Source organism: Pseudomonas sp. CYM-20-01 (assembly GCF_023169845.1).
Classification (GTDB): Bacteria; Pseudomonadota; Gammaproteobacteria; order Pseudomonadales; family Pseudomonadaceae; genus Aquipseudomonas; species Aquipseudomonas azotoformans.
Genome location: NZ_AP025169.1, coordinates 5,038,066 through 5,094,735, shown reverse-complemented (window position 1 = coordinate 5,094,735; position 56,670 = coordinate 5,038,066). Strand labels below are relative to the sequence as shown.

Annotated in this window: 57 protein-coding genes (2 of these 57 cut by a window edge); 49 read left to right on the top strand and 8 right to left on the bottom strand. The window is 61.1% G+C overall.

Annotated elements, in window-relative coordinates; genetic code table 11:
* The 22 genes from M2497_RS23010 to M2497_RS22905 form a co-directional block, all read left to right on the top strand.
* Positions 1–106, top strand: the end of a protein-coding gene (locus M2497_RS23010; protein WP_033901075.1) for a flagellar basal body P-ring protein FlgI. The gene continues 983 nt to the left of window position 1, outside the view; only the last 106 of its 1,089 coding nucleotides appear in the window; its start codon lies off the left edge, out of view; it ends in the stop codon at positions 104–106.
* A 4-nt stretch (positions 107–110) separates the two neighbouring features.
* A complete protein-coding gene (gene flgJ / locus M2497_RS23005) occupies positions 111–1,382 on the top strand; it encodes a flagellar assembly peptidoglycan hydrolase FlgJ (protein WP_248483418.1) in 1,272 nt (423 codons plus the stop codon).
* A gap of 10 nt (positions 1,383–1,392) precedes the next feature.
* Complete coding sequence (gene flgK / locus M2497_RS23000; protein WP_071493765.1) at positions 1,393–3,447, top strand: flagellar hook-associated protein FlgK; 2,055 nt, start codon at positions 1,393–1,395, stop codon at positions 3,445–3,447.
* Positions 3,448–3,461: 14 nt separating this feature from the next.
* Positions 3,462–5,063 carry a flagellar hook-associated protein 3 gene (locus M2497_RS22995; RefSeq protein WP_248483416.1) on the top strand — a complete coding sequence of 534 codons (1,602 nt, stop codon included), beginning with the start codon at positions 3,462–3,464 and terminating at the stop codon, positions 5,061–5,063.
* A 276-nt stretch (positions 5,064–5,339) separates the two neighbouring features.
* Positions 5,340–6,269 (top strand): ketoacyl-ACP synthase III, encoded by a 930-nt coding sequence (locus tag M2497_RS22990; RefSeq protein ID WP_248483414.1) that lies wholly within the window; start codon positions 5,340–5,342, stop codon positions 6,267–6,269.
* A gap of 266 nt (positions 6,270–6,535) precedes the next feature.
* Positions 6,536–7,951, top strand: a complete 1,416-nt coding sequence (locus M2497_RS22985) for a flagellin (protein ID WP_071493763.1) — start codon at positions 6,536–6,538, stop codon at positions 7,949–7,951.
* Positions 7,952–8,025: 74 nt separating this feature from the next.
* On the top strand, positions 8,026–8,376 hold the full coding sequence (locus M2497_RS22980) for a flagellar protein FlaG (RefSeq protein ID WP_058424917.1): 351 nt from the start codon (positions 8,026–8,028) through the stop codon (positions 8,374–8,376).
* A gap of 81 nt (positions 8,377–8,457) precedes the next feature.
* Complete coding sequence (gene fliD, locus M2497_RS22975; RefSeq protein WP_248483412.1) at positions 8,458–9,858, top strand: flagellar filament capping protein FliD; 1,401 nt, start codon at positions 8,458–8,460, stop codon at positions 9,856–9,858.
* Between the two features lie 140 nt (positions 9,859–9,998).
* On the top strand, positions 9,999–10,403 hold the full coding sequence (gene fliS, locus M2497_RS22970; protein WP_058424915.1) for a flagellar export chaperone FliS: 405 nt from the start codon (positions 9,999–10,001) through the stop codon (positions 10,401–10,403).
* Between the two features lie 26 nt (positions 10,404–10,429).
* Complete coding sequence (locus M2497_RS22965) at positions 10,430–10,726, top strand: flagellar assembly protein FliT (protein ID WP_015885198.1); 297 nt, start codon at positions 10,430–10,432, stop codon at positions 10,724–10,726.
* A 170-nt stretch (positions 10,727–10,896) separates the two neighbouring features.
* Positions 10,897–12,372, top strand: coding sequence for a sigma-54 dependent transcriptional regulator (locus tag M2497_RS22960; RefSeq protein WP_058424913.1), 1,476 nt, complete (start codon positions 10,897–10,899; stop codon positions 12,370–12,372).
* A gap of 110 nt (positions 12,373–12,482) precedes the next feature.
* Complete coding sequence (locus M2497_RS22955; protein ID WP_248488248.1) at positions 12,483–13,694, top strand: ATP-binding protein; 1,212 nt, start codon at positions 12,483–12,485, stop codon at positions 13,692–13,694.
* Between the two features lie 6 nt (positions 13,695–13,700).
* On the top strand, positions 13,701–15,077 hold the full coding sequence (locus tag M2497_RS22950) for a sigma-54 dependent transcriptional regulator (protein WP_248483410.1): 1,377 nt from the start codon (positions 13,701–13,703) through the stop codon (positions 15,075–15,077).
* A 132-nt stretch (positions 15,078–15,209) separates the two neighbouring features.
* Positions 15,210–15,539: a flagellar hook-basal body complex protein FliE gene (fliE, locus tag M2497_RS22945; RefSeq protein WP_015885194.1), complete on the top strand. Its 330-nt coding sequence runs from the start codon at positions 15,210–15,212 to the stop codon at positions 15,537–15,539.
* Positions 15,540–15,555: 16 nt separating this feature from the next.
* Entirely contained in the window at positions 15,556–17,337 is a 1,782-nt protein-coding gene (gene fliF, locus M2497_RS22940; RefSeq protein WP_058424911.1) for a flagellar basal-body MS-ring/collar protein FliF, read from the top strand.
* Positions 17,330–18,349, top strand: a complete 1,020-nt coding sequence (fliG, locus tag M2497_RS22935; RefSeq protein ID WP_010208743.1) for a flagellar motor switch protein FliG — start codon at positions 17,330–17,332, stop codon at positions 18,347–18,349. The genes fliF and fliG overlap by 8 nt, the downstream gene beginning before the upstream one ends.
* A gap of 10 nt (positions 18,350–18,359) precedes the next feature.
* The gene (gene fliH, locus M2497_RS22930; RefSeq protein WP_248483408.1) at positions 18,360–19,124 is read left to right on the top strand and encodes a flagellar assembly protein FliH; all 765 of its coding nucleotides are present in this window, start codon (positions 18,360–18,362) and stop codon (positions 19,122–19,124) included.
* Positions 19,114–20,472, top strand: a complete 1,359-nt coding sequence (fliI, locus tag M2497_RS22925) for a flagellar protein export ATPase FliI (protein WP_248483406.1) — start codon at positions 19,114–19,116, stop codon at positions 20,470–20,472. The genes fliH and fliI overlap by 11 nt, the downstream gene beginning before the upstream one ends.
* 3 nt (positions 20,473–20,475) lie before the next feature.
* Positions 20,476–20,925 (top strand): flagellar export protein FliJ, encoded by a 450-nt coding sequence (gene fliJ / locus M2497_RS22920; RefSeq protein ID WP_016975640.1) that lies wholly within the window; start codon positions 20,476–20,478, stop codon positions 20,923–20,925.
* Between the two features lie 65 nt (positions 20,926–20,990).
* Positions 20,991–21,293: an STAS domain-containing protein gene (locus M2497_RS22915; RefSeq protein ID WP_248483404.1), complete on the top strand. Its 303-nt coding sequence runs from the start codon at positions 20,991–20,993 to the stop codon at positions 21,291–21,293.
* The gene (locus M2497_RS22910; protein WP_248483402.1) at positions 21,290–23,008 is read left to right on the top strand and encodes a fused response regulator/phosphatase; all 1,719 of its coding nucleotides are present in this window, start codon (positions 21,290–21,292) and stop codon (positions 23,006–23,008) included. The genes M2497_RS22915 and M2497_RS22910 overlap by 4 nt, the downstream gene beginning before the upstream one ends.
* Before the next feature lie 30 nt (positions 23,009–23,038).
* Positions 23,039–23,386 carry an Hpt domain-containing protein gene (locus tag M2497_RS22905; protein ID WP_071493755.1) on the top strand — a complete coding sequence of 116 codons (348 nt, stop codon included), beginning with the start codon at positions 23,039–23,041 and terminating at the stop codon, positions 23,384–23,386.
* 489 nt (positions 23,387–23,875) lie between these two features.
* On the opposite strand, the gene M2497_RS22900 is transcribed toward M2497_RS22905, so the two are convergent.
* Positions 23,876–25,427, bottom strand: a protein-coding gene (locus M2497_RS22900) for an IS3 family transposase (protein WP_248483401.1) whose coding sequence is annotated in 2 segments (ribosomal slippage) — positions 23,876–24,968 and positions 24,967–25,427 — 1,554 coding nt in all. Because the reading frame shifts where the segments join, the coding sequence is not laid out codon by codon here.
* Between the two features lie 499 nt (positions 25,428–25,926).
* Here M2497_RS22900 and M2497_RS22895 point away from each other — a divergent pair.
* The 10 genes from M2497_RS22895 (at position 25,927) to M2497_RS22850 (ending at position 33,436) form a co-directional block, all read left to right on the top strand.
* A complete protein-coding gene (locus M2497_RS22895; protein ID WP_248483399.1) occupies positions 25,927–27,267 on the top strand; it encodes a flagellar hook-length control protein FliK in 1,341 nt (446 codons plus the stop codon).
* A gap of 208 nt (positions 27,268–27,475) precedes the next feature.
* A complete protein-coding gene (fliL, locus tag M2497_RS22890; RefSeq protein WP_058427233.1) occupies positions 27,476–27,976 on the top strand; it encodes a flagellar basal body-associated protein FliL in 501 nt (166 codons plus the stop codon).
* Positions 27,977–27,985: 9 nt separating this feature from the next.
* Positions 27,986–28,954 (top strand): flagellar motor switch protein FliM, encoded by a 969-nt coding sequence (gene fliM, locus M2497_RS22885; RefSeq protein ID WP_010208755.1) that lies wholly within the window; start codon positions 27,986–27,988, stop codon positions 28,952–28,954.
* Positions 28,955–28,996: 42 nt separating this feature from the next.
* Complete coding sequence (gene fliN, locus M2497_RS22880; RefSeq protein ID WP_058427232.1) at positions 28,997–29,464, top strand: flagellar motor switch protein FliN; 468 nt, start codon at positions 28,997–28,999, stop codon at positions 29,462–29,464.
* 1 nt (position 29,465) lies between these two features.
* Positions 29,466–29,909 carry a flagellar biosynthetic protein FliO gene (gene fliO / locus M2497_RS22875; RefSeq protein ID WP_248483397.1) on the top strand — a complete coding sequence of 148 codons (444 nt, stop codon included), beginning with the start codon at positions 29,466–29,468 and terminating at the stop codon, positions 29,907–29,909.
* The gene (gene fliP / locus M2497_RS22870) at positions 29,909–30,652 is read left to right on the top strand and encodes a flagellar type III secretion system pore protein FliP (RefSeq protein WP_016976565.1); all 744 of its coding nucleotides are present in this window, start codon (positions 29,909–29,911) and stop codon (positions 30,650–30,652) included. The genes fliO and fliP overlap by 1 nt, the downstream gene beginning before the upstream one ends.
* Before the next feature lie 4 nt (positions 30,653–30,656).
* A complete protein-coding gene (fliQ, locus tag M2497_RS22865; protein ID WP_003175300.1) occupies positions 30,657–30,926 on the top strand; it encodes a flagellar biosynthesis protein FliQ in 270 nt (89 codons plus the stop codon).
* Between the two features lie 4 nt (positions 30,927–30,930).
* The gene (gene fliR / locus M2497_RS22860) at positions 30,931–31,716 is read left to right on the top strand and encodes a flagellar biosynthetic protein FliR (RefSeq protein WP_248483395.1); all 786 of its coding nucleotides are present in this window, start codon (positions 30,931–30,933) and stop codon (positions 31,714–31,716) included.
* Between the two features lie 3 nt (positions 31,717–31,719).
* Positions 31,720–32,856, top strand: coding sequence for a flagellar biosynthesis protein FlhB (gene flhB / locus M2497_RS22855; RefSeq protein WP_248483393.1), 1,137 nt, complete (start codon positions 31,720–31,722; stop codon positions 32,854–32,856).
* Between the two features lie 370 nt (positions 32,857–33,226).
* On the top strand, positions 33,227–33,436 hold the full coding sequence (locus M2497_RS22850) for a cold-shock protein (protein WP_248483391.1): 210 nt from the start codon (positions 33,227–33,229) through the stop codon (positions 33,434–33,436).
* 35 nt (positions 33,437–33,471) lie between these two features.
* On the opposite strand, the gene M2497_RS22845 is transcribed toward M2497_RS22850, so the two are convergent.
* Positions 33,472–33,714 (bottom strand): DUF6124 family protein, encoded by a 243-nt coding sequence (locus M2497_RS22845; protein ID WP_071493750.1) that lies wholly within the window; start codon positions 33,712–33,714, stop codon positions 33,472–33,474.
* Between the two features lie 559 nt (positions 33,715–34,273).
* On the opposite strand from M2497_RS22845, the gene flhA reads away from it, so the two are divergent.
* From flhA to yegS, 15 genes are all read left to right on the top strand, one after another.
* Positions 34,274–36,403: a flagellar biosynthesis protein FlhA gene (flhA, locus tag M2497_RS22840; RefSeq protein ID WP_248483389.1), complete on the top strand. Its 2,130-nt coding sequence runs from the start codon at positions 34,274–34,276 to the stop codon at positions 36,401–36,403.
* Positions 36,404–36,415: 12 nt separating this feature from the next.
* The gene (gene flhF, locus M2497_RS22835; protein WP_071493748.1) at positions 36,416–37,732 is read left to right on the top strand and encodes a flagellar biosynthesis protein FlhF; all 1,317 of its coding nucleotides are present in this window, start codon (positions 36,416–36,418) and stop codon (positions 37,730–37,732) included.
* Between the two features lie 106 nt (positions 37,733–37,838).
* Complete coding sequence (fleN, locus tag M2497_RS22830) at positions 37,839–38,672, top strand: flagellar synthesis regulator FleN (protein ID WP_003192912.1); 834 nt, start codon at positions 37,839–37,841, stop codon at positions 38,670–38,672.
* A complete protein-coding gene (gene fliA / locus M2497_RS22825) occupies positions 38,669–39,409 on the top strand; it encodes an RNA polymerase sigma factor FliA (protein WP_016976604.1) in 741 nt (246 codons plus the stop codon). Before fleN ends, fliA begins: the two co-directional genes overlap by 4 nt.
* Before the next feature lie 169 nt (positions 39,410–39,578).
* Positions 39,579–39,953: a chemotaxis response regulator CheY gene (locus M2497_RS22820; protein ID WP_015885173.1), complete on the top strand. Its 375-nt coding sequence runs from the start codon at positions 39,579–39,581 to the stop codon at positions 39,951–39,953.
* A gap of 18 nt (positions 39,954–39,971) precedes the next feature.
* Positions 39,972–40,760 carry a protein phosphatase CheZ gene (locus M2497_RS22815; protein WP_065909831.1) on the top strand — a complete coding sequence of 263 codons (789 nt, stop codon included), beginning with the start codon at positions 39,972–39,974 and terminating at the stop codon, positions 40,758–40,760.
* Positions 40,761–40,771: 11 nt separating this feature from the next.
* On the top strand, positions 40,772–43,000 hold the full coding sequence (locus tag M2497_RS22810; RefSeq protein WP_248483387.1) for a chemotaxis protein CheA: 2,229 nt from the start codon (positions 40,772–40,774) through the stop codon (positions 42,998–43,000).
* Positions 43,001–43,048: 48 nt separating this feature from the next.
* A complete protein-coding gene (locus M2497_RS22805; RefSeq protein WP_248483385.1) occupies positions 43,049–44,182 on the top strand; it encodes a chemotaxis response regulator protein-glutamate methylesterase in 1,134 nt (377 codons plus the stop codon).
* Complete coding sequence (locus M2497_RS22800; RefSeq protein WP_033900785.1) at positions 44,182–44,922, top strand: flagellar motor protein; 741 nt, start codon at positions 44,182–44,184, stop codon at positions 44,920–44,922. The genes M2497_RS22805 and M2497_RS22800 overlap by 1 nt, the downstream gene beginning before the upstream one ends.
* A 15-nt stretch (positions 44,923–44,937) precedes the next feature.
* Positions 44,938–45,825 (top strand): flagellar motor protein MotD, encoded by an 888-nt coding sequence (gene motD / locus M2497_RS22795; protein WP_248483383.1) that lies wholly within the window; start codon positions 44,938–44,940, stop codon positions 45,823–45,825.
* Between the two features lie 51 nt (positions 45,826–45,876).
* On the top strand, positions 45,877–46,665 hold the full coding sequence (locus tag M2497_RS22790) for a ParA family protein (RefSeq protein ID WP_179028676.1): 789 nt from the start codon (positions 45,877–45,879) through the stop codon (positions 46,663–46,665).
* Complete coding sequence (locus tag M2497_RS22785; RefSeq protein WP_248483381.1) at positions 46,665–47,453, top strand: CheW domain-containing protein; 789 nt, start codon at positions 46,665–46,667, stop codon at positions 47,451–47,453. Before M2497_RS22790 ends, M2497_RS22785 begins: the two co-directional genes overlap by 1 nt.
* A 53-nt stretch (positions 47,454–47,506) precedes the next feature.
* Positions 47,507–47,989 carry a chemotaxis protein CheW gene (locus tag M2497_RS22780; RefSeq protein ID WP_010564003.1) on the top strand — a complete coding sequence of 161 codons (483 nt, stop codon included), beginning with the start codon at positions 47,507–47,509 and terminating at the stop codon, positions 47,987–47,989.
* Positions 47,990–48,382, top strand: a complete 393-nt coding sequence (locus M2497_RS22775) for a DUF2802 domain-containing protein (protein ID WP_058427218.1) — start codon at positions 47,990–47,992, stop codon at positions 48,380–48,382.
* Positions 48,383–49,198: 816 nt separating this feature from the next.
* The gene (yegS, locus tag M2497_RS22770; RefSeq protein WP_248483379.1) at positions 49,199–50,119 is read left to right on the top strand and encodes a lipid kinase YegS; all 921 of its coding nucleotides are present in this window, start codon (positions 49,199–49,201) and stop codon (positions 50,117–50,119) included.
* On the opposite strand, the gene M2497_RS22765 is transcribed toward yegS, so the two are convergent.
* The 3 genes from M2497_RS22765 to M2497_RS22755 all read right to left on the bottom strand — a co-directional run bounded on the left by M2497_RS22765 (position 50,078) and on the right by M2497_RS22755 (position 52,446).
* Positions 50,078–50,737 (bottom strand): response regulator transcription factor, encoded by a 660-nt coding sequence (locus M2497_RS22765; RefSeq protein WP_071492719.1) that lies wholly within the window; start codon positions 50,735–50,737, stop codon positions 50,078–50,080. The genes yegS and M2497_RS22765 overlap by 42 nt on opposite strands.
* Complete coding sequence (locus tag M2497_RS22760) at positions 50,734–51,627, bottom strand: sensor histidine kinase (protein WP_248488247.1); 894 nt, start codon at positions 51,625–51,627, stop codon at positions 50,734–50,736. The genes M2497_RS22765 and M2497_RS22760 overlap by 4 nt, the downstream gene beginning before the upstream one ends.
* A 369-nt stretch (positions 51,628–51,996) precedes the next feature.
* On the bottom strand, positions 51,997–52,446 hold the full coding sequence (locus tag M2497_RS22755) for a hypothetical protein (RefSeq protein ID WP_179029427.1): 450 nt from the start codon (positions 52,444–52,446) through the stop codon (positions 51,997–51,999).
* Positions 52,447–52,987: 541 nt separating this feature from the next.
* Between M2497_RS22755 and M2497_RS22750 the strand changes: the two genes are divergently transcribed.
* The gene (locus M2497_RS22750) at positions 52,988–53,923 is read left to right on the top strand and encodes a chemotaxis protein CheV (protein WP_058424673.1); all 936 of its coding nucleotides are present in this window, start codon (positions 52,988–52,990) and stop codon (positions 53,921–53,923) included.
* A 39-nt stretch (positions 53,924–53,962) separates the two neighbouring features.
* Positions 53,963–54,769, top strand: coding sequence for an MOSC domain-containing protein (locus M2497_RS22745; RefSeq protein ID WP_248483377.1), 807 nt, complete (start codon positions 53,963–53,965; stop codon positions 54,767–54,769).
* A gap of 66 nt (positions 54,770–54,835) precedes the next feature.
* Here M2497_RS22745 and M2497_RS22740 read toward each other — a convergent pair whose 3' ends face one another.
* The 3 genes from M2497_RS22740 to M2497_RS22730 form a co-directional block, all read right to left on the bottom strand.
* A complete protein-coding gene (locus tag M2497_RS22740; RefSeq protein ID WP_058424671.1) occupies positions 54,836–55,120 on the bottom strand; it encodes a pyrimidine/purine nucleoside phosphorylase in 285 nt (94 codons plus the stop codon).
* A 63-nt stretch (positions 55,121–55,183) separates the two neighbouring features.
* A complete protein-coding gene (locus M2497_RS22735; RefSeq protein ID WP_071492722.1) occupies positions 55,184–55,726 on the bottom strand; it encodes an exonuclease domain-containing protein in 543 nt (180 codons plus the stop codon).
* Between the two features lie 74 nt (positions 55,727–55,800).
* Positions 55,801–56,670, bottom strand: the 3' end of a protein-coding gene (locus tag M2497_RS22730) for an acetyl/propionyl/methylcrotonyl-CoA carboxylase subunit alpha (protein WP_248483375.1). 1,014 nt of this gene lie beyond the right edge of the window; only the last 870 of its 1,884 coding nucleotides appear in the window; its start codon lies beyond the right edge, outside the window; it ends in the stop codon at positions 55,801–55,803.

Sequence of the window (56,670 nt, the reverse complement as noted above, 5' to 3'; positions counted from 1 at the left end):
TGTCCGCGCGGTGAACCAGGTGGGCGCAGCGCCCGGCGACTTGATGGCGATCCTTGAAGCATTGAAACAGGCCGGCGCCTTGCAAGCCGACCTGATCGTGATCTGAGGCCATGGCCATGGATATGCGCAAGAGCGGGATCAGCAGCACGGCGGACTCGGGGTCTTACTCCGACCTGAACCGGCTTAACCAGCTCAAGGTCGGTGCCGACAAGAACAGCGAAGGCAACATGCGCAAGGTCGCGCAGGAGTTCGAATCGCTGTTCTTGAGCGAAATGCTCAAGTCCATGCGTTCGGCCACCGAGGCGCTGGGTAAAGACAACCCGATGAACACGCCGGCGGCCAAGCAGTACCAGGAAATGTACGACCAGCAGTTGGCCGTCTCTATGTCCCGTGAAGGCGGTGGTATCGGCCTGGCCGACGTGCTGATGCGCCAGATGCAGAAGAACAAACCGGTAGAGGCCCAGGCCGCCACCTTGCAGGGCCCGGCAGGCGCCGAGCCTGGGAAAAAGGTCGACGTGCCGACCGAGATTGCGGCAGGCACCCAGGCCGAAGGGCCGCTGGGCCGCTCCAATGGCCAGCGTCCGCTGTGGGCTTACCGTGTTGCTGAGCCTCAGGCTGGCGCTGCGGCGTCCCACAGCAATGACATGGAATTGATGAACCAGCGCCGTATCGCCTTGCCGAGCAAGCTGACCGATCGCCTGCTGGCCGGCATCGTACCGAACGCACCTGTCGCGATTGACGCCAAAAGCGCGCCGCTGCGCAACAGCGTGGCCGATGACAACGTGATCAACAGCAGCGCGCGCACCTTCGCCGTGCCGAGCGGGCGCATGCAGGTCTACGGCCGCGCCGTAGCCCAGCCACCGTTGGCGCCGGCGAAGAAAGCCTTCAGTTCGCAGGATGAATTTGTCGCCACCATGTTGCCGATGGCCAAGGCGGCCGCTGCGCGCATCGGTGTCGATCCGAAGTACCTGGTGGCCCAGGCCGCGCTGGAAACCGGTTGGGGTAAATCGGTGATGCGCGCCGAAGACGGCAGCAGCAGCCACAACCTGTTCGGCATCAAGGCCGGCCAGAGTTGGCAGGGCGGCCAGGCGCGTGCGATCACCAGCGAGTTCCGCGATGGGGCGATGGTCAAGGAAACGGCGCAGTTCCGTTCCTACAACTCCTACCAGGACAGCTTCCATGACCTGGTGACCTTGCTGCAAAGCAATGATCGCTATAAAGAAGTCATCAAATCGGCCGACAACCCGGAACAGTTTGTCCGCGAGTTGCAAAAAGCCGGTTACGCCACCGACCCGGCCTATGCCAGCAAGATTTCGCAGATCGCCAAAACGATGGACAGTTACCAGAATTACGCTGCCGCTGGCGCAACCACACATTTATAAGGTCTGAACCATGAGTTTGCTCAGTATCGGGATGTCAGGGCTCAACGCCTCTCAAGGATCGCTGTCGGTCTTGAGTAACAACATTGCCAACGCCAACACTCCGGGTTACTCGCGTCAGCAGACCACCCAGAATGCCAGCGCGGCGAACCAGTACGGCGGTGTGTACATCGGCAGCGGTACCACCCTGGCCGATGTGCGCCGGGTGTATAACGAGTTCCTCGACGCGGCGTACCAGAACAGCACCTCGCTCAACAGCGATGCCAAGGCGTACCTGGATCAGGTCAGCGCCGTCGACAAGACCCTGTCGGACAAGACCACCGGCATGTCGGCTGTGCTCAGTGAGTTCTTCTCGGCCGTGCAGACGGCCTCGGCCAACCCGAGCGATGTCTCGGCCCGCCAGGTGTTGATCACCAAGGCGCAGACGCTGAGCAATCGCTTCAACTCGATCTCTACGCAACTGGGCCAGCAGAAAGAAACCATCAACGGCCAGTTGAGCTCGATGAGTGACCAGGTCAACAAACTGACCTCGTCCATTGCCTCGCTCAACAAGCAGATCGCCCAGGTGCAGGGTTCGTCGAACACAGCCCCGGCCAACCTGCTGGACGCGCGTGCCGAAGCCGTGCGTTCGCTGAACGAATTGGTCGGCGTGACCGCCACCGAGAAGAATGGCGTGTTCAGTGTCAGCACCGGTTCCGGCCAGTCGCTGGTACTGGGTGACCAGTCCAACACGATTTCCGCCGTACCGAGCAAGAACGACACCAGCCAGTTCACCATCCAGCTCAACGTTGGCGGCGGTGAGTCGCTCGACCTGGGCAACGTGCTCAGCGGCGGTAGCATCGGCGGTCTGTTGCGCTATCGCACCGATGCGCTGATGCCTGCCATCAATGATCTGGGCCGCATTGCCATCGCCACCGCAGACACCATCAACAACCAGTTGGGCCAGGGCCTTGACCTCAATAGTCAGTTCGGCAGCTCGCTGTTCAAGGATATCAACAGCGCCGCCGCCATTGCCCAGCGCAGCCAGGCTTCGGGTGACAACAGCGCGGGTTCCGGCAACCTGAACGTGACGATCAAGGACAGCAGCAAGCTGACCAATTTCGATTACAAGGTCACCTTCAGCGACAGCGCCAACCCGAACAACGTCACCGTGGTGCGTTCCGATGGCAAGGCCATGGGGACCTTTGACGTCACGGCCACGCCACCGGCCGTGATCGATGGTTTCACCTTGGCGCTCGATGGCAAGGGGCCGATGGCCACCGGGGACAGCTTCAAGGTCAGTCCGACCGCCAATGGTGCCAAGGACATTGGCACGGTGCTGACGGATCCGAACAAAATCGCCTTCGCCGCGCCGTTATCCGGGCAAGCCAGTAAAACCAACGAGGGCACCGGCACGTTTACCCCGCCGACCCTGACGGTGCCCCTGGATATCCAGGGCGGCGCGGCCACTGCCCAATTGCGCACGGGTATTGAACACTCGATGCCGGTGAAGATGGTGTTCGGCAAGCCGGCAGCCGATGGCACCCAGCCGTACACGCTCAATGATGCCCAGGGCAACCCGATCGGCACCGGCAGTATTGTTCCGGGGCAGGGCAACAAGGTTACGGTCAACGTGCCGATGCGCGATGCCAACGGTGCCTTGGTGGTGCCGGCCAAGAGTTTCAGTTTCGACACCACGGTGGGCGGTTCGCCGGCCAACGGCGACAGCACCACGTTCTCGTTCAATGCCTCCGGCAAGTCCGACAACCGCAACGCCCTTGACCTGCTCAGCCTGCAGACCAAGGCAACCATCGGCACGGCCGCTGATGGCACTGGCGGCACCAGCCTGGTGGGGGCCAACAGCAAGTTGGTGTCTACCGTTGGCGCCAAGGCTGCGGCTGCCGGTACCGACAGCACCGCGACGAATGCATTGCTGACCGCCAACAAGAACGCGCGCAACTCAGTGTCCCAGGTCAACCTGGACGAAGAGGCGGGCGACATGATCAAGTTCCAGCAGTACTACACGGCGTCGTCGCAGATCATCAAGGCTGCGCAAGAAACCTTCAGCACATTGATCAATAGTCTTTAAGGGAGCCTGGGACGATGCGTATTTCTACACAGCAGTATTTCGAGACCAGCTCCGCCAAGTATTCGGATAACTATTCGGGTGTGGTGAAGGCCCAGGACCAGGCCAGCTCCGGCGTGCGTGTACAGACCGCCGCGGATGATCCTGTGGCGGCGGCGCGGTTGTTGATGCTGCAGCAGCAGAAAGACATGGTGGCCCAGTCCACGGGCAACATCACCAGCCTGAAAAACTCGCTGACTAACGAAGAGAGTGTTTTAGGTGCGATCAGTGAAGCCATGCAGCGTGCCACGGAGCTGGCACTCAAGGCCGGTGGTGCCGGCAGTGATGCTGATCGTCGCTCGATTGCCAGTGAGGTCGGTGCGATTGAAGATCAGGTCCTGGGCCTGCTCAACAGCAAGGACTCGGCCGGCAACTACTTGTTTTCCGGCTCCAAGACCCAGACGCCGCCGTATGCGCGCAACAACGATGGCACCTACAGCTACCAGGGGGATGAAACTCCGCTGAGCCTGCAGATTTCCAATACGCTGAATGTCAGCGCGGGTGATACCGGCAAGACCATCCTTGAAGGCGCGGCCAACGCCGGTCGCACCCAGGCCCCCTGGGTTGCGCCGAACCCGCAGACCGTGCCGCCTACGGTCAATGACCACAAGGTGGCGCTTTCGGCCGGGCTGGTGACATCGAGCGGCGACTACGCCAACAAATTCGCCGACGGCCAGCCTTACAAGCTGACCTTTACCAGCAGCACGCAATACAAGGTGTCTGACAAGAACGGCAATGACGTGACTTCCGAGATACCGGGCAATGGTACGTTCGACGCCACCAAGGAAGGCAGCACCAGCGTTGCACTGCGGGGGGTGAAGTTCGATATCACCATGAACCTCGGGGACGTGGCGCCGGGCGCCAACTCCGATGCGTTGGTCAAGGACCGTACCTTCAGCCTGGAGGCCAAGCCGGACACGTTCAGCGTCTCGCGTACGCCGAGCAATCTATCGAGCGCACAGCTGACCGGCGCCCAGGTTACCAATCAGGCGGACTATGCCAGCACCTTCCCGTCCAACAGCGGGGCGATCATCAAGTTCACCAGCGCGACGGCCTATGAGGTGTATGCCCAGCCCTATTCGAGCGCCAGCAAGGCGATCGCCACCGGCGATACCGGCGGCGGTACCACGGTGACGGCGGCCGGCGTGACGTTTGACGTGAGCAGCGGCCCGCCGCAGCCAGGCGATCAGTTCTCGGTGGGTGCCAATACCCAGAAGACCCAGAATGCGCTGGATACCCTGGGCCAGTTGCGCAAGGCGCTGGAAGCGCCGGCCGACGGCAATCCGGCAGCGACGGTCAAGCTCAAGGATGCCATGAATTCGAGCATCGCCAACCTGGCCAATTCGATGTCCCAGATCGTCAATGTGCGGGGTTCCGTCGGGGCGCGGCAGAATGCGCTGGATATCCAGGCCAGTGAGAATTCGAGCATTAGCATTGCCACGACCAGCACGATGAGTGATCTGGCCAATATCGACATGGGTGAAGCGGCCATCAACCTGGCGCTGCAGCAAACCATGCTGCAAGCCTCCCAGCTGGCGTTTGTGAAAATCTCGCAGTTGAGCCTGTTCAACAAGATGTAAGTGGCTTCACGTCAAGCGGCCCGCCCTGGAAACACGGCGGGCCGTTGTCGTTTCTGGGGTTTAATTGTTTGAAGGTTTTGCATAAAGCACACACAATTGAGTGACCTGTGAGTCATAAAGCGCATCTTCACTGTATCGTGTGAAAAGGATAAGTCGTCACAGGGTCCTTGCGTGGCGGCTTTCAGCGAGATTTTTATGGGGTTATCCCCTTTATTGTCAGCACTCCGGGCGTAGTCCCAGGGGTGTTCTCCAGCTATTTAGTATTGGGAAGCCACAATGATTGGCATAAAAAGCATCGCCAGTTACGTGCCGGCAGACGGGATCGATAACTACGCCCAGGGTGCCAAATTCGCCAAGGATGAAGAATTCATCATTGGCAAGATCGGGTCGGCGTTCCTGCCGCGCAAGGAAGCCGCGCAGGAAACCTCCGATCTGTGTGTCGAGGCGGTCAACGCTTTGTTTGCCAACAACCCGGATCTGAAACGCGAGTCGATCGACGCGCTGATCGTCGTCACCCAGAACGGCGATGAAGAAGGCCTGCCGCACACAGCTGCCATCGTCCAGGACAAGCTCGGTCTGCCGACCCACGTTGCAGCCTTCGATATTTCCCTGGGCTGTTCCGGCTACGTCTACGGCATCTACGCGATGAAAGGCTTCATGGAAGCCGCCGGCCTGAAAAACGGCCTGCTGGTTACCGCGGACCCGTATTCGAAGATCGTCGACCCGGAAGACCGCAACACCACCATGCTGTTCGGCGATGCCGCCACCGCCACCTGGATGGGCGAAGACGCGCCGTGGTTGCTCGGCAAGTCCAAGTTCGGCACCGACGGTTCCGGCGCCCCCCACCTGAAGGTCAGCGATGGCGTGTTCTTCATGAACGGCCGCCAGGTGTTCAACTTCGCCCTGCTCAAGGTGCCGGCGCATTTGCACGAGCTGCTCGATGAGTCAGACCTCAAGGCTGACGACATTGATGCCTTCTGCATCCACCAGGGCAGTGCGGCGATTGTCGATGCCGTGGCGCGTCGTTTTGAAGATGCGCCGGTGGACAAGTTCATCAAGGACATGGTCGAGACCGGCAACACGGTGTCGTCGAGCATTCCGCTGCTGCTGGAAAAGCATGTGATGGGCGCCACCTGGAAACGCGTGGCCATCAGCGGTTTTGGTGTGGGCCTGTCGTGGGGCTCGGCGATTCTCTATCGCCCGTGACACCTTGAACCGGTAGCACAAAAAAACGCCGATGCTCGAAAGAGCATCGGCGTTTTTTATTTGGCGCCAGAAAACCCAATGAAATCGGGCTTTTTTGCCTGCGTAAGCCCTTGAATTACAAGGGGTGGCACGACGCCAGCAAAAAAATCGAAAAAAATCCTCAAGCAACCGGCTACCACGACGATAACTATTACGTAGGTTCTCAGGCCACACCCGGCGGTTGCCAGGGCCGGAAGCCGCAGTATCCATCCAACGAGGATTTCGTCATGGCTTTAACAGTAAACACCAACATTGCTTCGATCACTACTCAGGGCAACCTGAACAAAGCTGGCGGCGCCCTGGCCACTTCCATGCAGCGCCTGTCTTCCGGCCTGCGTATCAACAGCGCTAAAGACGACGCCGCCGGCCTGGGTATCGCCAGCCGTATGACCAGCCAGATCAACGGCCTGGGTCAAGCTGTAAAGAACGCCAACGATGGTATCTCCATCGCGCAGACCGCTGAAGGCGCAATGCAGGCTTCGACCGACATTCTGCAAAAAATGCGTACCCTGGCTCTGTCCTCGGCGACCGGCTCCCTGAGCCCCGACGACCGTAAGTCGAACAACGACGAATACCAGGCTCTGACTTCGGAACTGACCCGTATCGCCCAGACCACTACTTTCGGTGGCCAGAAGCTGCTGGACGGTTCGTACGGTACCAAGTCGATCCAGGTTGGCGCCAACGCTAACGAAACCATCAACCTGTCCCTGGATAACGTTGCTGCCAACAATATCGGTTCGCAGCAGGTGAAGAGCATCGGCATCACTCCAGGTGCTGGTGTAGCTGGCGGCGCAATCGCAGTGACCGGTAACGGCCAGACTAGCAGCGTCACTGTTGCTGCTGCTGCTTCCGCTAAAACCATCGCTGCCCAGCTGAACGGCGCCGTCGGTGGCCTGAGCGCTACCGCCAGCACTGAAGCTCAGTTCGTAGTCGGCGCCGGTGCTGCTACCGCTCCAGCTTCGTTCACCATGACCGTTGGCGGCCAAGCCACCACGTTCGTTGGCGTAAAAGACACTGCCAGCCTGGCTGACCAACTGAAGTCGAACTCCGCCAAATTGGGTATCAGCGTCAACTACGACGAGTCCAAAGGCACTCTGTCGGTTAAATCCGACACCGGTGAAAACCTGGCCTTCAGCGCTTCGACCGCTGCCGGCACCATCACTGTTGCCACCAAAGACGGTTCGGGCACCTACGGCACTGCCACTGCCCTGGCTGACGGCATCATCGCTACCGGTGCAGTGAACCTGGACTCCGCCAAGGGTTACTCCCTGGAAGGCGCTGGTGTGACTGGTGTCTTCGGTGCTGCTACTTCGGCTGCTTCGACCAAGACCTCCGTATCGCAAACTGACGTGACTGACGCCACCAAGGCCCAGAACGCTGTGTCCGTGATCGACCAGGCTATCGCTACCATCTCCAGCTCCCGTTCGGGCCTGGGTGCGGTACAGAACCGTCTGACCAGCACTGTAGACAACCTGTCCAACATCCAGAAAAACAGCACCGCTGCTCGTTCCACCATCCAGGACGTCGACTTCGCTTCCGAAGCCGCTGAACTGACCAAGCAGCAAACCCTGCAGTCGGCTTCCACTGCGATCCTGTCGCAGGCTAACCAACTGCCATCCGCTGTACTGAAGCTGCTTCAGTAATAGCGACGCGTGGTGAATGACGGAAGGGCGCGTTTACGTGCCCTTTCGTCTTTTCCAATCAGAGGAGATTGGGCATGGACATGAGTGTAAAACTGAACTTGTCTTATCCGCCGCTGGCCCCTCAAGGCACTCCGGCACCTGTGGTTGCGGACAAAGACAAGACTAAGGTTGAAGCGGCCGCGCCAACCGCGGGCACGTCCCAAAAGGACAGCCTGGAAAAAGCGGTCACAGATATTAAAGAATTCGTACAAGCGGCCCAGCGCAACCTGGACTTTTCCATTGACGATTCCACCCATAGGGTTGTGGTCAAGGTCATTGCCACCGACACCGGTGAAGTGATCCGACAGATTCCTTCGGAAACAGCCTTGAAACTGGCACAGAGTCTGGCCAGCGCCAGTCATGTATTGTTTGACGACAAGGCGTGAACTGGCATGAAACTTGTTGCTGTCACAGCTTGAAGCGATAGTCGTCAAGATAACGGCAGCCACCGGAACAGGAGAAAGATGATGGCGGGTACAACGATTACCGGCGTGGGGTCGGGTTTCGACACTCAGGCGATTGTGAAATCCCTGGTGGATGCCGAGCGAGCGCCTAAACAGGGTCAGATCAACCTCCAGTCGCAAAAGGCAACCACCCAGCTGTCGTCGATCGGCAAGATCCAGGCAGCCCTGGACGCCTTCCGCGGTGCGCTGACCAGCATGGGCACCGATAACAGCTTCAGTGGCTTGACCGGTACGTCTTCGGACGAGAAGGTCGCCACCATGACGGCCAACCAGGGTGCGGCGAGCGGTAGCTTCTCGCTGGTCGTCAACCAGTTGGCGACGCCGTCGAAGCTGTCGACCAAGAGTTTCACTGGCGGCCAGTCGACGGTCGTGAACAGTGGCACCACCCCAACGACGCTGACGATCAGCCAGTCGGGCAAGAACTTCGACCTGAAGGTGCCGGCCGGCGCGACCCTGCAACAGGTGCGTGACTCGATCAATTCGCAGTTCGGCACCGCAGGCCTGAGTGCCAACATCCTCACCGACTCCAACGGTTCGCGTCTTATCCTGACCTCCACCAATGCTGGTGTTGGTTCCGATCTGACGATGTCGGGCAACTCGGGGATTGATAGCGGTTACACGGTGGTCAGCGAGCCGAAGAACGCCAAGTACACCATTGACGGTATTGCTGCAGAGTCCAAGACCAACAGCATCACGGATGCAGTGAGTGGTGTAAGTATCAAGTTGCTCTCTGTGTCGCCCTTGACCACGCCTTCGGATACCGCGTCTACGGCTCGCAATGCTTTGACCATCTCCGTCTCCACCAGCACCACCGCCCTCAAGTCCGGGGTCAAAGGCTTCGTCGACACCTACAACGCCCTGCTCAAGGCGATGAACGCCGAGACCAAGGTGACCAAGGATGCCGCCGGTAACTCCGTCGCCGCCACCTTGACCGGCGACTCGACCATGCGCACCTTGCAGGCGGCGATCCGCAACGAGTTCAACGCCCTGTCCGGCAACGGCACCTTGAAGTCCCTGGCGCAATTCGGTGTGACGACTGACCGCGACACCGGTGCGCTGAGCATTGATGCCAAGCAGTGGGACAAGGCTGTGCTGACCAACGCTGCCGATATCAACAGTATCTTCAGCGGCAAGACCGGCCTGCTCGCGCGCCTGACGGCGGCGACCGATGGCTATGCCAAGGCCACCACCGGGATCCTGGCGACGCGTTCAACGTCGTTGTCCGACAGCCTTAAAGACCTCAACAAGCAGCAAGTTGCGTTGGATGAACGCCTCACCACCATGCAAGACTCCTTGACCCGCAAGTACACCGCCATGGATACGCTGGTGGCGCAACTGCGCCAGCAGAGCAGCAGTATCCTGGGTACGCTCAGCGCGCTGAGTAACGCCCAGAAAAGCAGCTGATTGATGGCTGATGAAAAAGCCCAGGTCCATTGACCTGGGCTTTGTTCTTCATAGTGCCGTCGGGTTAAAGTTTTTTGCGACCCAGTCGACATAATGGTTACTGCAACCCTTCTCGCTGTTGCCTGTCACGAGGTAGAAACATGAATCCCATGAGAGCCCTTCGCCAATACCAGAAGGTCAATTCCCATGCCCAGATCTCTGAAGCCAGCCCGCACCGCCTGGTGCAAATGCTGATGGAGGGCGGGCTCGACCGCATGGCGCAGGCCAAAGGTGCGTTGGCGCGTGGCGATATCGCCGCAAAGGGCCTGATGCTGGGCAAGGCCGCCGACATCCTCATCGGGCTTCGTGATGGCCTGAGCGCGGAAAAAAGCGACAACAAGGAATACGTTCAGCAACTGGAAGGTCTGTACGTGTACATGACCAACCGTTTGATGGAGGCCAATCTGCACAACGACGCCGACATGATCGACGAAGTCGCCCGTTTGCTGATTACCGTGAAAGAAGGCTGGGATGCCATCGGCGCGCCACAAGGCGCTGCACAATAAGGCCAAGCGGCCTTGAGGAACACGTCATGAGCCAAGCATTGCAACGCATTGATGAAACCCGTGAGGCGCTGATGGGCGCGCTGGCGGACCGCAACTGGGACGCCATCGGCGAACTGGACCTGGGCTGTCGTCATGTCATCGACGAGGTGCTCAGCGAAGCGCCGGTAGACGAGGATGCGTTGCGTGAAAAGCTTGAGAGTCTGCTGGCGGTTTACCAGCAATTGCTCGAGGTGACGACGGGTGAGCGGCAGGCGATTTTCGAAGAGATGTCGCAGATCAACCAAGCGAAAAATGCGTCAAAGGTTTACCATCTGTTCGGCTGAAGAGCCGCAGTTGGTCCGATGGGCGCGTCATATATTTGACTGTGCCAGCATTTTTGACTTAACTAGTGCTGTTTTCAGATTTCAGACGTCTAGTAAGGTACAAAGTCGTACAGGCGTCTCGATTGCCCTCACTCTGGGGCAGGAAGTTTTACTAGGGAAGTTGCTATTGCATGTGGCGTGAAACCAAAATTCTGCTGATTGATGACGATAGCGTCCGCCGCCGCGATTTAGCGGTGATTTTGAATTTTCTTGGCGAAGAAAATCTGCCCTGCGGCAGCCATGACTGGCAGCAGGCGGTCAGCTCATTGTCATCGAGCCGTGAAGTCATTTGTGTGCTGATCGGGACGGTAAACGCTCCTGGTGCTGTTTTGGGCTTGTTAAAGACACTGTCTACCTGGGATGAGTTCCTTCCCGTGTTGCTGATGGGCGATATTTCTTCTGTCGACCTGCCGGAAGACCAGCGCCGCCGGGTGCTTTCCACCCTGGAAATGCCGCCCAGCTACAGCAAATTGCTCGACTCCCTGCACCGTGCCCAGGTCTATCGCGAGATGTACGACCAGGCCCGCGAGCGCGGTCGCCATCGCGAACCCAACCTGTTCCGCAGCCTGGTCGGCACCAGCCGTGCCATCCAGCACGTGCGCCAGATGATGCAGCAGGTTGCCGATACCGACGCCAGCGTGCTGATCCTTGGCGAGTCGGGCACCGGCAAGGAAGTGGTTGCGCGCAACCTGCACTATCACTCCAAGCGCCGCGACGGGCCCTTTGTGCCGGTCAACTGCGGGGCGATCCCGGCAGAGCTGCTCGAAAGCGAATTGTTCGGCCACGAGAAGGGCGCCTTTACCGGGGCGATCACCAGCCGTGCCGGGCGTTTCGAGCTGGCCAACGGCGGCACCCTGTTCCTCGACGAGATTGGCGACATGCCGCTGCCGATGCAGGTCAAGCTGCTGCGCGTGTTGCAGGAGCGCACCTTCGAGCGTGTGGGCAGCAACAAGACCCAGAGCGTCGACGTGCGCATCATCGCGGCCACCCACAAGAACCTCGAAAGCATGATCGAGGTCGGCAGCTTCCGCGAAGACCTGTACTACCGCCTCAACGTATTCCCGATCGAGATGGCCCCGCTGCGCGAGCGCGTGGAAGACATCCCGCTGCTGATGAACGAACTGATCTCGCGCATGGAGCATGAAAAGCGCGGTTCGATCCGTTTCAATTCCGCCGCGATCATGTCCCTGTGCCGCCACGGCTGGCCGGGCAACGTCCGCGAGCTGGCCAACCTGGTGGAACGCATGGCGATCATGCACCCCTACGGTGTGATTGGCGTGGTCGAGCTGCCTAAGAAATTCCGCTACGTCGACGACGAAGACGAGCAACTGGTCGACAGCCTGCGCAGCGACCTGGAAGAACGGGTGGCCATCAACGGTCATACCCCGGACTTCGGCTCTACCGCGATGCTGCCGCCCGAAGGCCTGGACCTGAAGGACTACCTCGGCAACCTGGAACAAGGCCTGATCCAACAGGCCCTGGACGACGCCAACGGCATCGTCGCCCGTGCCGCCGAGCGCCTGCGCATCCGTCGAACCACCCTGGTAGAGAAGATGCGCAAGTACGGTATGAGCCGCAAAGAAGGTGATGAACAGGCGGATGATTGACGCCTGTTTTTCAAGCCGCTGATTTATCAGCGGTTTTTTTTCGGCACGGGTATTGCTACAGCCCTCGCAACGTTCCGTTTAACTGACGGTCAGCCAAGCGAGAGAGCATGATGCCCCACGCCGCCCAATATTCTTCCAGCCCCGCCATCCCGGGGCTCGTTCCCTCTGTAGAACAGCAAAGCCGCCAAGGCCTGGAGCAGGCGTTTTCGCTGTTCAACCAGATGTCCAGCCAATTGACCGATTCCTACAGCCTGCTCGAAGCCCGTGTTTCGGAGCTCAAGGGCGAGTTGGCGGTGGTCAGTGCCCAGCGCATGGAAGAGTTGGCCGAGAAGGAGCGCCTGGCCAACCGTCTGCAAAACCTGCTGTCGCTGTTGCCCGGGGGCGTGATCGTCATCGACGAAGAAGGCCGCGTGCGTGAAGCCAACCCGGCGGCTTGCGACATGCTTGGCCTGCCCCTGGAAGGCGAGCTGTGGCGTCACGTGATCACCCGCTGCTTTGCGCCGCGTGAAGACGACGGCCATGAAATCTCCCTCAAGGACGGTCGCCGCTTGTCCATCGCCACGCGCGCCCTGGACGCGGAGCCGGGCCAGCTTGTGCTACTCAACGACCTGACTGAAACCCGTCACCTGCAAGACCAGTTGGCGCGCCACGAGCGTTTGTCCTCGCTGGGGCGCATGGTCGCTTCTCTGGCGCATCAGATCCGCACGCCGTTGTCGGCGGCGCTGATCTACGCCAGTCATTTGACTGATGAACAACTGCCTGCGGCCACCCATCAGCGTTTTGCCGGGCGCCTCAAGGAGCGCCTGCACGAGTTGGAGCATCAGGTGCGCGACATGCTGGTATTTGCCCGTGGTGAATTGCCGCTGACCGACCGCATCACGCCGGCCGAGTTGATGCAGGCCCTGCAAGCGGCAGCGGCCACCCACATTCAAGACGTGCAAGTGCGCTGGCAGTGCGACAGCCATCTTGGCGAGCTGCTGTGCAACCGCGACACCCTCGTCGGTTCGCTGCTCAACCTGATCGAAAACGCCACCCAGGCCAGCGGCTCCGGTGCGCGGCTCAAAGTGCACTTGTACAGCCGCGAGCAAACCCTGCGCCTGTGCATCAGCGACAGTGGCAGCGGTATCGAGCCCGCCGTGTTGCAGCGCCTGGGCGAGCCCTTTTTCACCACCAAGACCAACGGCACGGGCCTGGGCCTGACCGTGGTCAAGGCAGTGGCACGTGCCCATCAGGGAGAATTGCTGCTGCATTCCCGTGTCGGGCGTGGCACCTGTGCATTGATGACCTTGCCGCTGTTTTCATGCGCGGCAAGCGCGGAGTAAGAGGTTATGGCTATCAAGGTTCTGTTGGTGGAAGACGATCGCGCGCTGCGTGAAGCATTGGCTGACACGCTGCTGTTGGCGGGCCATGACTACCGGGCGGTCGGTTCTGCCGAGGACGCCTTGGAGGCGGTGGAGCAGGAGTCCTTCAGCCTGGTGGTCAGCGATGTGAACATGCCGGGCATGGACGGCCACCAGTTGCTCAGCCTGTTGCGCGCGCGCCAGCCGCAGTTGCCGGTGTTGCTGATGACCGCCCACGGCGCTGTCGAACGTGCGGTCGATGCAATGCGCCAGGGCGCGGCGGATTACCTGGTCAAACCGTTCGAGCCCAAAGCCTTGATCGAACTGGTCGCGCGGCATGCCCTGGGCGTGATCCCGCCCAGCGACGGCGAAGGCCCGATTGCCTTCGAGCCGGCCAGCGCACAATTGCTGGAATTGGCGGCCCGCGTGGCGCGCAGTGATTCCACCGTGCTGATTTCCGGCGAGTCCGGCACTGGCAAGGAAGTGCTGGCCCGCTATATCCACCAGCAATCGACCCGCGCCAAACAGCCGTTTATCGCCATCAACTGCGCGGCGATCCCCGACAACATGCTCGAAGCCACGCTGTTCGGCCACGAAAAAGGCTCGTTCACCGGCGCCATCGCGGCCCAGGCGGGCAAGTTCGAGCAGGCGGATGGCGGCACGATTTTGCTCGATGAAATTTCCGAGATGCCCCTGGGCCTGCAAGCCAAGTTGCTGCGGGTGCTGCAAGAGCGCGAAGTGGAGCGCGTTGGCGCACGCAAGCCAATCCAGCTGGATATCCGCGTGGTCGCCACCACCAACCGTGACTTGGCGGGCGAAGTGGCGGCGGGGCGCTTCCGTGAAGACCTGTTCTACCGTCTCTCGGTCTTTCCCCTGGCCTGGCGCCCGTTGCGCGAGCGCCCGGCGGATATCATTCCGCTGGCCGAGCGGCTGTTGGGCAATCACGTCAAAAAAATGAAGCATGCCCAGGCACGCCTGTCGGCCGAGGCCCAGGCCTGCCTCGTCGCCTATCCATGGCCGGGGAATGTGCGGGAATTGGACAACGCCATCCAGCGTGCGTTGATCCTGCAACAGGGCGGCCTGATCCAGCCCCAGGATTTCTGCCTGGCCATGGGTAGCGGGATTGCGCCGCTGCCGACCCTGGCGCCTGCGCCCGTGGTGGTCGAATCCGAAACCGCCGGTGCATTGGGTGACGACCTGCGTCGCCGTGAATTCCAGATGATCATCGATACCCTGCGCGCCGAGCGCGGCCGCCGCAAAGAGGCCGCCGAGCGCCTGGGGATCAGCCCGCGGACCTTGCGCTACAAGCTGGCGCAGATGCGCGACGCCGGCATGGACGTCGAGGCGTATCTGTTCGCCACCTGATCGGTAACAAGGCGGACAAGGTTTGTCGCCTTTTCTTACGAGTTGAACCAGAGCTGGCACCCTTGTTGCTACTTCACCTAGTAATTGCGGCGTAGCGTCAAAAAACATGCGGGTTGTCGGAGAGAGAAGTTCATGAGCCAGGGTATTGAGTTCAATCGGTTGATGTTGGATATGCGCTCCATGCAAATGGATGCCATGGCTCAACCGAAATCCGTCGCGCCTGCGCCGGAATTGGGCCAAAGCAGCTTCGCCGACATGCTCGGCCAGGCCATCAACAAAGTCAGTGATACCCAGCAAGCCTCCAGCCAGTTGGCCAACGCGTTCGAGATCGGCAAAAGCGGCGTGGACCTCACCGATGTGATGGTTGCCTCGCAAAAGGCCAGCGTGTCGTTCCAGGCGTTGACCCAGGTGCGTAACAAGCTGGTTCAGGCTTACCAAGACATCATGCAGATGCCGGTTTAAGGACGAGATTTAAGTCATGGCAGAAGCAGTCGTGGACAACGCACCCGCCAAGGCAGACGGCAAGCCGCCGCTGTTTGGCCTGTCGTTCCTGGAAAACCTTTCCGAAATGACCATGTTGCGTCAGGTCGGCCTGATGGTCGGCCTGGCCGCGAGCGTGGCGATTGGTTTTGCCGTGGTGCTGTGGTCGCAGCAACCGGATTACCGGCCGCTCTATGGAAGCCTGGCCGGCATGGATTCCAAGCAAATCATGGAAACCCTGGCCGCCGCCGACATCGCCTACACCGTGGAACCCAACTCCGGGGCGCTGCTGGTCAAGGCCGACGACGTGGCCCGTGCGCGCATGAAACTCGCGGCGGCCGGCGTCACCCCGTCCGACGCCAATATCGGTTTTGAAATCCTCGACAAGGACCAGGGCCTCGGCACCAGCCAGTTCATGGAAGCCACCCGCTACCGTCGTGGCCTGGAAGGCGAGCTGGCACGCACCATCTCCAGCCTGAACAACGTCAAGGGTGCCCGTGTGCACCTGGCCATTCCGAAAAGCTCGGTGTTTGTGCGCGATGAGCGCAAGCCCAGCGCCTCGGTATTGGTGGAACTGTTTGCCGGCCGCTCCCTGGAGCCAGGCCAGGTGCTGGCGATCGTCAACCTGGTCGCCACCAGCGTGCCTGAGCTGAGCAAGTCGCAAATCACTGTGGTCGACCAGAAGGGCAACCTGCTGTCCGACCAGGCGGAAAACTCCGCGCTGACCCAGGCCGGCAAGCAGTTCGATTACAGCCGTCGCGTCGAAAGCATGCTCACCCAGCGTGTGCACAACATCCTGCAACCGGTGTTGGGCAACGACCGCTACAAGGCTGAAGTGTCGGCCGATGTGGACTTCAGCGCTGTCGAATCGACCTCCGAGCAGTTCAACCCGGACCAGCCGGCGCTGCGCAGCGAGCAATCCACCAGCGAACAACGCACTGCCGCCAATGGCCCGCCCCAAGGCGTACCGGGCGCCCTGAGCAACCAGCCGCCGGCCCCGGCCTCGGCTCCGCAAACCACCGGTGGCGCTACGGCCAGCGCTGGCGCCATCCAGCCAGGCCAGCCGCTGCTGGACGCCAATGGCCAACAGATCATGGACCCGGCCACTGGCCAGCCGATGCTCGCGCCGTACCCGGCGGACAAGCGTAACCAGTCGACCAAGAACTTCGAACTCGACCGTTCCATCAGCCACACCAAGCAGCAACAGGGCCGCGTCAATCGCCTGTCGGTGTCGGTGGTGGTGGATGACCAGGTCAAGGTCAATGCCGCCGATGGCGCCGTTACCCGTGCCCCGTGGAGCGCCGATGAATTGGCACGCTTCACACGCCTGGTGCAGGACGCCGTCGGTTTTGACGCCAGCCGCGGTGACAGCGTGAGCGTGATCAACATGCCGTTCTCCGCCGAGCGTGGCGAAGTGATCGCTGACCCTGCGTTCTACACGCAGCCGTGGTTCTGGGACATCGTCAAGCAAGTGCTGGGTGTGTTGTTCATCCTGGTGCTGGTGTTCGGCGTGCTGCGCCCGGTGCTCAACAACATCACCGGCAACGGCAAGAAACAACTGGCGGCCTTTGGTGGCAGCGACGTCGAGTTGGGTGGCATGGGCGGCCTGGACGGCGAACTGGCCAACGACCGCGTCAGCCTCGGCGGCCCGCAAAGCATCCTGTTGCCAAGCCCGAGCGAAGGCTACGACGCTCAGTTGAACGCAATCAAAAGTCTGGTGGCAGAAGACCCGGGCCGTGTGGCCCAGGTCGTGAAAGAGTGGATCAACGCAGATGAGTGATAATCGAGCCGCTGTTGCCAAGCTCACCAAGGTCGACAAAGCCGCAGTCCTGCTGCTGTCCCTCGGTGAAACCGACGCCGCCCAAGTGCTGCGCCACATGGGGCCCAAAGAGGTCCAGCGCGTGGGCGTGGCCATGGCGCAGATGCGCAATGTGCACCGCGAGCAAGTCGAGCAGGTGATGAGCGAGTTCGTCGAGATCGTCGGCGACCAGACCAGCCTGGGCGTCGGCTCCGACAGCTACATCCGCAAGATGCTCACCTCGGCCCTGGGCGAAGACAAGGCCAACGGCCTGATCGACCGCATCCTGCTGGGTGGCAACACCAGCGGCCTCGACAGCCTGAAATGGATGGAGCCGCGTGCCGTCGCCGACGTGATCCGCTACGAACACCCGCAGATCCAGGCGATCGTGGTGGCGTATCTCGACCCCGACCAGGCCGGTGAAGTGCTCGGCCACTTCGACCACAAAGTGCGCCTGGACATCATCCTGCGTGTGTCGTCGCTGAACACCGTGCAGCCGGCCGCGCTGAAAGAACTCAACACGATTCTGGAGAAGCAGTTCTCCGGCAATTCGAATGCCTCGCGCACCACCCTGGGTGGTATCAAGCGTGCGGCGGACATCATGAACTTCCTCGACAGCTCGGTCGAAGGCCAGTTGATGGACTCGATCCGCGAGATCGACGACACCCTGTCCGGCCAGATCGAAGACCTCATGTTCGTGTTCAACAACCTCTCCGATGTCGACGACCGTGGCATCCAGGCGTTGCTGCGCGAGGTGTCCTCGGACGTGCTGGTGCTGGCCCTCAAGGGCTCGGACGAAAACGTCAAAGAGAAGATCTTCAAGAACATGTCCAAGCGTGCCTCGGAACTGTTGCGCGACGACCTGGAAGCCAAGGGCCCGGTGCGCGTGAGCGACGTGGAAACCGCGCAGAAAGAAATCCTCACCATTGCCCGCCGTATGGCCGAAGCCGGAGAAATCGTTCTCGGCGGGAAGGGCGGCGAAGAAATGATCTAAGGCGCTTCCCATGTCGAACAAAGATGAGGCGCCCAGCGATCTGATTCGCGCACGGGACGTCGGTGGGTTCGACATCTGGTCGTTGCCCAGCTTCGACCCGCATGTGCCGGAGCCCGAGCCGGAACCGGTCGAAGAACCTCCGGTGGAAATGGAAGAAGTGCCGCTGGATGAAGTCCAGCCACTGACCCTGGAAGAACTGGAAGCCATCCGCCAGGAGGCCTACAACGAAGGCTTCGCGGCGGGTGAAAAAGATGGTTTTCGCAGCACCACCCTCAAGGTGCGCCAGGAAGCCGAAGAGGCGCTGAGCGTCAAGCTGGCCAGCCTGGAACGCTTGATGAGTACGCTGTTCGACCCCATCGCCGAGCAGGATTCGCAGATCGAAAAGGCCATGGTCGGCCTGGTGCAGCACATTGCCCGCCAGGTGATCCAGCGCGAGTTGGTGCTGGATTCCAGCCATATCGAAAGCGTGATGCGCGAAGCGCTCAAGCTGCTGCCCCTGGGCGTCGGCAACGTGCGGCTGTACATCAACCCGCAGGATTTCGAGCAGGTCAAAGCCTTGCGCGAGCGCCATGAAGAAACCTGGCGCATCGTCGAAGACGCGGCGTTGCAGCCCGGTGGTTGCCGGGTCGAAACCGAACACAGCCGCATCGATGCCACGGTGGAAACCCGCATCAGCCAGATCATGGCCAAGCTGCTGGATCAAGCCCACGAGCAGGTGTTGAACCCAGCTGAGCCCGACCTGAGCGTGGACCTGGACGCCCCTGATGCGCCTTGATCGCACCAGCTTCGCCAAGCGCTTGAGCGGTTATGCCGAGGCCGCCGAGTTGCCCGGCCAGCCGATCCTCGAAGGGCGCCTGCTGCGCATGGTCGGCCTGACCCTCGAAGCCGAAGGCCTGCGCGCCGCCATGGGCAGTCGCTGCATGGTGATCAACGACGACAGCTACCACCCGGTGCAGGTCGAAGCCGAAGTGATGGGCTTTTCCGGCAGCAAGATTTTCCTGATGCCCGTGGGCAGCCTGGCGGGCATTGCCCCCGGCGCCCGCGTGGTGCCGTTGGCCGACACCGGCCGCCTGCCGATGGGCATGAGCATGCTCGGCCGCGTACTCGACGGCGCCGGTCGCGCGCTGGACGGCAAGGGCGGCATGAAGGCCGAAGACTGGGTGCCGATGGACGGCCCCACCATCAACCCGCTCAACCGCAACCCCATCAGCGTGCCGCTGGACGTGGGCATTCGCAGCATCAACGGATTATTGACGGTCGGCCGTGGCCAGCGTCTGGGCCTGTTCGCCGGTACCGGCGTGGGTAAGTCGGTGTTGCTGGGCATGATGACGCGCTTTACCGAGGCCGACATCATCGTGGTCGGGCTGATCGGCGAGCGGGGCCGCGAGGTGAAGGAATTCATCGAGCACAGCCTCGGTGAAGAAGGCCTCAAGCGCTCGGTGGTGGTTGCCTCCCCAGCTGACGATGCGCCGCTGATGCGGTTGCGCGCCGCCATGTACTGCACGCGCATCGCCGAATATTTCCGCGACAAGGGCAAGAATGTCCTGTTGCTGATGGATTCGCTCACGCGTTTCGCCCAGGCCCAGCGGGAAATCGCCCTGGCCATCGGCGAACCGCCGGCGACCAAAGGTTACCCGCCGTCGGTATTCGCCAAGCTGCCCAAGCTGGTGGAGCGTGCCGGTAACGCCGAAGCCGGTGGTGGCTCGATCACCGCGTTCTACACCGTATTGTCCGAAGGCGATGACCAGCAGGACCCGATTGCCGACTCGGCGCGGGGCGTGCTCGACGGCCACATCGTGCTGTCACGGCGCCTGGCCGAAGAAGGGCATTACCCGGCCATCGACATCGAAGCGTCCATCAGCCGGGTGATGCCGGCCGTGGTCACGCCGGAACACATGGCCCGTGCACAACAGTTCAAGCAGCTGTGGTCGCGCTACCAGCAGAGCCGCGATCTGATCAGCGTCGGCGCCTATGTGGCGGGCGGTGATCGCGACACCGACTTGGCGATTGCCCTGCAACCGCAATTGGTCACCTACTTGCGCCAGGGTCTCAACGACAAGATCAGCATGGGCGAAAGCGAAGCGCACCTGCAGTCGATCTTCGCCCCGGCGCCAGGCGGCTAAGCCATGGCCAACAGCCGCGCCGCGCGCCTGGCTCCGGTGGTGGACATGGCCGAAAAAGCCGAGAAAACCGCCGTGCAGCGCCTGGGTTACTTCCAGGGGCAAGTCCGCTTGGCGGAAAGCAAGCTGGGCGACCTGGAGCGCTTTCGCGGCGAGTACCAGCAACAATGGATCGAACGCGGCAGCAAGGGCGTGTCCGGCCAATGGCTGATGGGTTACCAGGGCTTTCTCAACCAGTTGGAAACCGCCGTCGGCCAGCAGCGCCAAAGCCTGGCCTGGCACCAGAACAACCTCGACAAGGCACGTGAGAGCTGGCAAGCCGCGTTTGCCCGGGTCGAAGGTTTGCGCAAGCTGGTGCAGCGCTATATCGATGAAGCGCGAGCGCTTGAAGACAAGCGCGAGCAGAAGTTGCTGGATGAGCTTTCGCAGCGCATGCCGCGCAAAGACGTCTATTGAAAGTTGCCCACATCCCCGGCACCTGCTAAACCTTGTGTCATTGCCAATGACAAGGAAGCAGTCACATGTCAGTCGAGTCAGAAGTATCCCTGGATGGGACGAAGTTGACGATCGCAGTCAAGGGCCGGTTCGATTTCGGCAGCCACCAGACCTTTCGCGAAGCCTATGAGCGCTTCTACAAAGTGCCCAACACTTACATCGTGGACTTGAAAGAGACGACCTACCTCGACAGCTCCGCCCTCGGCATGCTCTTGCTGCTGCGCGACCATGCCGGCGATGACGCCGATATCCGGGTGATCAACAGCAATTCGGATGTGCGCAAGATCCTCGGTATCTCCAACTTCGACAAACTGTTCGACATCAGTTGAGCGTCCTGGCCCCGGTCCTTGAGCCGCTGACAATCCTGATCGCCGAAGACAGTGCCGCCGACCTGTTGCTGCTGTCGACCATTATCCGGCGCCAGGGCCACCAGGTGCTCACGGCCACCAACGGCGCTGAAGCGGTCGCGGTGTTTACCCGTGAGCGCCCGCAGCTGGTGTTGATGGATGCGCTGATGCCGGTGATGGACGGCTTTGAGGCGGCGCGCCGGATCAAGCAATTGGCGGGTGAGGAGCTGGTGCCGCTGATTTTCCTCACGTCCCTGCGCGAGAGCGAAGCGCTGGCTCAGTGCCTGGATGCCGGCGGTGATGACTTTCTAGCCAAGCCCTACAATCAGCTGATTCTCGCGGCGAAGATCAACGCCATGGACCGTCTGCGTCGGTTGCAGGCGACGGTTTTGCAGCAGCGCGACCTGATCGCCAAGCACCACGACTATCTGTTGCATGAGCAGCGGGTGGCCAAGGCGGTGTTCGACAAGGTTGCCCATTCCGGCTGTATCAATGCCGCGCCCAATATTCGCTACCTGCAATCGCCCTATGCGTTGTTCAACGGTGATTTGCTGTTGGCCGCCTACACCCCGTCCGGCGACATGCATGTGCTGCTCGGCGACTTCACCGGTCATGGCCTGCCGGCGGCGGTGGGCGCCATGCCCCTGGCGGAAGTGTTCTACGGCATGACCGCCAAGGGCTACGGCCTGGCGCAGACCCTGCGCGAGATGAACGCCAAGCTCAAGCGCATCCTGCCGGTGGACATGTTCTGCTGCGCCACCCTGTTGTGCCTGAGCACCCAGCGGCGGGTGGTGGAGGTGTGGAACGGCGGCATGCCCGAAGGCTACGTGCATGAAATCGCCACCGGCAAGCGTACGCCACTGGAATCGCGGCATTTGCCGTTGGGTGTGCTGTCGGCGCAAGCCTTTGATGATCGCACCGAGGTCTGGCCCATGGCCCTGGGTGACCGGGTGTTCCTGTTGTCCGATGGCGTGCTGGATACCGCTGACGCCAATGACCAGTTGTTCGGCGCTGAACGCTTGCAGCAGGTGTTCGCTGCCAACCGTGAGCCGGATCGGCTGTTTGAAGATATCGAGCAGGCCCTGGCGGCGTTCCGGGGCGAAGCGCGGGATGACGTGAGCATGGTGGAAATCACCCTGCACGCCGGCCAGCAGCTGCGTGCCAGCGGGCCGTTGTATGCCGACAGTGGCCAGTCTTGTCCGCTGGATTGGTCAGTCAGTTTCGAATTTCGTGCTGAGACGTTGAAGCGTTACAACCCATTGCCGTACTTGCTGCAACTGCTGCTGGAGATTCACGGTCTGCGCGAGCAGAGCGGGGCGCTGTACAGCGTGATGGCGGAGCTGTATTCCAATGCGCTGGAGCATGGCGTGCTGGGTCTGGATTCTCGGCTCAAGCGTGACGCCCAAGGGTTTGCCGAGTATTACCGCCTGCGTAATGACCGCCTGGCACAACTCAACAGCGGCTATATACGGGTGCATGTGCAGGTGGTGCCGACCGAGGTGGGCGGAAGGATGACCCTGCGCATCGAGGACAGCGGTCCTGGGTTCGACGTGGAACAGATGCTGGCGCGGCCGCTCGATATCGACCGTCTGTCAGGCCGGGGCTTGAGCCTGGTGCGTCAATTGAGCAGCGATGTACGCTGGTCGGACGGCGGGCGCAGTGTCTGCGTGGAGTTTTCCTGGGAGGCTCTGGCATAATCCGCCGATTCTTGATCAAGGAGCGAGCAAGTGGTTGATCTACATCTGGACCCGGAGGTGTTGTCGGGTTTGCAGGAAGTCATGGAAGGCGAGTATCCCAAGCTGCTTGATACCTTTCTCGATGATTCCCAAAAACGCGTCGAAGCACTGCGCAAGGCCAGGGATGACGCCAAGGCGTTGGGGCGGATTGCGCATAGTTTCAAGGGCAGCAGTGGGAACCTTGGGGCAGTGCGGTTGGCGCAGTTGTGTCAGCGGTTGGAGGTTGAGTCGGTTGAGTCTGCGGTTGGGGATCTGGGGGAGCTGGTCGATCAGATTGATCGGGAGTTTGCGTTGGTGAAGCCGTTGTATGAGTCGGAGCGGCAGCGGTTTCAGGTTTGATTGTGTACATATCCGTTTTTTATGTAACGGCGGCTTATGGTTCCGCCCTTACGGCGGGTCACTTTTGGAAAGGCCCAAAAGTAACCAAAAGGCCTTCGCCCCAACACTCGGCACCTCGCCTAGGCTCGGTGTTCCCTCACTCCGGCTTGAATCCGTGGGCCGCCGCAATGGGCCATCCATGGCCCAGTGCGGCTAACCCGGCGTCCTGCCGGGTTACCCACGGATTCAAGCCTGCGTTCGGCCAGCGTGTTTGACGGGGCGCCCCAGATCAAAAGCAAGAGCGCGGCGGCCTTAGAGCCGACCGGATTGAATGGCCGGTACTCGGTCAAAGTGTGGGAGGGGGCTTGCCCCCGATGGCAGTGGGTCAGTCACTGATGAGTTGGCTGACACACCGCCATCGGGGGCAAGCCCCCTCCCACAGTTTGATCTTCATGTATCAGTTGAAGGGTGGCGGCGTTTTTCAAGGTAGTTGTCGTGTCTCCCGTCTTGCTAGGCGACCTTCACGACAACTGTCAGCTCCCTTTCGGGATTGAGGTACACCGTCCCGATAGGGTTCCAGTTGCGTGTCTCGCCTGACCACCTTTCAGGCCTTTTTTCTCTCGCTTGCCCATAGATTGCCGCCCTCCGGGCCAAGATTTCCCGGTCTTTTCCCTCGTGGCGCTGGGCGGGTGTCACGAAGCGGATTCGGCTATGACGATGCTCGGTGTTGTACCAGGCCATAAAATTCCTGACCCAGATACGCGCGTCATCCAGGCTGCCAAATCCATCCTGCGGCCACTGCGGGCAGTACTTCAGCGTTCTAAACAGCGACTCCGAGTAAGGATTATCGTTGCTTACCCGGGGTCTTCCTCTCGATGGCGTGATACCCAGGTCGTACATCTTGGTCAGTAACGTCACCGATTTCATCGGTGCGCCATTGTCCGAGTGAAGCACCAGCGGCTGACGCCAGCACTTCTCTCTAGTGACACTTCGTTGCAGTAGGACAGCGGCTTTTTCACCGTTTTCTGCTTCGTAAACTTCCCAGCCCACAGCCTTTCGGCTGTAGATATCTTCGATCAAATACAGGTAGTAAAACTTCCCACGAACTGGCGACGGCAGGTACGTGATATCCCAAGACCACACCTGATTGGCGGCTGTCGCCGCGTAGGTGGTGGGTGCTTCATGGCGATGCGGGCGTTTGGCGCGGGAACGATGCTGCTGCTGATCTGCCGCACGCAGCACTCGGTAAAAGGTTGCCTCCGATGCCATGTAACGTCCCTCGTCAGCGAGCCGTGGCACGATCTGGCTCGGTGGCAGATGTGCGTAGGCCTTGCTGTTGCACAAGGCCAGGATGGCTTGGCGCTCAACATCAGTCAGAGCATTATTCGGCACTGGCCTCACCGTCGTGGTGCGCCCATCTGCCAACAACGCTTCGGGCAGGATCCAGCGTTGTAGCGTGCGTAGCGAAATACCGACTTCTAGACACGCAGGCGCCCTGCGGGCGCCCGCAGTGATGGCTTCGGTGAGCCAGTCGACGAGAAGATGCCGTTCTGGCAACAAGGTCAATTGTCCTCGTCGTCGCTCCCCCAGTAGGCATTGAGCTTTTTCGCAGCACCAGCAATGCGACTGTTTCAGCCAGCGCTGCATCCTTTCGGCGCAGCTCACGCTCCAGCTCCCGAATCCGGTTCTTATCCTCCTTGGTCTCACCAGCGATTCCTTTTTTCAGCGCTGAGTGATTAGTGCTGTTGGCAATGAAAGCTTTGCGCCAGCCGTCAATTTGCTCAGGGAAAATACCGTTGCGACGGCAATACTCACTCAGCTCCAGCTCCGACAAAGCTGATGATTCGATGACTGCCATGAGCTTGGATTCGGCAGACCAACTTTCAGGCGACTGCTTGTTTTCGGACAACTGAGAACCTCTGGCAGCAGCTTGCTTACGCCAATAATGAAGAGACATGTCGCTACAACCTTCACGGCGCGCGACCTCCGACGCTGACAGGCTCAGGGGCGGAAGCATCATTTTCAACAGCGCAGCTTTGCGTTCTTCTGAATAGAAAGGCATGACCTTACTCTTGCCGCCCCCGGAATACTTTTAAAAAGCGGAGGACACGACAACTACCCTGACACCGGGGGGTGGTTTGCTCTGGCTCTGGCTCTGGCTCTGGCTCTGGCTCTGGCTCTGGCTCTGGCTTTTGATCTGCTTTTGATTTTGATCTTAGGCGCCCCGTCAAACACGCTGGCCGGAATTCGGCAGGGATTTGGGGGGTAAACCGGCAGGGATGCCGGTTTAGCCGCCCCGCGCCATGGATGGCGCGTGGCGGCGGCCCCCCAAATCACTGTCGGATTACGGGCACACCGAGCCTGGGCGAGGTGCCGAGTGTTGGGGCAAGAGCGTTTTGCTTACTTTTGCGCTTTTCAAAAGTGAGCCGCCGTAAGGGCGGAACCATAAGCCGCCGTTGCCCAAATAATGGATATACACACAAAACCCAAAACCTGGCCCAACTCTTGCTCTACCTCCAGTTGCTGCATCCCCGACCCCCATGCAGTGGAGACCTTTACCTATGCCAGTCGCCCCCAATTCGCTCCTTCAGGCTGCCCCCGCGGCCAAGCCTCAAGCGCCCTCTGCCAACCCACCGGCAGCGGCTGCGGACCCACGGGACAAGGGCCCTGGCTTCGCTCAAGTGTTTGCCAACCAGGCGTCCAAACCTTCGGTCAAGACCGACGACAGCTCGGCCAAACCCACCGCAGGCAAGTCGTCCGATGCCAGCGCCAAGCCTGCAGCGGGCAATGACAAGCCTGCCGCCAGCACGCCAGCCGTTGCCGATAGCGGCAATACCTTGCCTGCCACGCCGCCGGCCAAAACCGACGACAGCGCCAGCAAGGATGATGACGCGCCAGCCGACCCGACCCTGGTGCAGCAGCCTCCGGCCGACCCGGTGGTCGACCCGGCATTGATTGCCACCGTCACCCCGGTAGCCGTGCCGGTGCCGGTTGAAACACCCGCGCCCGTTACCACCGCCAAGGATGACAAAACCCAGCCAGTGGTCGCGGCGCCGGTCGCCGCGACCGAGGAGGCCAAGCCCGCGTTCGATCCGGAGGCTGATCCCCTGGATGCCATGCCAGCCGTACGCCTGGCGATGGAGCAGGGCGGTCATGTATCGGCCAGCAGCCAGGCGCAGGCAAAAAGCGCTCCGGCACCGACTCAGGATCAACCCACCGCCGCACAGAATTTCGCCGCCGGCCTGGCCAATATGGTCGATCAGCAAGCCACCAAGGACAGCACCGACCAGGGCGGCGACAAGGCTTTCAGCGGGTTGATCGAAGACGGTCTCAAGGACCTGAAGAACGCCAGCAGCGACACCCGTGTCGATGACTTCGCCAACCGCCTGGCCGCATTGACCCAGGCGGCCACGCCGAAAACCGCCAACGCCTTGCCACCGGTGACCAATGCACCATTGGCCATGCACCAGAGCGGCTGGACCGACGAAATCGTCAACCGGGTGATGTACCTGTCCAGCGCCAACCTCAAGTCGGCGGAGATCCAGTTGCAACCCGCTGAGCTCGGCCGCCTGGATATCAAGGTCAACATGACCGCCGACCAACAGGCCCAGGTCAACTTCATGAGTGCCCACCCGGTAGTGCGTGAAGCGTTGGAAAGCCAGTCCGGGCGCTTGCGGGAGATGTTTGCCCAGCAGGGCATGGGCCAGGTGGACGTGAACGTGTCGGACCAGTCCCGTGGGCAGGAGCAACAACAGCAGCAGGCCCAGACCCGTGGTGTGAGCGGTAGCGGCGGGCGCGGTGGTGACAATGGCGACAGCGGCAACCACCTTGATGTGGCTGAAGCCGTGACGCCGGTCACCTCAACCGTAATCGGCTCCAGTGCGGTCGACTACTACGCCTGATCCGGACGAAATGTGGGAGGGGGCTTGCCCCCATGAGGCTGTGTCAGCTGAAACATGGGTGACTGATACACCGCTATCGGGGGCAAGCCCCCTCCCACATTTGATTTTTGGTGTCCTCTCTTCCCAAATGACCAGACAACTCTGGCATAACACTTGCTCTTGCCTTTCCGTAGATCTATGAATCCCCGAATAGTGACGGATTATTGGCATGGCGAAGAGCGACGACGCAGCAAAAGCACCCGCAGGCAAAGGCAAGCTCAAGCTTATCCTGTTGATAGTCCTGGGCCTGCTCCTGGCCATCGGCGCCTCGGTCGGCGGCACTTGGTACATCATGCACAGCAGTGCCAGCAAGCCGGCACCCGCCGCTGAAACCGCCACTAACGTCAAGCAACCGGCAATCTTCGAACCGATGCTTCCGGCCTTTGTCGCCAACTTCAATCAGAACGGTCGTCAACGCTACTTGCAGGTGAGCATCACCTTGCTGGCGCGTAACGCTGCGGACCTGGACGCCCTCAAGGTGCACATGCCCGTGATCCGCAACAACCTCGTCATGCTGTTCTCCAGCCAGAGCTTCGACACACTCGCCACCCCGGTGGGCCAGGAAATGCTGCGCCAGAAGGTTACGGCCAGCGTGCAGGAAGTGGCCCAGAAGGAGCTCGGCAAAGTCGTGGTCGAGCAGGCGCTCTTCACTAACTTCGTATTGCAGTAGGATCACGACATGGCCGTGCAAGACCTGCTGTCCCAGGATGAAATCGATGCGCTGTTGCATGGCGTCGACGATGGTCTGGTACAGACCGAAATGGCTGCCGAGCCCGGCAGCGTCAAAAGTTATGACCTCACCAGCCAGGATCGTATCGTCCGCGGACGCATGCCGACCCTGGAGATGATCAACGAACGTTTCGCCCGTTACACCCGCATCAGCATGTTCAACATGCTGCGCCGTTCGGCGGACGTGGCGGTGGGCGGTGTGCAGGTGATGAAGTTCGGCGAGTACGTGCACTCGCTGTATGTGCCGACCAGCCTCAACCTGGTCAAGATCAAGCCACTGCGCGGCACCGCGCTGTTCATCCTCGACGCCAAGCTGGTGTTCAAGCTGGTGGACAACTTCTTCGGCGGCGACGGCCGCCACGCCAAGATCGAGGGCCGGGAGTTCACCCCCACCGAGTTGCGGGTGGTGCGCATGGTGCTGGAGCAAGCCTTCATTGACTTGAAGGAAGCCTGGCAGGCGATCATGGAAGTCAACTTCGAGTACATCAACTCCGAAGTGAACCCGGCGATGGCCAACATCGTCGGCCCCAGCGAAGCCATTGTGGTGTCCACGTTCCACATCGAACTCGATGGCGGTGGCGGCGACCTGCACGTGACCATGCCGTACTCGATGATCGAACCGGTGCGCGAGATGCTCGACGCCGGTTTCCAGTCCGACCTGGACGACCAGGACGAACGCTGGGTCAAGGCCCTGCGCGAAGACCTGCTGGACGTCGACGTACCGCTGAGCGCCACCGTGGCCCGTCGTCAGCTGCGCCTGCGCGATATTTTGCACATGCAGCCGGGGGACATCATCCCGGTCGAATTGCCGGAAGAAATGATCATGCGCGCCAACGGCGTGCCGTCATTCAAGGTCAAGCTCGGTTCCCACAAGGGCAACCTGGCGCTGCAGGTGGTCGAGCCGATCAACCGCCGCTGATTCACTCCTATTTATGAATGTTTGCTCCGCCGAGGACATGTAATGGCTACCGAACACGAAAACACTTCCGCCGAAGACCAGGCCCTGGCTGACGAATGGGCGGCTGCCCTGGAAGAAACCGGCGATGTTGGCCAGGACGATATCGACGCGCTGCTGGCCGCTGACGCCGCAACCGCCCCGGCCGGCAACCGCCTGCCCATGGAAGAGTTCGGCAGCGTGCCGAAAAACAACGAGCCGGTGTCCCTCGATGGCCCGAACCTGGATGTGATCCTCGATATCCCGGTATCGATTTCCATGGAAGTCGGCAGCACTGAAATCAACATCCGCAACCTGCTGCAACTCAACCAGGGTTCGGTGATCGAGCTCGACCGCCTGGCCGGCGAGCCGCTGGATGTGCTGGTCAACGGCACCCTGATTGCCCACGGCGAAGTGGTGGTGGTCAACGAAAAGTTCGGCATCCGCCTGACCGACGTGATCAGCCCGAGTGAACGCATCAAGAAGTTGCGCTGATATGAAGTATTCGATGGCGGGACTGTTTCTGGCGCTGCCATTGAGCGCCCTCGCGGCTGAGCCGGCTGCGCAAGCGACGGCGGTAGCCGCACCGGTGGTGAGCAGTGGTGTCGGCGGGCAATTGACCCAGTTGGTGCTGGGGCTGTTGCTGGTGGTCGGGCTGATTTTCGTGCTGGCCTGGCTGATGCGCCGTGTGCAGCGCGTAGGGCCGGGTAACGGCCAGGTGATCGAGATGATCGGCTCCCGCGCCCTCGGCCCGCGTGATCGGCTGGTGCTGGTGCAGGTGGGCGAGGAGCAGATCCTGCTGGGTATCACCCCTGGCCGCATCACCCCGTTGCACGTGCTCAAGACCCCGGTGAGCGTGGACCAGAGCCAGTCCGCCACGCCAGAATTCGCCCAGCGCCTGATGGAGTTGCTGGGCAAGGATCAGAAGGATAAGAAGTAATGCGCGTTTTATTGACGCTCATGCTGTTGCTGGCCGCGCCACTGGCGTTTGGCGCCGACCCGTTGTCGATCCCGGCGATCACGTTGGGTACCAACGCGGCGGGCGCGCAGGAGTATTCGGTCAGCCTGCAGATCCTGCTGATCATGACCGCGCTGAGCTTTATCCCGGCGTTCGTCATGCTGATGACCAGCTTCACGCGGATCATCATCGTGTTCTCGATCCTGCGCCAGGCCCTGGGTCTGCAGCAGACGCCGTCGAACCAGATCCTCACCGGCATGGCCCTGTTCCTGACGCTGTTCATCATGGCGCCGGTGTTCGACAAGGTGAACCAGCAAGCCCTGCAGCCCTACCTGGCGGAGAAAATGACCGCCCAGGACGCGATCGACAAGGCCCAGGGCCCGATCAAGGATTTCATGCTGTCGCAGACCCGCTCCAGTGATCTTGAGCTGTTCATGCGCTTGTCCAAGCGCACCGACATCGCGACCCCGGACCAGGCGCCGTTGACCATCCTGGTACCGGCGTTCGTTACGTCCGAGTTGAAGACCGCGTTCCAGATCGGCTTCATGATCTTTATCCCGTTCCTGATCATCGACCTGGTGGTGGCGAGCGTGCTGATGGCCATGGGTATGATGATGCTGTCGCCACTGATCATCTCGCTGCCGTTCAAGATCATGCTGTTTGTGCTGGTGGACGGCTGGGCGCTGATTATCGGCACCCTGGCCGGCAGTTTCGGCGGGGTATAGCGCGATGACGCCAGAAGTAGCCGTCGACCTGTTCCGTGAAGCGCTGTGGCTGACCACCATGATGGTCGCCGTGCTGGTGGTGCCGAGCCTGTTGGTCGGCCTGTTGGTGGCGATGTTCCAGGCGGCGACTCAGATCAACGAACAGACCTTGAGCTTCCTGCCGCGCCTGCTGGTGATGCTGGTCACCCTGATCGTCGCCGGCCCGTGGCTGGTGCAGACCTTCATGGAATACATCCTGCAGTTGTACGGCAGTATTCCGCAGTTGATCGGCTGACCCGATGCAGTCCTTGCTGGCGTTGACCGACACCCAGATCAGCACCTGGGTGGCGTCCTTCATCCTGCCGCTGTTCCGGGTGACGGCCATGCTCATGGCCATGCCGGTGTTCGGCACCACACTCGTACCGCGCCGCGTACGCCTGTACTTTGCGGTGGCGATTACCGTGGTGATCGTGCCTGGGTTACCGCCGATGCCGCCGGTCAATGCCATCGACCTCAGTGCCTTTCTGCTGATCGCCGAGCAGATCCTGATCGGCGCGCTGATGGGCTTTTCCCTCACGCTGTTTTTCCAGGCCTTTGTGATCGCCGGGCAAATCATCTCGATCCAGATGGGCATGGGCTTCGCCTCCATGGTCGACCCTACCAACGGTGTGTCGGCGGCGGTGATCGGGCAATTCCTGACCATGCTGGTGACCTTGCTGTTCCTGGCCATGAACGGCCATCTGGTGGCCTTCGAGGTGATGACCGAAAGCTTCACCACCTTGCCGGTGGGTTCGGGGCTGGTGGTCAATCACTTCTGGGAGATCGTCGGACGACTCGGCTGGGTATTGGGCGCTTCGCTGTTGCTGGTGTTGCCGGCGATCACTGCGTTGCTGGTGGTGAATATTGCGTTTGGCGTGATGACCCGTGCGGCACCGCAACTGAACATCTTCTCGATTGGTTTCCCGTTGACCCTGGTGTTGGGCATGGGGATTTTCTGGATCGGCCTGGCCGACATTCTCAATCAGTATCAACCGCTGGCGACCGACGCCCTGCAGTTCTTACGTGATCTGGCACGGGCGCGCTGAGCCATGGCCGAGAGCGAGAGTGGTCAGGACAAAACAGAAGACCCCACGGAGAAACGTAAAAAGGACTCCAGGGAAAAGGGCGAGATTGCGCGCTCCAAGGAGCTCAATACCGTCGCCACCATGATGGCCGGCGCCGGCGCGTTGCTGATCTACGGCGGCGGCCTGGCGCTGGACCTGATGGAGTTGATGAAACACAACTTCACCTTGCCCCGCGAGGTGCTGCTCAATCCCGACGCCATGGGCCGGTACCTTTTGCATTCGGGCCAGATCGCGATCCTGGCGGTGCAGCCGATCCTGATCACCTTGCTGCTCGCCGCGCTGATCGGCCCGGTCGCCCTCGGCGGCTGGCTGTTCGCCGCCGGCAGCATGGCGCCCAAGTTCAGCCGCATGAACCCTGCGGCCGGGCTCAAGCGAATGTTCTCCACCAAGGCTCTGGTGGAACTGCTCAAGGCGTTGGCCAAGTTCATCCTGATCCTGTTCGTGGCGCTGATGGTGTTGTCGTCCGACATCGACGACCTGCTGCGCATCGCCCATGAACCGCTGGAGTCGGCGATCATCCACAGCGTGCAGGTGGTGGGCTGGAGTGCGCTGTGGATGGCCGCCGGGTTGATCATCATCGCGGCGGTGGATGCGCCGATCCAGTTGTGGGAAAGCCACAAGAAACTGCTTATGACCAAGCAGGAAGTGCGCGACGAACACAAGGACCAGGAGGGGCGCCCCGAGGTCAAGCAGCGTATTCGCCAACTGCAGCGCGAGATGTCCCAGCGCAAGATGATGGCCTCGGTGCCCGACGCCGACGTGGTCATCACCAACCCGACCCACTACGCCGTGGCCCTCAAGTACGACCCGGAGAAGGGCGGCGCGCCGATGCTGCTGGCCAAGGGCAGTGACTTTACCGCCTTGAAGATCCGCGAAATTGCGGTGGCCAACGACATCCTGCTGCTGGAGTCGCCGGAGCTGGCGCGGTCGATCTTCTATTCCACCGACCTCGACCAGGAAATCCCCGCCGGGCTGTACCTGGCCGTGGCCCAGGTGCTGGCGTATGTCTATCAGATTCGCCAGTACCGTGCGGGCAAGGGCAAGCGGCCCGATCCGCTCAAGGATCTGCCGATTCCGCCGGACCTGCGCCGCGATTCCTGACACCGGGTCGCCCTCCCTACCACTCGTCGATAACTGGCGTCTACCTGTCAAACTTCACAGTAGCCAGACTGCGCTGCTCGCGGTTCTATTGCCCTATGCACTGCGCGCAGGCTGTAAATGAGATGCAGGGAGAGTGGTTTTGAATCGGGTTACCAGAGGCGTCGTCACATCCTATGACCAGGCAACTGGAAAGGGTTTGATTGTCGTGGACGGCGAGGCCGTTCCAGTGGATCTCATTGGTTCGCGCGGCGTCCGGCTTGCAGTGGGTATGCAGGTTGCGTTTCAGAGGATCCATCGACCTGACGGCGTCTTTGCATGCGATGTCAGGGTCATCCAGCAAGTCCTTGAGTGAGATATCAGGAGAACGGTAATGGCAACAGGCACGGTGAAGTGGTTTAACGCGGAGAAGGGTTACGGGTTCATCACTCAAGACGATGGCGGTGATGTTTTTGTCCATTATTCGGCTATCAAGAGCGACGGTTTCAAGACGCTTGAAGAACATCAAAAAGTTGAATTCGATTTAGCCCAAGGACCCAAAGGCGGTCAGGCTGAAAACGTCCGCATCCTATCAGCGTCATAATCGTTCCCGCAGAGTAGTGCAGGAACGATCCGCCATCAGGCCCTCAAGTGCTCGCTGTCCTCCAGTACTCTGTCGGCCAGCAGCTTCGCGAGCCCGATCAACTGCGCTACGCCCAGCGCACCTTCGCGTTTTGTCCCGTCCAATTCAAACGCAAAGTCACTCATCAGCGCTTCGGCCGAAGCGAGGGTTTCGGTGAGGTTGACCAGCAGGTCCTCGGTTTTCAGGTGGTCTGCAACGGTGAAGAGGCTGATGGGGGGATTTGGGGTGGGTTTGATCATTGTGAGGCTCCTTAAAAGTGGAGCTGCCACTGATCGCCGCGACGCGATGGGGTGACAGCTGTGCGCAGGTTCGCGGACCGGTCAAGGAGCAACCCGGCATACCCTAAGGTATCCCGCGCACAGCCGCCATAGCGCCGCACAGTAGACGCTAAAAAAGCGTCAACTGAAAGCGGGCGATAGTGCTTTTGCTCTTTGAAAATCCGGGCCGCGACGCCCGTCCACTGCGTTTGCAGCGGTGTACGGAGACTAGAGAGCGAGTTTCCTAGGGGCAACCGCAAAACCTTGTCAGAAATTTCCCCAGTAGTACCGGCTGCGCGCACATCCAAGTGTGGGAGGGGGCTTGCCCCCGATGGCGTTGTGTCAGTCACCGACTCTTAGTCTGACAAGCTGCAATCGGGGGCGAGCCCCCTCCCACATTTAAAATGTGTTCTTTCCGAAAAAACGTGGGCGTCCATAGCGATCGACGTTCCAAAACAAAAGTTGGAAGGCTTCTTGCAATACCGCCTTCAGGACGCTCAACCGCGTCAAAACTTTGCTTCAAAGGACACGAGGAATACTGGTGGATCGCTCTCAAATGCTCGGCACGGCGCGCAGCACCCTGACTGACCTCTCGCGGGGCAATCTGGGTGTGCCGTTGTTGTTGCTGGTGATGCTGGCAATGATGATGTTGCCGATGCCGCCGTTCCTGCTGGACGTGTTCTTTACCTTCAACATCGCCCTGTCCGTCGTGGTGCTGCTGGTCTGCGTGTACGCCCTGCGGCCGCTGGACTTTGCGGTATTCCCGACCATCCTGCTGGTCGCCACCTTGCTGCGCCTGGCGCTGAACGTGGCGTCCACCCGCGTGGTGATGCTGCACGGCCAGGACGGCCATGCCGCCGCCGGCAAGGTGATCCAGGCCTTCGGCGAGGTGGTGATTGGCGGTAACTACGTGGTCGGTATCGTGGTGTTCGCGATCCTGATGATCATCAACTTCGTGGTGGTGACCAAGGGCGCCGGGCGGATTTCCGAGGTGAGCGCGCGGTTTACCCTCGACGCCATGCCCGGCAAACAAATGGCGATCGACGCCGACCTCAACGCCGGCCTGATCGACCAGAACCAAGCCAAGTCACGCCGCCTGGAAGTGGCCCAGGAAGCCGAGTTCTACGGTTCCATGGACGGTGCCAGCAAATTCGTGCGCGGTGACGCCATCGCCGGCCTGCTGATTCTGTTCATCAACTTGATCGGCGGCGTGGCGGTCGGCATGTTCCAGCACGGCATGACCTTCAGCGATGCGGGCAAGGTGTACGCCTTGCTGACCATCGGTGACGGTTTAGTGGCGCAATTGCCATCACTGTTGTTATCTACAGCAGCGGCGATCATGGTGACCCGTGCATCGGGCTCCGAAGACATGGGCAAGCAGATCAGCCGGCAGATGTTTGCCTCGCCCAAGGCCCTGGCCGTGGCGGCGGGCATCATGGCGATCATGGGCATCGTGCCGGGCATGCCCCATGTGTCCTTCCTGAGCATGGCGGCCATGGCGGCCGGCGGTGCCTACCTGTTCTGGAAAAAGCAGAATGCGGTCAAGGTCCAGGCCCAGCAGGAGATTGCACGCCAGCAGGAACTGCTGCCATCCCCGGCCCGCGCCCAGGAAACCAAGGAGCTGGGCTGGGATGACGTGACCCCGATCGACATGATCGGCCTGGAAGTCGGCTACCGCCTCATTCCGCTGGTGGACCGCAACCAGGGCGGCCAGCTGCTCGCGCGGATCAAGGGCGTGCGCAAGAAGCTGTCCCAGGACCTGGGCTTCCTGATGCCCACCGTGCATATCCGTGACAACCTGGACCTGGCGCCCAGCGCCTACCGCCTGACTCTCATGGGCGTGATCCTGGCCGAAGCCGAGATCTACCCGGACCGCGAACTGGCGATCAACCCGGGGCAGGTGTTCGGCAGTCTCAACGGCATTACCGCCAAAGATCCGGCTTTTGGCCTGGACGCGGTGTGGATCGAAATCAGCCAGCGCAGCCAGGCGCAGTCCCTGGGTTATACCGTGGTGGACGCCAGCACCGTGGTCGCTACCCACCTCAACCAGATCCTCTACAAGCACTCCCACGAGCTGATCGGCCACGAAGAAGTCCAGCAATTGATGGGTTTGCTCGGCAAAGCCTCGCCAAAACTCGCCGAAGAGCTGGTGCCGGGCATCCTGTCGCTGTCGCAGTTGCTCAAGGTGTTGCAGGCGCTGCTGGCCGAACAGGTGCCGGTGCGCGATATTCGCAGCATTGCCGAGGCTATCGCCAACAATGCCGCCAAGAGTCAAGATACTGCCGCCCTGGTGGCTTCGGTGCGCGTCGGATTGTCGCGCGCAATCGTGCAAAGCATTGTAGGGCTTGACTCCGAGCTGCCTGTGATCACCTTGGAACCAAGGTTGGAACAAATATTGCTCAATAGTATTCAGAAGGCAGGACAAGGCCAGGAAGAGGGCGTTCTGCTGGAGCCAAGCATGGCCGAGAAGCTGCAGCGTTCGTTGATCGACGCCGCGCAACGCCAGGAAATGCAAGGCCAACCGGTGATCCTGCTGGTGGCAGGCCCGGTCCGGGCGATGTTGTCGCGGTTTGGGCGCCTGGCAGTACCGAATTTGCACGTTTTGGCTTATCAGGAAATTCCTGACAACAAGCAAGTGACTATCGTCGCGACAGTAGGGCCCAACGGCTGAGGGTAGTGGGTTATGCAAGTGAAGCGTTTTTTCGCCGCCGATATGCGTCAGGCCATGAAACTGGTTCGTGATGAGCTGGGCGCCGACGCCGCGATTATCGGCAACCGTCGTATTGCCGGCGGTGTCGAGCTGACGGCTGCCCTGGATTACACACCTTCGGCCTTGGCGCCGCGCGTGCCGAACATGGAGCTCGAAGACGAGCTGCGCAAGACCGCTTCGCGGATTGTTTCGGCCCAGGCTGAACTGAGCATGCGTGGCGACAGCGATGCCACCACCAATCGCCAGTTGTTCGCCGGCCTGCCGCTGACCGCCGCGGAGCCATTGGTTGAGCCAACCTTCAAAGAGCCGCCGCGTCCCGCTGCGCCAGCCCCGGCAGCGGCGGTTGACCAGCGTGTGTTCGACTCGATGCGCTTTGAACTCAATGGCCTGCGTGAGCTGCTCGAAGTCCAGTTGGGTTCGCTGGCCTGGAACCAATTGCAAGGCAGCAAACCGCAACAGGCCAACCTGTGGCGTCGCCTGCAACGCATCGGCCTGTCCGGCCCGTTGTCCCGCGACCTGCTGGCCCTGACCACCGAAATCGAAGAGCCTCGCCAGGCCTGGCGCATGTTGCTGGCCCACTTGGCGCGGATGATCGTCACCCCGGAAATCGAACCCCTGGAAGAGGGCGGTGTGATCGCCATGGTCGGCCCTGCCGGCATGGGCAAGACCACCACCCTGGCCAAGCTGGCGGCGCGTTACGTGCTCAAGTACGGCGCTCAGAATATCGCGCTGGTGAGCATGGACAGCTACCGTATCGGTGCCCAGGAGCAGCTCAAGACCCTGGGTCGCATTCTCAATGTGTCGGTGACCCATGTCGATCCGGGCCAGTCCCTGGCCAACGCCCTCGACCCGCTGCTGCGCAAGCGCGTGGTGCTGATCGACACCGCCGGCCTGCAAGCCAGCGACCCGGCATTGCGCATGCAGTTGGAAAGCCTGGCCGGGCGTGGCATCAAGTCGAAAAATTACCTGGTGCTTGCAACCACCAGCCAGAAACAGGTTCTTACCGCTGCGTATCATAGTTACAAGCGCTGCGGCCTGGCCGGTTGCATCCTCACCAAGCTCGACGAAACCGCGAGCCTGGGCGAGGTGCTGAGCCTGGCCATCAGTCATGAATTGCCGGTCGCCTACCTGACCGACGGGCCGCGGATCCCGGATGATCTGCATCTGCCGCGCCGTCATCAGTTGGTCAGCCGTGCAGTCAGCGTGCAAATGCAAGACGAGCCTAGCGAGGAAGCGATGGCCGATATGTTCGCCGACCTCTACCACAACCCGGCGAAGCGGGTAGGTTGAGGGCGGTATGAACACCGTGAAATGTATCTACATCGATGGTCTGCAAGCGATTCACGCGGCCAAGCCATGTAGCCTGCGTCTAAGCAAGACAAGGTAAAGAAATAAAATGGGCAGCATGCATCCCGTACAGGTGATCGCGGTGACCGGCGGCAAAGGTGGCGTCGGGAAAACTAACGTGTCAGTGAATTTGTCCCTGGCCCTGGCAGAGCTTGGCCGTCGCGTCATGCTGCTGGATGCTGACCTGGGGTTGGCGAACGTCGACGTTCTGCTGGGGCTGACGCCCAAACATACCCTTGCCGATGTGATCGAGGGCCGCTGTGAGCTGCGCGATGTGCTGCTGCAGGGGCCTGGTGGCATCCGCATCGTCCCGGCCGCCTCCGGCACCCAGAGCATGGTGCACCTGAGTCCGGCGCAGCATGCCGGGCTGATCCAGGCGTTCAGTGACATCGGCGACAACCTCGACGTGCTGGTGATCGACACAGCCGCCGGGATCGGCGAGTCCGTGGTCAGCTTTGTGCGCGCTGCGCAGGAAGTGTTGCTGGTGGTCTGCGATGAACCCACCTCGATCACCGACGCCTACGCCCTGATCAAACTGCTTAACCGTGACTACGGCATGAACCGCTTCCGCGTCCTGGCCAACATGGCCCAGAGCCCGCAGGAAGGGCGCAACCTGTTCGCCAAGTTGACCAAGGTCACGGATCGTTTCCTCGATGTCGCCTTACAATACGTCGGCGCAGTTCCCTACGACGAGTGTGTGCGCAAGGCTGTGCAAAAGCAGCGTGCAGTCTACGAAGCGTTCCCTCGTTCCAAGTGCGCACTGGCGTTCAAGGCTATTGCCCAGAAGGTCGATACCTGGCCGTTGCCTGCCAACCCTCGGGGGCATCTGGAGTTTTTCGTCGAGCGATTGGTGCATCAGACGAGCGCAGGACCCGTGCTATGACAGCGACCGGCTACAACGCGTACAAGAAGTCTGCCCGTGACAGCCAGGGCGAGTTGATCGAGCGCTACGCGCCCCTGGTCAAGCGCATTGCCTATCACTTGCTGGCGCGCCTGCCCGCCAGCGTCCAGGTCGAAGACCTGATCCAGGCGGGCATGATCGGCTTGCTCGAAGTGTCGACCAAATACGACGCGAGCAAGGGTGCAAGTTTCGAGACGTATGCGGGCATCCGCATCCGTGGCGCGATGCTCGATGAAGTGCGCAAGGGTGACTGGGCGCCGCGTTCGGTACACCGCAATACACGCATGGTCAGTGACGCAATTCGCGCAATTGAAGCAAAAACCGGTCGCGACGCTAAAGATCACGAAGTTGCGGCCGAACTCCAATTGAGTCTCGACGATTACTACGGGATTTTGAACGATACCTTGGGCAGCCGCCTGTTCAGTTTCGACGACCTGTTGCAGGACGGCGAACATGAAGGGCTGCACGAGGACGGCGCGAGTGCTCATATGGAGCCATCGCGTGACCTGGAAGATGAGCGTTTCCAGGGGGCGTTGGCGGACGCGATTGCCAATTTGCCGGAGCGTGAGCGGCTGGTGTTGGCGCTGTACTACGACGAAGAGCTGAACCTCAAGGAAATCGGTGAGGTCCTGGGTGTCAGCGAATCGCGGGTCAGCCAGTTGCACAGCCAGTGCGCAGCCCGCTTGCGGGGGCGTTTGGGAGAGTGGCGAGCGCGCTGAACAGGCAGTGTGGGGACACTGCAGACGATACCGCGAGGGCAACCGGCCTTCGCGGGTTCGACCCGTGGTGCCCCCGGCAGTCCTTTTTGTGTAATGCCTGTTGATTGAAATGGCGCGTCCAGGTGCTGGGCGCGTTTAAGACTGCTTGGAGGTCGAATTGGACAAGAACATGAAAATCCTCATCGTTGATGACTTCTCAACGATGCGGCGGATCATAAAAAACCTGTTGCGTGACCTTGGGTTCACAAACACGGTCGAGGCGGATGACGGCATTACGGCGATTCCGATCCTCAACAGCGGGAGCATCGACTTTCTGGTAACAGACTGGAACATGCCGGGCATGACCGGTATCGACTTGCTGCGCCACGTGCGCGCTGACGAAAAGCTGCGCAGCCTGCCAGTGCTGATGGTGACCGCCGAAGCCAAGCGTGAGCAGATCATCGAAGCTGCCCAAGCCGGGGTCAACGGTTACGTGGTCAAGCCATTCACTGCATTGGCCTTGAAAGAGAAGATCGAAAAAATCTTCGAACGCATCCACGGCTAATGCCATCGCGGGGGAGCTATGGAGCATAAAGAAACGTCACAGGGAGACTTCGAGTCGACCCTGAAAAAGCATGCTCACCAGTTGGTCGACAGCCTTGAAAAAGGCCAGTTCGGCGACGCGGTGCAGTTGATCCATGAGCTCAACCAGACCCGTGACCGCGGCCTGTACCAGGAAGTGGGCAAGCTCACACGCGAGCTGCACAGTGCGATCGTCAATTTCCAGATTGACCCGCATATGCCCCAGGCCGAAGAAATCTCGCAAATCACCGATGCCACCGAACGCCTGTCCTATGTGGTCAGGCTGACTGAGGCGGCGGCCAACCGCACCATGGACCTGGTGGAAAACGCCACGCCTCTGGTCAACGGCATGGCCACTGAAGCCCAGGCCCTGAGCCACGACTGGGGCCGCTTCATGCGCCGGGAAGTGGGGGCTGAGGAGTTTCGCGAGTTGGCACGTCGGGTTGACGGTTTCCTGTCACGCAGCGAGCAGGAAAACCGCACGGTTTCCAGCAACCTCAATGACATTCTGCTGGCCCAGGATTACCAGGACCTCACCGGTCAGGTGATCAAGCGTGTGACCCAGTTGGTCACCGAAGTGGAAAGCAACTTGCTCAAATTGGTGCTTATGGCTGGCCAGGTTGACCGTTTCGCCGGCATCGAACATGACCGCGAAGCGATCCTCTCGGAAAAAGATCCACAAAAACATCTCGCCAAGGGTGAAGGTCCGCAGATTCATGCCGATAAACGTGAAGACGTTGTATCGGGTCAAGATGATGTCGATGACCTGTTATCCAGTTTAGGCTTCTAAGGAGCACCCACATGAGCTTCGGCGCCGATGAAGAAATCCTTCAGGATTTCCTTGTAGAGGCCGGCGAAATTTTAGAGCAGTTGTCCGAGCAACTGGTCGAGCTGGAAAGCCGACCGGATGATGCGAACCTGCTCAATGCAATTTTTCGCGGTTTTCACACTGTAAAAGGGGGCGCCGGCTTCCTCCAGCTCCATGAGCTGGTGGAGTGCTGCCACATCGCCGAGAACGTGTTCGACATCCTGCGCAAGGGTGAGCGTCACGTTGATTCGGAGTTGATGGACGTGATTCTCGAAGCACTGGATGCGGTCAACGGCATGTTCAGCGAGGTGCGCGACCGTGCACCGATCACGGCGGCCACTCCGGAACTGCTGGCCGCCCTGGCGCGCCTGGCGGAACCTGCCGACACGTCGGCCGCACCGGTGGTTGAAGCCGCACCGGAGCCTGTGGTTGAGGCCGAGCCGGATGTGACCGACAGCGAGTTCGAACAGCTGCTCAACTCCCTCAGTGCCGTCAAGGCCGAGGCGGAAGCACCGGCTGCGCCGGCTGCACCGGTCGCCGCACCGACCAGCGAAGACATCACCGACGCCGAGTTCGAATCGCTGCTCGACCAGTTGCATGGCAAGGGCCAGTTCGCGGCCGACGCAGTGGCACCTGCTGCTGCTCCTGCGGATGCACCGGCGGCCAGCGCAAGCACCGACATTACCGACGATGAATTCGAGGCATTGCTCGACCAACTGCATGGCAAGGGCACCTTCGCGGCCGACGCCTTGCCGGAAGTCGCCGCCACGGCTGCGGCACCGGCTGCTGCCAGCGCCGCCCCTGCGGGCGATGGGCTGATCTCCGATCACGAGTTCGAATCCCTGCTGGACGAGTTGCACGGCAAGGGCAAGTTCAGCGAAGTGGCCCCGGCCGCAGCGGTGGCGACCGCTGCACCGGTCGCCGCCAAGGCCGCTGCGCCAGCGTCGGCCGCCAAACCTGCACCGGCTGCCAAGCCAGCACCGGCCCCGGCCGCCGCACCTGCTCCGGCACGTGCCGCCGCCGCGCCGACAGCCGAGAAGCCTGCCAGTGAAGCCGAAACCACCGTGCGGGTTGATACCGCGCGCCTGGACGACATCATGAACATGGTCGGCGAACTGGTACTGGTGCGTAACCGCCTGGTGCGCCTGGGCCTGAGCAGCGGCGATGAAGCCATGCAAAAGGCTGTGTCGAACCTCGACGTGGTCACCGCCGACCTGCAGACCGCCGTGATGAAAACGCGGATGCAGCCGATCAAGAAAGTCTTTGGCCGTTTCCCGCGCCTGGTTCGCGACCTGGCGCGTCAGCTGAAGAAAGAAATCAACCTGGAACTGGTGGGCGAAGAAACCGACCTCGACAAGAACCTGGTCGAGGCCCTGGCCGACCCGCTGGTCCACTTGGTGCGCAACGCCGTCGACCACGGCGTGGAAACCCCGGAAGAGCGCGAAGCCTCGGGCAAGTCCCGTGGCGGCAAGGTGATCCTGGCGGCGGAGCAAGAAGGCGATCACATCCTGCTGTCGATCACTGACGACGGCAAAGGCATGGACCCGACCATATTGCGCAACATCGCGGTCAAGCGTGGCGTGATGGACAAGGACGCCGCCGACCGCCTGACCGACACCGAGTGCTACAACCTGATCTTCGCCCCGGGCTTCTCGACCAAGACCGAGATTTCCGACGTGTCCGGCCGTGGCGTCGGCATGGACGTAGTGAAGACCAAGATCAGCCAGCTCAACGGCTCGATCAACATCTACTCGACCAAGGGCCAGGGCTCCAAGATCGTCATCAAGGTGCCGTTGACCCTGGCGATCATGCCGACCCTGATGGTGATGCTGGGCAACCAGGCGTTCGCCTTCCCGCTGGTCAACGTCAACGAAATCTTCCACCTCGACCTGTCGCGCACCAACGTGGTGGACGGCCAGGAAGTGGTGATCGTGCGCGACAAGGCATTGCCCCTGTTCTACCTCAAGCGCTGGCTGGTGGCATCGGCTGCCCATGAAGAGCAGCGCGAAGGCCATGTGGTGATTCTGTCCGTGGGCACCCAGCGCATCGGCTTTGTCGTCGATCAACTGGTTGGCCAGGAAGAAGTGGTCATCAAGCCTTTGGGCAAAATGCTGCAGGGAACCCCGGGCATGTCGGGTGCGACCATCACCGGTGACGGTCGGATCGCGCTGATTCTCGATGTTCCGAGCATGCTCAAGCGTTACGCCGCTCGGCGTATTTGATTCTGGTGGGGCAGGGCGGTAGTGCCCGCCCCGCCTAACGGAGTGTTTATGGCAGTCAAGGTCCTGGTGGTGGACGATTCGGGTTTCTTCCGCCGCCGCGTCTCGGAAATTCTTTCCGCCGATCCAACGATCCAGGTGGTCGGCACGGCCACCAACGGCAAAGAGGCGATTGATCAAGCCATTGCGTTGAAACCGGACGTGATCACCATGGACTACGAGATGCCGATGATGGATGGCATCACGGCAGTCCGGCACATCATGCAACGCTGCCCGACCCCGGTCCTGATGTTTTCCTCGCTGACGCACGAAGGCGCCCGGGTCACCCTGGATGCGCTGGACGCCGGTGCGGTGGACTTCCTGCCGAAGAATTTCGAAGACATCTCGCGCAACCCCGAGAAGGTCAAGCAGATGCTGTGCGAGAAGGTGCACAGCATTTCGCGCAGTAACCGTCGCAGCCTGTTCAGCACGCCTACTCCAACCGCTGCGCCAGCACCGGCTCCCGCTGCACCGACGTCGTCGTTTGCGCGCCCTGCGCCTGCGCCAGTGACACGGCCTGCAGTGGCACCCGCTCGCACGCTGGCACCTGCGGCGTCGGCTCATTCGCCCGCCCCCAAGCGCAAGGCCTACAAGCTGGTCGCCATCGGCACCTCCACGGGTGGCCCGGTTGCGCTGCAACGCGTGTTGACCCAACTGCCAGCCAACTTCCCGGCGCCGATCGTATTGATCCAGCACATGCCGGCGGCGTTTACCAAGGCCTTCGCCGAGCGCCTGGACAAGCTGTGCCGCATCAGCGTCAAGGAAGCCGAGGATGGCGACATCCTGCGCCCTGGCCTGGCGCTGCTGGCCCCCGGTGGCAAGCAGATGATGGTCGACGGCCGTGGCGCGATCAAAATCCTGCCGGGCGATGAGCGCCTCAACTACAAGCCGTGCGTGGATATCACCTTCGGTTCGGCAGCCAAGTCCTACGGTGACAAAGTTCTGGCGGTAGTGCTCACCGGCATGGGCGCCGACGGCCGTGAAGGTGCGCGCCTGCTCAAGCAGGGCGGCAGCGCCATCTGGGCCCAGGACGAAGCCAGCTGCGTGATCTATGGCATGCCCATGGCCATCGTCAAGGCGGACCTGGCCGACGCCGTCTACAGCCTGGACGACATCGGCAAGCATCTGGTGGAGGCCTGCCTCTGATGGATGTACTGAGCCTGATCGGCATCATCATGGCGTTTGTCGCGATCATCGGCGGCAACTACCTCGAAGGCGGGCACCTCGGTGCGTTGGCCAACGGCCCGGCGGCGCTGATCGTGATCGGCGGCACCGTGGGCGCGGCGTTGTTGCAATCGCCCATGAGCTCGTTCAAGCGCGCCATGCAGATTCTGATATGGATCATTTTCCCGCCACGCGTGGACCTGCCCGGCGGCATCGACCGCGTGGTCAACTGGAGCCTCACCGCGCGCAAGGAAGGCCTGCTGGGCCTGGAAGGCGTGGCCGATGCCGAGCCCGACAGCTACGCACGCAAAGGCTTGCAATTGCTGGTGGACGGCGCCGAGCCGGAAGCGATCCGCAGCATCCTGGAAGTGGATTTCTACACCCAGGAAAGCCGCGACATCAACGCCGCCAAAGTCTACGAAAGCATGGGCGGCTACGCGCCGACCATCGGCATCATCGGTGCGGTGATGGGCCTGATCCACGTGATGGGCAACCTCGCCGATCCATCGCAACTGGGCAGCGGCATTGCCGTGGCGTTTGTCGCGACCATCTACGGCGTGGCCAGTGCCAACCTGGTGCTGCTGCCGGTGGCGAGCAAACTCAAGTCGATTGCCATGCGCCAGTCGCGTTATCGCGAGATGCTGCTCGAAGGCATCCTGTCGATCGCTGAGGGCGAGAACCCGCGTTCCATCGAATTGAAGCTCCAGGGCTTCATGGATTGATGGGAGGTATGTATTGTGAGCCGTCGCCGTCGCGAGCCTGAAGAACACGTCAACCACGAGCGGTGGCTGGTGTCCTATGCAGACTTCATCACCCTGCTGTTCGCGTTTTTCGTGGTGATGTACTCCATCTCGTCGATCAACGAAGGCAAGTACAAAGTCATTTCCCAGGCGCTGATCGGCGTGTTCAACGACGCCGACCGTGCGCTCAAGTCGATTCCCATCGGTGAAGAGCGGCCCAAGACCGTGACCCCGGCCAAGCCGCTGGTCAACGACAGCGATGAAACCGCTGCCGGCGTGGGCGGCACCAGCGACCCGCTGAAAAGCATCGCCGACGACATCAGCGCGGCGTTTGGCGACCTGATCAGCTCCAACCAGATGACGGTGCGCGGTAATGAGCTGTGGGTGGAGATCGAACTCAATTCCAGCCTGCTGTTCGCCAGTGCCGATGCGTTGCCCAGTGACCAGGCGTTCACCATCATCGACAAGGTGGCGGCGATCCTCAAGCCATTTGAAAACCCGATCCATGTCGAAGGCTTCACCGACAATTTCCCGATCAGCACCGCGCAGTACCCGACCAACTGGGAGCTGTCCTCGGCCCGCGCTTCAAGCATCGTGCGCATGCTCGCGATGCAGGGCGTTAACCCTGGTCGCCTGGCGTCCGTGGGCTACGGCGAGTTCCAGCCGGTGGCCAATAACGCCACGGCGGAAGGCCGCGCGCGTAACCGTCGGGTGGTGCTGGTGGTGTCGCGCAACCTGGATGTGCGCCGCAGCCTGACCGGCACCGGCACCGCTAATGCAACACCGGATGCGGCCTTGAAGCGGGCTGGCACACAAACTGCACCGGCCCCGGTAAAACCGCCGGTTCGACAGAGTGCCGTCAATTCTCCGTCGCCGGCTCAATAACCCCATGCAATGTCTCGGTCGCGCCTGTGCCTGCCGGGAGGAACCAACCGAATGAGAGTCTGGGCAGTTGCCAATCAAAAAGGTGGAGTCGGCAAGACCACCACCTCCATCGCCTTAGCCGGCTTGCTGGCCGAGGCGGGCAAGCGTGTGGTCGTGGTGGACCTGGACCCTCACGGCTCCATGACCAGCTATTTCGGCTACGACCCGGATGCGCTGGAACACAGCAACTACGATCTGTTCCTGCACAAGGGCAGTGTGCCGGCCGATCTGCCCGGGCAACTGCTGTTGCCCACCAGTAACGAAAGCATTTCCCTGCTGCCCTCCAGCACCGCGCTGGCGACCCTGGAGCGCCAGTCACCGGGGCAGAGCGGCCTGGGCCTGGTGATCGCCAAGACCCTGGCGCAACTGTGGCAGGACTTCGACTACGCGATCATCGACAGCCCTCCGTTGCTTGGCGTGCTGATGGTCAACGCCTTGGCGGCCAGCCAGCAACTGGTTATCCCGGTGCAGACCGAGCACCTGGCCGTCAAAGGCCTGGAGCGCATGGTCAGCACCCTGGCGATGATCAACCGCTCGCGCAAACAGGCGCTGCCGTTCAGCATCGTGCCGACCTTGTTCGACCGCCGCACCCAGGCGTCCCTCGGCACCCTGCGCGTATTGCGCGATGCCTACCCGGACACTATCTGGAACGGCTATATCCCGGTGGACACACGCCTGCGTGACGCCAGCCGCGCCGGCCTGGCGCCGTCGCAGTTCGACGCGAAAAGCCGTGGCGTACTGGCCTACCGCGCGTTGCTCAAACACCTGCTGTCCCAGCAGCTTGTGGCGCAGGTGGCGTGATGAACCGTCCCGTCGAATTTAAGACCCGGCCGCAACTGGCGCTGGAATCCTACCTGGATGCCCTGCTGCAGGACGCGACCGAGGAAGCGCTGCCGGAACCGATCCTGGTGCTGGAGCCTGCCGTTGTAGAACCGGAAAGCACGCTGGATGAATTCCAGCTGGCCGTCCTGGAAGAACAGGCCCGCGATGCGCAGGTTGTGCCTGTCGTCGTGCCGATTGCTCCGGTGGTGATTGCCCCCGTGGTGGTCGAGCCGGTGGTGGAAGTGCACCTGCCGCCGAGCATCACACCGCCGCCGGTCACCGGTGATGATCGCCCGAGCTGGGCTGCCGAGCCGTTCGAATGCCTGTTGTTCGACGTCGCCGGCTTGACGCTGGCGGTGCCGCTGGTGTGCCTGGGCTCGATCTATTCCCTGGAAGGCCAGGAATTGACGCCGCTGTTCGGGCAACCGGAGTGGTTCCTCGGCATCCTGCCGAGCCAGGCCGGTAACCTGAAAGTGCTGGATACCGCGCGCTGGGTCATGCCCGACCGCTACCGCGACGACTTCCGCCAGGGTTTGCAATACGTGATCTCGGTGCAGGGCTACGAGTGGGGGCTGGCGGTGCATCAAGTCAGCCGCTCGTTGCGCCTGGACCCGAACGAAATCAAATGGCGCAGCCACCGGGGCCAACGGCCTTGGCTGGCGGGCACCGTGATCGAACACATGTGCGCGTTGCTCGACGTCGCCGAACTGGCCGAGTTGATCGCCAGTGGCGCGGTTAAAACGATGCCGGTTACTAAACGCAGTTGATTGAACAATAAGGTCCACGCTGGTGCGTGGCCAATCTTGAAGGGGTCAGGGGTATGAATAAGTCAGCGTCCGCACAAGGTTTGGATGATCCGATCCTGCAATGGGTGACCTTCAAACTGGACAACGAGTCCTACGGCATTAACGTGATGCGCGTGCAGGAAGTGCTGCGCTACACCGAGATCGCCCCGGTACCGGGTGCGCCGAGCTACGTGCTGGGCATCATCAACCTGCGCGGCAACGTGGTGACGGTGATCGACACCCGCCAGCGCTTCGGCCTGGTACCGACCGAGGTCAACGACAACACGCGTATCGTCATCATCGAGGCCGACAAGCAAGTGGTCGGGATCATGGTCGACAGCGTGGCCGAAGTGGTCTACCTGCGCCAATCGGAAGTGGAAACCGCGCCGAACGTGGGTAACGAAGAATCCGCCAAGTTCATCCAGGGCGTGTGCAACAAGAACGGCGAGCTGCTGATTCTGGTTGAGCTGGACAAGATGATGAGCGAAGAAGAGTGGTCGGAACTGGAGAGCATCTGATTGTTCCTTGAGGCCGCGGTGATTGTCCTGGCCCTGTTATGGGCCGGGACCCTGGCATTCCTGTTGCGCTACGTGCGTCAGCAGCGCGAGTTGTTGCTACAGCAGGCTGAGCGTGATGCTGTGCGTGACCGGCGGGTGCTGGAGTTGGTGAAGCGGGTTGATCACTTTCAGCAGAGTGCGGTGAAGGTCGGGGACGAGGTGCATGAGTTGCGCGCGATTCTTGCGCCGTTGCCGGATAAGCTGGCGCAGATTGAGCAGCGCGATCCTTCGAGTCTTTCGTTTGCGCAGGCGGCGAAGCTGGTGGGGATGGGGGCTACGGTGGATGAGCTGACGCAGTCGTGTGGGTTGACGCAGGCTGAGGCGCAGTTGATGAGTAAGTTGCATAAGAGTTGATTGGGGTTTGGGTACATATCCATTTCTGCGGCAACGGCTGCTATGGGTTCCGCTCTTACAGCGGGTCACTTTTTGAAGAGCGCAAAAAGTAACCAAAAACGCTTCGCCCCAACACTCGGCACCTCGCCTAGGCTCGGTGTGCCCTCTCTCCGGCTTGAATCCGTGGGCCGCCGCAATGGGCCATCCTTGGCCCAGTGCGGCTAACCCGGCGTCCTGCCGGGTTACCCACGGATTCAAGCCTGCGTTCGGCCAGCGTGTTTGACGGGGCGCCGAAGATCACAAGCAAGAGCGACTCGCTGCGCATCGTAGATACGTTTTTTGTTCCGTGTAACCGCTTTACTGTGGTGAGCGGGCTTGCCCCGCGTTGGGCTGCGAAGCAGCCCTAAAACCAGTGAGCGCGCCGCGTTCATTCTGGTTTCCCGCGTCATCTTTAACGACCTTCGCGGGCAAGCCCGGCTCCTACAGGGGAGCGCGTACGCTTCAACGATTCGGTCGGCTATTCGGCCGCCGCGCTTTGCTTTTGATTTTGATCTTAGCCGCCCCGCGCCATGGATGGCGCGTGGCGGCGGCCCCCCAAATCACTGTCGAATTACGGGCACACCGAGCCTAGGCGAGGTGCCGAGTGTTGGGGTAAGAGCGTTTTGCTTACTTTTGCGCTGTTCAAAAGTGAGCCGCTGTAAGAGCGGAACCCATAGCAGCCGTTACCGAAGAAACGGATATGTACTCAATCATCCGATTTTTTTCCCATCCAATGGCTTTTTTCTCCCCGCCCAAGGTCCACATACTCCAAGCACCTTTGAATCAGGAGATTCCCCAATGACCACCCCCAAAGCCCTGTTGATCCTCCACGGCAAGCAAGCCCTCAACGAGGACGTGCGTTCAGCCGTGCAGGCCCGGCGCGAGCAGGGTGGGGAGTTGGCCGTACGGGTCACCTGGGAAGGTGGCGACGCCCAGCGCCTGGTCAACGAAGCCCTGGCCGACGGCTACACCCACATCATCGCCGGTGGTGGTGATGGCACCCTGCGCGATGTAGCCGAAGCCATGGCCCAGGCCAAGACCGACGCCAGCCTGGTGCTGATGCCCCTGGGCACCGCCAACGATTTCGCCAAGGCCGCCGGCGTACCGTTGGAGCCTGACCAGGCGCTGGCGCTGCTGGACGTGCCACCCAGGGCCATCGACCTCGGCCAGGTCGGCGGGCAGATCTTCCTCAACATGGCTACCGGCGGTTTCGGCAGCCAGGTCACCGCCAACACCTCCGAGGATTTGAAAAAAGTCCTGGGCGGCGCCGCCTATCTGTTCACCGGTTTGACGCGATTCAGCGAGTTGAAGGCCGCCTACGCCGAGCTGGATGGCCCCGATTTCCATTGGAAAGGCGAGCTGCTCGCCCTGGGCATCGGTAACGGTCGCCAGGCAGGCGGTGGGCATGAGCTATGTCCAGGCGCCATGGCCGACGACGGCCTGCTGGACGTCAGCATCCTGCCGGCCCCCCAGGAAGTGGTCGGCACCTTGCGCGAGTTGATGAGCAACGGCTGGGGCCTGGACACCATGTTTGTGCGGGCGCGCCTGCCGTGGGTGAATATCAAGGTCGCACAGGGCTTGTACATCAACCTGGATGGCGAGCCGCTGGAGGGCGATGATCTGCACTTCGAGGCCTTGCCCAAGGCCTTGCGCGTACACTTGCCGGTGGATTCGCCGCTAGTCGTCCAGGCTGATGATCTGCTCGCGCACCGCGAATAGCACCAGGCCCGCCACGTCGAAAATCTGCAGGCGCTTCATGATCTGCGAGCGGTGGGCTTCCACAGTCTTGATGCTCAGGCCCAGCCCATGGGCGATCTCCCGGGTGGACTTGCCGCGCACGATCAGGCGCAGGATCTCCAACTGCCGCGCCGTGAGGTTGTGGCTGTGGCCGGCGGGAGTGGTCGGCCCCTGGCTGCGCACCAGCGCCTGGTTGATCACGGTGTGGGCGATCGCCGGGCTGAGGTAGCGCTCGTTGTTGCGCAAGGCCAGCAGCGCGTGTTCCAGCTCGTTGGCGGTGGTGTCCTTGAGCAGGTAGCCATGGGCGCCGGACTCCAGCGCACACATGATCAGTTCCGGGTCGGTGTGCATCGACAGGATCAGCACTTTGCTCTTGGGGTAGGCGCGCTTGAGTTGCTGCAAGGCGTCCAGGCCGCCGGTGTGCTTCATCGACAGGTCCAGCAGCACGATATCCGGCAGCAGGGCGCTGAACTGCTCCAGCAACTGCGCGCCATCGCTGGCTTCGCCGATCACCGTGTAGCCGGGAATATCCTGGACCAGCGCGCGTACGCCGGCCCGGATCAGTGCATGGTCATCCACCAGGAGTAATTTGCAGCTCACTCGAGAACCTTAGGGGAACTGGCCCGTTCGAGGGCGCGGGGCGCCCAGGGGAAAAGCGCTTCGATCCGTGTCCCATTGCCGGGCTGGCTGCTGACGGACAACGTACCGCCAAGCTGATCTATCCGCTCGGACATGCCGGCCATGCCCCGTTGGCCTTCCAGGCCGGGATTGATGGACGGTGAGAAACCCTGGCCGTCATCGCAGATGGTCAGCGTCAGGCCTTCGGGCAAGCGTTGCAGGCGTACCAGCAGGTTGCGCGCCTGGGCGTGGCGCAGCATGTTGGTCACCGCTTCCTGGGTGATGCGGAAGGCCGCCACCGCCATTTCTTCCGGGATTCCGGTCAGCCGTTGCTGGCATTCCAGGCTCCAGTGGATCGGAGTGTTTTCCAGGGTCTTGAGCAGGTGTGCACGCAGGCTGGCTTCCAGGCCCAGGCTGGCCAACTGGCGAGGGTTGAGGATGGCGGAAACGTCACGCACCTTGGCCAGGGTTTCATTCAGGGTGTTGCACAGCACCGAGCACTGGGCTTGCAGGTCGTCGGGCAGGCGACGCTTGAGCCATTCGCTTTGCAGCTTGGCCGCGGTGAGCAGTTGGCCGATATCGTCGTGCAGTTCACGGCTGAGGCGGTGACGTTCGTTTTCCTGTACCTGCAACAGGCGATCGGCCAGTTCCTGGGGCTGGAACTTGATGGACTTGCGTGAACGCCATTGTTGCAGGCCGACCACCACGAGAGTGGCCAGGTTAAGCGCAATCACCAGCAACGGCAGCGGTTCGGAGCTGGAATAGGTCCAGAGGCTCAGCAGCAGCGAGCCAAGACACAGGGCGAGGATCAAACGGCGTGCATTGCTGCGGGACGCGGACCTTGCGATGAGTGTCTTGAGGCTGGCGTACATAGCGGATGGAGCCAATGAGGGTGCGCTACGGGAAGTCCGGTCACTGCGGCTGACGGGGCTCTGTTTGGAATGCGTTATCGAATCGTTTTTATGCATGATGAAGTTGAGTCACTTCGAGCGGGGCATAGTACCACCACTGTTACCGTTGGTCGCCTGGTGCCGTGCCTCACCGGATTATTGACCGCGCAAATGCTCCGGGCGGTATTCCCAGAGTTCATGGAGTGGGGAAGTTATATTATTTCTGTTTGGTTGTATCGTTATTACCGTTAATGGCTAATTGATATCTTTGTCTGCGCTGTTCAAGTCCAACGAGTTAATAGTCGTGTCGTTTTTAGATAACTTCGGGTTCGAATACGACTTGTTATCCACTCAAGAGGCGTGGTGCACACGCTGCTGCGGTTTATAAGTGAAATCCTTCTGCGGGATCTGCAGCGTGACGGTTGCAATCAATGTCGCCTGCTCACTCTCGTCCATACTCAGTTCGCCGGTACGCACATCGATCAGTTCCAGTTGCCACGCGAGTAGCGTCAGGCACGCATGCAGTGCATCCAGCGCCTGGTCATGCAGTTGCATCGGGCTTGCCGCATTGGCGATCAGGTATTGGATATGCCGGGAAAACTCGCTGATCACCTGCAGGGCCAGGCTGTCGGCCTTTTCGGCCAGTTTGGCCAGGCTGGACTTCATGCAGTCGATGGCGTCGCTGTCGTCGCGAATCAGGTGCAGGTGGCTCAAGCACTCTTCCGACTTGGCCAGCAGCGTTTCTGCTTCAAGCAGGAACTCGGGGAGTGTGGTTTGCCATTCATTTGCGCTGTTCATCATACAAGTCTCCACAACATAAGGTCGGGTGATGAGATGTCGCACTGGGTGAATGGCTTAAAAATAGCGCCGAAATATGACTGGGACCTGTAGGCGGCTTCTGAGTTTTCAGTAGGACGTTTATTAGAGTGACGGCAACGGCTGTGCGCTGCCCTCATGAAAGGGGTCAATTGCACACCTTCGATTGCCGACATCTGTATGTCTGGAAGGCCCGTGGGCCGAGGGCTTGGGATGGCAAACAAAAGCCTGACTCCATTCATGCATTGAGAATGGCGTCACATTAATGGCTATTAGATATTGCGAATATCAGGTTGGGCCTGATTGTGCGTAGGGGAATCCCTTACATAGCGGAACCTTGCGTCGAATTGAATGTCGCGCAACGTCGCTTTCTTGCCATACGGAGAGGCCAGCGCAGTAAAGCATGATGTCAGTGTGACATCAATGGATTTACGTGGCATTTTACGGGGGTCAAGGTCTGGCGTTCGCCGCCGATAACTCACCTTATGTGAACCGCACAAATTCCTCAGCGCATCAGGAGCTTTTAATGGCCGGCATTCTCGACACGGTAGATCAACGCACGCAACTGGTGGGTGAGAATCGCCTGGAGATCCTCATGTTCCGCCTGGCGGGGCGCCAATTGTTCGCCATCAACGTGTTCAAGGTGCAGGAAGTGCTGCAACTGCCCAAGTTGACCCTGATGCCCCAGCGTCATCCTTTCGTGTGCGGTGTGGTCAACCTGCGTGGCCAGACCCTGCCGGTGATCGACCTGTCCCAGGCCATCGGCATGCGCCCGCTGGTGCCTGGCCCCAACAGCACCATCATCGTGACTGAGTACAACCGCTCGGTGCAGGCCTTCCTGGTGGGCGGTGTGGACCGCATCGTCAACATGAACTGGGAGGCCATCCTGCCGCCACCGACCAGTGCCGGGCGCCAGCATTACCTCACCGCCATCAGCAAGGTCGACGACCAGTTGGTGGAAATCATCGACGTGGAAAAAGTCCTGGCCGAGATCGTGCCGTACAACGCCAAGGTTTCCCGCGAGAAACTCGAAGACCCGGTGCTGGAGCGCGCCCGCGGCCGCGAAGTGCTGCTGGTGGATGACTCCAACGTGGCCCTCTCGCAACTGCGCGACACCCTTGGCCAACTGGGCGTGAAGATGCACATCGCCAGTGACGGCCTCAAGGCGTTGAACATGCTCAAGGCCTGGGCCGACGCCGGCCATGTGATGACCGACAAGCTGCTGATGATTTTCACCGACGCCGAAATGCCCGAGATGGACGGTTACCGTCTCACCACCGAGATCCGCAACGATCCGCGCCTGCGCAGTCTTTACGTGGTGTTGCACACCTCGCTGTCAGGCAGCTTCAACGACTCGATGGTGAAGAAGGTCGGCTGCGACAATTTCCTGTCCAAATTCCAGCCCGACAAGCTGGTGGACGTGGTGCGTCAGCGTCTGATGCTGGACGAAGTGCCCGCATGACCTTAGGGTGATGGCTTTGCCCCTCAGGAATGCAGGCTCATGCTTCGTCTCAGCGCGTTGTACCGTTACCCCTTGAAGTCCGGCAAGGCCGAAATCCTGCAACAGGTCGGCCTGGATAAGCTCGGGGTGGATGGGGATCGACGCTGGATGCTGGTGGACGAAGCCAGCGGGCGCTTCCTCACGCAGCGCGCCGTGGCCAAGATGAGTCAACTGTCGGCACTGTGGAACCGCAACGGCGGGCTCACCTTGAGTTCGCCCGGTTACACGCCGCTGGATGTCGCACTGCCGGGCGGTAATGCCGAGTTGCGCGGTGTGACCATCTGGCGCGACACCTTGCGGGTGCCGGACGCAGGCGACGAGGCAGCGGCCTGGGTCAGTGACTTTATCGGCAAGCCGACGCGGCTGGTGCAGATCCCCCTTGAACGCGCCCGCACCACCGAGGCCGGTTATGGCAAGGACGATGACCAGGTCGCGTTTGCCGATGGCTACCCGCTGCTGGTGATTGGCCAGGCTTCGCTGGATGACCTTTCGCAACGCATCGGCCGGCCCATGGAGATGCTGCGTTTTCGACCCAACCTGGTGATCGAAGGCAGCACCGCCTTCGCCGAAGATGGCTGGAAGCGCCTGCGTATCGGTGATGTGGAGTTCCGTGCGGTCAAGCCCTGCTCGCGCTGCATCCTCACCACCATCGATCCGCAGACCGGCGAACGCAGTGCTGACCGTGAACCCTTCGCCACGCTGGAAACCTATCGCAAGACTGAAAATGGCGCGATCTTCGGCCAGAACCTGGTCAACGATGGCATCGGCCGCCTGGAAGTGGGGATGCCGGTGACCATTCTCGAATAGTGTTCGACGCCCATAAAAAATGCCCGTCTCGCAGGAGACGGGCATTTTTTTGCTTCCGGGAAACCCTTAGCCGCGGTATTCGCACAGGTAAGCGGTGTCCACGGCGACCTTGAGTTGGAACTTGCTGTTGGCCGGCACGTTGAACTGGCTGCCGGCGGCGAAGGTTTCCCAGTCGCTGGCATCAGGCAGCTTGACGGTCAGGGCACCGGACACCACGTGCATGATTTCACGCTGGGCGGTGCCGAATTCGTATTCGCCGGGGGCCATGACGCCGATGGTCGCCGGACCTTCTGCGGTGCCGAAAGCGATCGACTTGACGGTGCCGTCGAAGTACTCGTTGACTTTAAACATGGGCGATTCCTCGGAAAAGGGTCTGGAAAGGTCGGCCAGTATGCCCAAGGCCAGGGAAGCTGCCTAGACCGGCAAAATCAACGGCAGCAGGCGCGCCGTGTTGCGCGCATCCTCCAGCGCCCGATGTTGCTGGCCATGGAACTGCATCCCTGCCAATTGCAGGGCGCCGTTGAGCCCCAGGGGCTTGTCCAGGCGCCGGGCCTTGGCGAAGCGCTGCTTGAGGTTCACATGGGGCGTGGTGGCGAGGGCGCTGGCCAGGCCATGGCGCTGCCATTCCAGCTCCAGTTGCCTGCGATCGTAATCGCCCCAACTGGCCCACCCCTCCAGGCGCGCCTGGTGCTGGCCCAGCCAGCGTTCAAACAGCGGCCATACCTCGGTGATCGGCACTGCGCCATCAATGTTCGCCTGGGTGATGTGGGTCAACTGCCGGCAAAAAGGCGTCAGCAAGGGGCGGCGCAGCGGCCGCACAAAGCGCTGGAAGTGATCCAGCTCGCGGCCCTGGCGGTTGACCAGGCTTGCGCCGATCTCGATGACTTCCATCTCCGTCACGGGCCAGCCGCCTTCATCCGTTGTGGCTTCAAGGTCAATAATCAGCCAATGAGGCATCGCGCAGGTTCCCGTACTCTTCCCTTTCTGTTGGGGATAGAGCGTAGCCCGGCCCTGTAGTTCCGCCTAGGGGGCTAGATGATCTCGAGTAAAACCTGGCGATTGCGCACCTGGTCACCGGCAATCACCTGCACGCCCTTGATCACGCCGTCGATGCCGGCGGTCAGCGGATGCTCCATTTTCATGGCTTCGAGCACCAGCAGCAGTTGGCCCTTGGTGACGCTATCACCGGCGCTGACCCGCACATCAACGATGGCGCCGTCCATCGGCGCCTTGACCGTGCCGCTGCTGGCATCGGCCTGGCGGCTGGCCACTTGCTGGGTGCGGTTGGTCACGCACAGGCCGGGTAGCCACAGTTGGTCGCCTTCGAGATGATAGGCCATGCGTCGACGGATGCCGTTGAGCATCAGGGTGGCGTGGCGACCGTCGGCGCTGAGCAGCAGGGGTTCGGTACTGACGGTGTGGATTTCACCGTTGACCTCAAGGCGGTAGGTGCAAGGGCTACTGGCGTTGTTGCGCCAGCCCGACAGACCGTGGGGATGTTGCTCGGCACTGTGGGTGTAGAACAGCGCAGCGGCCAGGGCTAGCTGTTCGCTCGATACAGGCTGGCGTGGGATCTCGCTGAAGTGCTCGGCGATAAACCCGGTGCTGAAATCGCCGTTGATAAACGCCGGATGCTTGAGCAAATCAGCCAGCAGTTGCTGATTGGTTGCGACGCCCAGCAACAGCGTGTCTTCCACCGCCCGCAGCAGTTTGCGCCGCGCTTCTTCACGGGTGGCGCCGTGGGCGATGAGCTTGCCCAGCATCGGGTCGTAGAACGGGCTGATACGTTGGCCCTGCACCACGCCATGGTCGATGCGCACGCCGGCCGCCGGTTCCCAGCGCAGTACCTCGCCGGTTTGCGGCAGAAAGCCCTGTGTTGGGTCTTCGGCGTACAGGCGCAC

Excerpts from the sequence above, each read along its gene's own strand:
- flgJ (WP_248483418.1), top strand. The coding sequence starts at position 111 with ATGGCCATGGATATGCGCAAGAGCGGGATCAGCAGCACGGCGGACTCG.
- flgK (WP_071493765.1), top strand. The coding sequence starts at position 1,393 with ATGAGTTTGCTCAGTATCGGGATGTCAGGGCTCAACGCCTCTCAAGGA.
- M2497_RS22995 (WP_248483416.1), top strand. The coding sequence starts at position 3,462 with ATGCGTATTTCTACACAGCAGTATTTCGAGACCAGCTCCGCCAAGTAT.
- M2497_RS22990 (WP_248483414.1), top strand. The coding sequence starts at position 5,340 with ATGATTGGCATAAAAAGCATCGCCAGTTACGTGCCGGCAGACGGGATC.
- M2497_RS22985 (WP_071493763.1), top strand. The coding sequence starts at position 6,536 with ATGGCTTTAACAGTAAACACCAACATTGCTTCGATCACTACTCAGGGC.
- M2497_RS22980 (WP_058424917.1), top strand. The coding sequence starts at position 8,026 with ATGGACATGAGTGTAAAACTGAACTTGTCTTATCCGCCGCTGGCCCCT.
- fliD (WP_248483412.1), top strand. The coding sequence starts at position 8,458 with ATGGCGGGTACAACGATTACCGGCGTGGGGTCGGGTTTCGACACTCAG.
- fliS (WP_058424915.1), top strand. The coding sequence starts at position 9,999 with ATGAATCCCATGAGAGCCCTTCGCCAATACCAGAAGGTCAATTCCCAT.
- M2497_RS22965 (WP_015885198.1), top strand. The coding sequence starts at position 10,430 with ATGAGCCAAGCATTGCAACGCATTGATGAAACCCGTGAGGCGCTGATG.
- M2497_RS22960 (WP_058424913.1), top strand. The coding sequence starts at position 10,897 with ATGTGGCGTGAAACCAAAATTCTGCTGATTGATGACGATAGCGTCCGC.
- M2497_RS22955 (WP_248488248.1), top strand. The coding sequence starts at position 12,483 with ATGCCCCACGCCGCCCAATATTCTTCCAGCCCCGCCATCCCGGGGCTC.
- M2497_RS22950 (WP_248483410.1), top strand. The coding sequence starts at position 13,701 with ATGGCTATCAAGGTTCTGTTGGTGGAAGACGATCGCGCGCTGCGTGAA.
- fliE (WP_015885194.1), top strand. The coding sequence starts at position 15,210 with ATGAGCCAGGGTATTGAGTTCAATCGGTTGATGTTGGATATGCGCTCC.
- fliF (WP_058424911.1), top strand. The coding sequence starts at position 15,556 with ATGGCAGAAGCAGTCGTGGACAACGCACCCGCCAAGGCAGACGGCAAG.
- fliG (WP_010208743.1), top strand. The coding sequence starts at position 17,330 with ATGAGTGATAATCGAGCCGCTGTTGCCAAGCTCACCAAGGTCGACAAA.
- fliH (WP_248483408.1), top strand. The coding sequence starts at position 18,360 with ATGTCGAACAAAGATGAGGCGCCCAGCGATCTGATTCGCGCACGGGAC.
- fliI (WP_248483406.1), top strand. The coding sequence starts at position 19,114 with ATGCGCCTTGATCGCACCAGCTTCGCCAAGCGCTTGAGCGGTTATGCC.
- fliJ (WP_016975640.1), top strand. The coding sequence starts at position 20,476 with ATGGCCAACAGCCGCGCCGCGCGCCTGGCTCCGGTGGTGGACATGGCC.
- M2497_RS22915 (WP_248483404.1), top strand. The coding sequence starts at position 20,991 with ATGTCAGTCGAGTCAGAAGTATCCCTGGATGGGACGAAGTTGACGATC.
- M2497_RS22895 (WP_248483399.1), top strand. The coding sequence starts at position 25,927 with ATGCCAGTCGCCCCCAATTCGCTCCTTCAGGCTGCCCCCGCGGCCAAG.
- fliL (WP_058427233.1), top strand. The coding sequence starts at position 27,476 with ATGGCGAAGAGCGACGACGCAGCAAAAGCACCCGCAGGCAAAGGCAAG.
- fliM (WP_010208755.1), top strand. The coding sequence starts at position 27,986 with ATGGCCGTGCAAGACCTGCTGTCCCAGGATGAAATCGATGCGCTGTTG.
- fliN (WP_058427232.1), top strand. The coding sequence starts at position 28,997 with ATGGCTACCGAACACGAAAACACTTCCGCCGAAGACCAGGCCCTGGCT.
- fliO (WP_248483397.1), top strand. The coding sequence starts at position 29,466 with ATGAAGTATTCGATGGCGGGACTGTTTCTGGCGCTGCCATTGAGCGCC.
- fliP (WP_016976565.1), top strand. The coding sequence starts at position 29,909 with ATGCGCGTTTTATTGACGCTCATGCTGTTGCTGGCCGCGCCACTGGCG.
- fliQ (WP_003175300.1), top strand. The coding sequence starts at position 30,657 with ATGACGCCAGAAGTAGCCGTCGACCTGTTCCGTGAAGCGCTGTGGCTG.
- fliR (WP_248483395.1), top strand. The coding sequence starts at position 30,931 with ATGCAGTCCTTGCTGGCGTTGACCGACACCCAGATCAGCACCTGGGTG.
- flhB (WP_248483393.1), top strand. The coding sequence starts at position 31,720 with ATGGCCGAGAGCGAGAGTGGTCAGGACAAAACAGAAGACCCCACGGAG.
- M2497_RS22850 (WP_248483391.1), top strand. The coding sequence starts at position 33,227 with ATGGCAACAGGCACGGTGAAGTGGTTTAACGCGGAGAAGGGTTACGGG.
- M2497_RS22845 (WP_071493750.1), bottom strand. The coding sequence starts at position 33,714 with ATGATCAAACCCACCCCAAATCCCCCCATCAGCCTCTTCACCGTTGCA.
- flhF (WP_071493748.1), top strand. The coding sequence starts at position 36,416 with ATGCAAGTGAAGCGTTTTTTCGCCGCCGATATGCGTCAGGCCATGAAA.
- fleN (WP_003192912.1), top strand. The coding sequence starts at position 37,839 with ATGGGCAGCATGCATCCCGTACAGGTGATCGCGGTGACCGGCGGCAAA.
- fliA (WP_016976604.1), top strand. The coding sequence starts at position 38,669 with ATGACAGCGACCGGCTACAACGCGTACAAGAAGTCTGCCCGTGACAGC.
- M2497_RS22820 (WP_015885173.1), top strand. The coding sequence starts at position 39,579 with ATGAAAATCCTCATCGTTGATGACTTCTCAACGATGCGGCGGATCATA.
- M2497_RS22815 (WP_065909831.1), top strand. The coding sequence starts at position 39,972 with ATGGAGCATAAAGAAACGTCACAGGGAGACTTCGAGTCGACCCTGAAA.
- M2497_RS22810 (WP_248483387.1), top strand. The coding sequence starts at position 40,772 with ATGAGCTTCGGCGCCGATGAAGAAATCCTTCAGGATTTCCTTGTAGAG.
- M2497_RS22805 (WP_248483385.1), top strand. The coding sequence starts at position 43,049 with ATGGCAGTCAAGGTCCTGGTGGTGGACGATTCGGGTTTCTTCCGCCGC.
- M2497_RS22800 (WP_033900785.1), top strand. The coding sequence starts at position 44,182 with ATGGATGTACTGAGCCTGATCGGCATCATCATGGCGTTTGTCGCGATC.
- M2497_RS22790 (WP_179028676.1), top strand. The coding sequence starts at position 45,877 with ATGAGAGTCTGGGCAGTTGCCAATCAAAAAGGTGGAGTCGGCAAGACC.
- M2497_RS22785 (WP_248483381.1), top strand. The coding sequence starts at position 46,665 with ATGAACCGTCCCGTCGAATTTAAGACCCGGCCGCAACTGGCGCTGGAA.
- M2497_RS22780 (WP_010564003.1), top strand. The coding sequence starts at position 47,507 with ATGAATAAGTCAGCGTCCGCACAAGGTTTGGATGATCCGATCCTGCAA.
- yegS (WP_248483379.1), top strand. The coding sequence starts at position 49,199 with ATGACCACCCCCAAAGCCCTGTTGATCCTCCACGGCAAGCAAGCCCTC.
- M2497_RS22760 (WP_248488247.1), bottom strand. The coding sequence starts at position 51,627 with ATGTACGCCAGCCTCAAGACACTCATCGCAAGGTCCGCGTCCCGCAGC.
- M2497_RS22755 (WP_179029427.1), bottom strand. The coding sequence starts at position 52,446 with ATGATGAACAGCGCAAATGAATGGCAAACCACACTCCCCGAGTTCCTG.
- M2497_RS22750 (WP_058424673.1), top strand. The coding sequence starts at position 52,988 with ATGGCCGGCATTCTCGACACGGTAGATCAACGCACGCAACTGGTGGGT.
- M2497_RS22745 (WP_248483377.1), top strand. The coding sequence starts at position 53,963 with ATGCTTCGTCTCAGCGCGTTGTACCGTTACCCCTTGAAGTCCGGCAAG.
- M2497_RS22740 (WP_058424671.1), bottom strand. The coding sequence starts at position 55,120 with ATGTTTAAAGTCAACGAGTACTTCGACGGCACCGTCAAGTCGATCGCT.
- M2497_RS22735 (WP_071492722.1), bottom strand. The coding sequence starts at position 55,726 with ATGCCTCATTGGCTGATTATTGACCTTGAAGCCACAACGGATGAAGGC.